This window comes from Lactobacillus sp. IBH004, assembly GCF_026185255.2.
Classification (GTDB): Bacteria; Bacillota; Bacilli; order Lactobacillales; family Lactobacillaceae; genus Lactobacillus; species Lactobacillus melliventris.
Genome location: NZ_CP110217.2, coordinates 1,207,912 through 1,265,582, shown reverse-complemented (window position 1 = coordinate 1,265,582; position 57,671 = coordinate 1,207,912). Strand labels below are relative to the sequence as shown.

Annotated in this window: 59 protein-coding genes and 2 other annotated features (2 of these 61 only partly in view); of the genes, 49 read left to right on the top strand and 10 right to left on the bottom strand. The window is 37.3% G+C overall.

Translation table 11 applies throughout. The features are described from left to right. From LDX54_RS06330 to LDX54_RS06205, 26 genes are all read left to right on the top strand, one after another. Window positions 1–238, top strand: the 3' portion of a protein-coding gene (locus LDX54_RS06330; protein WP_265666573.1) for a thioredoxin family protein. The gene continues 83 nt to the left of window position 1, outside the view; only the last 238 of its 321 coding nucleotides appear in the window; its start codon lies off the left edge, out of view; it ends in the stop codon at window positions 236–238. Between the two features lie 21 nt (window positions 239–259). Then, window positions 260–907, top strand: a complete 648-nt coding sequence (gene ytpR, locus LDX54_RS06325; RefSeq protein ID WP_265666574.1) for a YtpR family tRNA-binding protein — start codon at window positions 260–262, stop codon at window positions 905–907. Window positions 908–1,058: 151 nt separating this feature from the next. After that, window positions 1,059–2,372: a UDP-N-acetylmuramate--L-alanine ligase gene (gene murC, locus LDX54_RS06320; RefSeq protein WP_265666575.1), complete on the top strand. Its 1,314-nt coding sequence runs from the start codon at window positions 1,059–1,061 to the stop codon at window positions 2,370–2,372. Window positions 2,373–2,535: 163 nt separating this feature from the next. Then, on the top strand, window positions 2,536–5,211 hold the full coding sequence (gene polA / locus LDX54_RS06315) for a DNA polymerase I (RefSeq protein ID WP_265666576.1): 2,676 nt from the start codon (window positions 2,536–2,538) through the stop codon (window positions 5,209–5,211). A 12-nt stretch (window positions 5,212–5,223) separates the two neighbouring features. After that, entirely contained in the window at window positions 5,224–6,054 is an 831-nt protein-coding gene (gene mutM, locus LDX54_RS06310; RefSeq protein WP_046325126.1) for a DNA-formamidopyrimidine glycosylase, read from the top strand. Further along, a complete protein-coding gene (gene coaE, locus LDX54_RS06305) occupies window positions 6,051–6,653 on the top strand; it encodes a dephospho-CoA kinase (protein WP_265666577.1) in 603 nt (200 codons plus the stop codon). Before mutM ends, coaE begins: the two co-directional genes overlap by 4 nt. Before the next feature lies 1 nt (window position 6,654). Beyond that, on the top strand, window positions 6,655–7,122 hold the full coding sequence (nrdR, locus tag LDX54_RS06300) for a transcriptional regulator NrdR (protein WP_046325124.1): 468 nt from the start codon (window positions 6,655–6,657) through the stop codon (window positions 7,120–7,122). A 2-nt stretch (window positions 7,123–7,124) separates the two neighbouring features. Beyond that, complete coding sequence (locus tag LDX54_RS06295) at window positions 7,125–8,483, top strand: DnaD domain protein (protein WP_265666578.1); 1,359 nt, start codon at window positions 7,125–7,127, stop codon at window positions 8,481–8,483. 10 nt (window positions 8,484–8,493) lie between these two features. Further along, a complete protein-coding gene (gene dnaI, locus LDX54_RS06290) occupies window positions 8,494–9,393 on the top strand; it encodes a primosomal protein DnaI (RefSeq protein ID WP_187157450.1) in 900 nt (299 codons plus the stop codon). A 311-nt stretch (window positions 9,394–9,704) separates the two neighbouring features. Then, a complete protein-coding gene (thrS, locus tag LDX54_RS06285; RefSeq protein ID WP_265666579.1) occupies window positions 9,705–11,639 on the top strand; it encodes a threonine--tRNA ligase in 1,935 nt (644 codons plus the stop codon). A gap of 197 nt (window positions 11,640–11,836) precedes the next feature. After that, entirely contained in the window at window positions 11,837–12,574 is a 738-nt protein-coding gene (locus LDX54_RS06280; RefSeq protein WP_046325120.1) for an amino acid ABC transporter ATP-binding protein, read from the top strand. Between the two features lie 16 nt (window positions 12,575–12,590). Further along, window positions 12,591–13,409: a transporter substrate-binding domain-containing protein gene (locus LDX54_RS06275; RefSeq protein WP_265666580.1), complete on the top strand. Its 819-nt coding sequence runs from the start codon at window positions 12,591–12,593 to the stop codon at window positions 13,407–13,409. Then, window positions 13,406–14,044 carry an amino acid ABC transporter permease gene (locus LDX54_RS06270; RefSeq protein ID WP_187157452.1) on the top strand — a complete coding sequence of 213 codons (639 nt, stop codon included), beginning with the start codon at window positions 13,406–13,408 and terminating at the stop codon, window positions 14,042–14,044. Before LDX54_RS06275 ends, LDX54_RS06270 begins: the two co-directional genes overlap by 4 nt. A gap of 14 nt (window positions 14,045–14,058) precedes the next feature. Continuing rightward, entirely contained in the window at window positions 14,059–14,712 is a 654-nt protein-coding gene (locus LDX54_RS06265) for an amino acid ABC transporter permease (protein WP_265666581.1), read from the top strand. A 73-nt stretch (window positions 14,713–14,785) separates the two neighbouring features. Next, window positions 14,786–14,897 (top strand) — a sequence feature (ribosomal protein L20 leader region). A 22-nt stretch (window positions 14,898–14,919) separates the two neighbouring features. Beyond that, window positions 14,920–15,447: a translation initiation factor IF-3 gene (gene infC, locus LDX54_RS06260; RefSeq protein ID WP_265667649.1), complete on the top strand. Its 528-nt coding sequence runs from the start codon at window positions 14,920–14,922 to the stop codon at window positions 15,445–15,447. A 21-nt stretch (window positions 15,448–15,468) separates the two neighbouring features. After that, window positions 15,469–15,669, top strand: a complete 201-nt coding sequence (rpmI, locus tag LDX54_RS06255; protein WP_034980158.1) for a 50S ribosomal protein L35 — start codon at window positions 15,469–15,471, stop codon at window positions 15,667–15,669. 36 nt (window positions 15,670–15,705) lie between these two features. Next, a complete protein-coding gene (gene rplT, locus LDX54_RS06250; RefSeq protein ID WP_034980161.1) occupies window positions 15,706–16,062 on the top strand; it encodes a 50S ribosomal protein L20 in 357 nt (118 codons plus the stop codon). Between the two features lie 107 nt (window positions 16,063–16,169). Next, complete coding sequence (locus LDX54_RS06245; protein ID WP_046325115.1) at window positions 16,170–16,694, top strand: YqeG family HAD IIIA-type phosphatase; 525 nt, start codon at window positions 16,170–16,172, stop codon at window positions 16,692–16,694. Continuing rightward, entirely contained in the window at window positions 16,687–17,802 is a 1,116-nt protein-coding gene (gene yqeH, locus LDX54_RS06240; RefSeq protein ID WP_046325114.1) for a ribosome biogenesis GTPase YqeH, read from the top strand. Before LDX54_RS06245 ends, yqeH begins: the two co-directional genes overlap by 8 nt. A gap of 8 nt (window positions 17,803–17,810) precedes the next feature. Further along, window positions 17,811–18,452, top strand: coding sequence for a nicotinate-nucleotide adenylyltransferase (locus tag LDX54_RS06235; protein ID WP_122026234.1), 642 nt, complete (start codon window positions 17,811–17,813; stop codon window positions 18,450–18,452). Then, entirely contained in the window at window positions 18,445–19,041 is a 597-nt protein-coding gene (yqeK, locus tag LDX54_RS06230) for a bis(5'-nucleosyl)-tetraphosphatase (symmetrical) YqeK (RefSeq protein WP_046325112.1), read from the top strand. The genes LDX54_RS06235 and yqeK overlap by 8 nt, the downstream gene beginning before the upstream one ends. An 8-nt stretch (window positions 19,042–19,049) precedes the next feature. Beyond that, window positions 19,050–19,397 carry a ribosome silencing factor gene (gene rsfS / locus LDX54_RS06225; RefSeq protein WP_046325111.1) on the top strand — a complete coding sequence of 116 codons (348 nt, stop codon included), beginning with the start codon at window positions 19,050–19,052 and terminating at the stop codon, window positions 19,395–19,397. 6 nt (window positions 19,398–19,403) lie between these two features. Continuing rightward, on the top strand, window positions 19,404–20,558 hold the full coding sequence (locus LDX54_RS06220) for a nucleotidyltransferase (RefSeq protein ID WP_110446273.1): 1,155 nt from the start codon (window positions 19,404–19,406) through the stop codon (window positions 20,556–20,558). After that, entirely contained in the window at window positions 20,559–21,131 is a 573-nt protein-coding gene (locus tag LDX54_RS06215; RefSeq protein ID WP_265666583.1) for a DUF177 domain-containing protein, read from the top strand. Window positions 21,132–21,267: 136 nt separating this feature from the next. Beyond that, entirely contained in the window at window positions 21,268–21,981 is a 714-nt protein-coding gene (locus LDX54_RS06210) for a response regulator transcription factor (protein WP_046325108.1), read from the top strand. Beyond that, window positions 21,968–23,524 (top strand): HAMP domain-containing histidine kinase, encoded by a 1,557-nt coding sequence (locus LDX54_RS06205; protein ID WP_265666584.1) that lies wholly within the window; start codon window positions 21,968–21,970, stop codon window positions 23,522–23,524. The genes LDX54_RS06210 and LDX54_RS06205 overlap by 14 nt, the downstream gene beginning before the upstream one ends. 92 nt (window positions 23,525–23,616) lie before the next feature. Here the strand turns inward: LDX54_RS06205 and yidC are convergent, their stop codons facing one another. Both yidC and LDX54_RS06195 read right to left on the bottom strand, forming a co-directional pair. Beyond that, on the bottom strand, window positions 23,617–24,582 hold the full coding sequence (gene yidC, locus LDX54_RS06200; RefSeq protein WP_122037759.1) for a membrane protein insertase YidC: 966 nt from the start codon (window positions 24,580–24,582) through the stop codon (window positions 23,617–23,619). A gap of 34 nt (window positions 24,583–24,616) precedes the next feature. Continuing rightward, a complete protein-coding gene (locus LDX54_RS06195) occupies window positions 24,617–24,949 on the bottom strand; it encodes an acylphosphatase (protein ID WP_046325105.1) in 333 nt (110 codons plus the stop codon). Window positions 24,950–25,040: 91 nt separating this feature from the next. On the opposite strand from LDX54_RS06195, the gene LDX54_RS06190 reads away from it, so the two are divergent. The 5 genes from LDX54_RS06190 to greA all read left to right on the top strand — a co-directional run bounded on the left by LDX54_RS06190 (window position 25,041) and on the right by greA (window position 30,557). Further along, the gene (locus LDX54_RS06190) at window positions 25,041–25,811 is read left to right on the top strand and encodes an RNA methyltransferase (protein WP_265666586.1); all 771 of its coding nucleotides are present in this window, start codon (window positions 25,041–25,043) and stop codon (window positions 25,809–25,811) included. Window positions 25,812–25,889: 78 nt separating this feature from the next. Next, on the top strand, window positions 25,890–26,240 hold the full coding sequence (locus LDX54_RS06185) for a helix-turn-helix domain-containing protein (protein ID WP_046325103.1): 351 nt from the start codon (window positions 25,890–25,892) through the stop codon (window positions 26,238–26,240). A gap of 48 nt (window positions 26,241–26,288) precedes the next feature. Beyond that, window positions 26,289–26,493: a binding site (T-box leader), on the top strand. A gap of 40 nt (window positions 26,494–26,533) precedes the next feature. Then, window positions 26,534–27,583 carry a phenylalanine--tRNA ligase subunit alpha gene (pheS, locus tag LDX54_RS06180; RefSeq protein WP_046325102.1) on the top strand — a complete coding sequence of 350 codons (1,050 nt, stop codon included), beginning with the start codon at window positions 26,534–26,536 and terminating at the stop codon, window positions 27,581–27,583. Continuing rightward, window positions 27,583–30,000: a phenylalanine--tRNA ligase subunit beta gene (pheT, locus tag LDX54_RS06175; RefSeq protein WP_265666588.1), complete on the top strand. Its 2,418-nt coding sequence runs from the start codon at window positions 27,583–27,585 to the stop codon at window positions 29,998–30,000. The genes pheS and pheT overlap by 1 nt, the downstream gene beginning before the upstream one ends. 77 nt (window positions 30,001–30,077) lie before the next feature. Further along, entirely contained in the window at window positions 30,078–30,557 is a 480-nt protein-coding gene (greA, locus tag LDX54_RS06170) for a transcription elongation factor GreA (RefSeq protein WP_046325100.1), read from the top strand. An 86-nt stretch (window positions 30,558–30,643) separates the two neighbouring features. Here greA and LDX54_RS06165 read toward each other — a convergent pair whose 3' ends face one another. The 4 genes from LDX54_RS06165 to LDX54_RS06150 form a co-directional block, all read right to left on the bottom strand. Continuing rightward, complete coding sequence (locus LDX54_RS06165) at window positions 30,644–31,207, bottom strand: IS3 family transposase (RefSeq protein WP_265667650.1); 564 nt, start codon at window positions 31,205–31,207, stop codon at window positions 30,644–30,646. Then, a complete protein-coding gene (locus LDX54_RS06160; RefSeq protein WP_265666589.1) occupies window positions 31,164–31,472 on the bottom strand; it encodes an IS3 family transposase in 309 nt (102 codons plus the stop codon). Before LDX54_RS06160 ends, LDX54_RS06165 begins: the two co-directional genes overlap by 44 nt. An 85-nt stretch (window positions 31,473–31,557) precedes the next feature. Continuing rightward, window positions 31,558–32,037 (bottom strand): helix-turn-helix domain-containing protein, encoded by a 480-nt coding sequence (locus LDX54_RS06155; protein WP_265666590.1) that lies wholly within the window; start codon window positions 32,035–32,037, stop codon window positions 31,558–31,560. A gap of 105 nt (window positions 32,038–32,142) precedes the next feature. Then, window positions 32,143–33,057: a BadF/BadG/BcrA/BcrD ATPase family protein gene (locus LDX54_RS06150; protein WP_046325099.1), complete on the bottom strand. Its 915-nt coding sequence runs from the start codon at window positions 33,055–33,057 to the stop codon at window positions 32,143–32,145. A gap of 212 nt (window positions 33,058–33,269) precedes the next feature. Here LDX54_RS06150 and LDX54_RS06145 point away from each other — a divergent pair, with 212 nt between their 5' ends. The 10 genes from LDX54_RS06145 (at window position 33,270) to LDX54_RS06100 (ending at window position 42,776) form a co-directional block, all read left to right on the top strand. Next, the gene (locus LDX54_RS06145) at window positions 33,270–35,369 is read left to right on the top strand and encodes a penicillin-binding protein 2 (protein ID WP_110446265.1); all 2,100 of its coding nucleotides are present in this window, start codon (window positions 33,270–33,272) and stop codon (window positions 35,367–35,369) included. Between the two features lie 82 nt (window positions 35,370–35,451). Then, the gene (rpmG, locus tag LDX54_RS06140; protein WP_081945351.1) at window positions 35,452–35,601 is read left to right on the top strand and encodes a 50S ribosomal protein L33; all 150 of its coding nucleotides are present in this window, start codon (window positions 35,452–35,454) and stop codon (window positions 35,599–35,601) included. A gap of 58 nt (window positions 35,602–35,659) precedes the next feature. Then, window positions 35,660–36,232, top strand: coding sequence for a 5-formyltetrahydrofolate cyclo-ligase (locus tag LDX54_RS06135; protein ID WP_265666591.1), 573 nt, complete (start codon window positions 35,660–35,662; stop codon window positions 36,230–36,232). An 11-nt stretch (window positions 36,233–36,243) separates the two neighbouring features. Further along, complete coding sequence (locus tag LDX54_RS06130) at window positions 36,244–36,924, top strand: rhomboid family intramembrane serine protease (RefSeq protein ID WP_110446263.1); 681 nt, start codon at window positions 36,244–36,246, stop codon at window positions 36,922–36,924. After that, complete coding sequence (locus LDX54_RS06125; protein WP_046325095.1) at window positions 36,924–37,142, top strand: YqgQ family protein; 219 nt, start codon at window positions 36,924–36,926, stop codon at window positions 37,140–37,142. The genes LDX54_RS06130 and LDX54_RS06125 overlap by 1 nt, the downstream gene beginning before the upstream one ends. Before the next feature lie 50 nt (window positions 37,143–37,192). Beyond that, a complete protein-coding gene (locus tag LDX54_RS06120) occupies window positions 37,193–37,597 on the top strand; it encodes a rhodanese-like domain-containing protein (RefSeq protein ID WP_046325094.1) in 405 nt (134 codons plus the stop codon). A gap of 69 nt (window positions 37,598–37,666) precedes the next feature. Then, complete coding sequence (gene miaA / locus LDX54_RS06115; RefSeq protein ID WP_265666592.1) at window positions 37,667–38,587, top strand: tRNA (adenosine(37)-N6)-dimethylallyltransferase MiaA; 921 nt, start codon at window positions 37,667–37,669, stop codon at window positions 38,585–38,587. Beyond that, entirely contained in the window at window positions 38,580–39,839 is a 1,260-nt protein-coding gene (locus LDX54_RS06110; RefSeq protein ID WP_265666593.1) for a methionine gamma-lyase family protein, read from the top strand. The genes miaA and LDX54_RS06110 overlap by 8 nt, the downstream gene beginning before the upstream one ends. Before the next feature lie 162 nt (window positions 39,840–40,001). Further along, window positions 40,002–41,339: a type I glutamate--ammonia ligase gene (gene glnA / locus LDX54_RS06105; protein WP_265666594.1), complete on the top strand. Its 1,338-nt coding sequence runs from the start codon at window positions 40,002–40,004 to the stop codon at window positions 41,337–41,339. 252 nt (window positions 41,340–41,591) lie between these two features. Next, entirely contained in the window at window positions 41,592–42,776 is a 1,185-nt protein-coding gene (locus LDX54_RS06100; protein ID WP_265666595.1) for an MFS transporter, read from the top strand. A gap of 92 nt (window positions 42,777–42,868) precedes the next feature. Here LDX54_RS06100 and pyrE read toward each other — a convergent pair whose 3' ends face one another. Continuing rightward, window positions 42,869–43,504, bottom strand: coding sequence for an orotate phosphoribosyltransferase (gene pyrE, locus LDX54_RS06095; protein ID WP_265666596.1), 636 nt, complete (start codon window positions 43,502–43,504; stop codon window positions 42,869–42,871). After that, window positions 43,504–44,211 carry an orotidine-5'-phosphate decarboxylase gene (pyrF, locus tag LDX54_RS06090; RefSeq protein ID WP_122026221.1) on the bottom strand — a complete coding sequence of 236 codons (708 nt, stop codon included), beginning with the start codon at window positions 44,209–44,211 and terminating at the stop codon, window positions 43,504–43,506. Before pyrF ends, pyrE begins: the two co-directional genes overlap by 1 nt. A 240-nt stretch (window positions 44,212–44,451) precedes the next feature. Here pyrF and LDX54_RS06085 point away from each other — a divergent pair, with 240 nt between their 5' ends. From LDX54_RS06085 to carB, 6 genes are all read left to right on the top strand, one after another. Then, window positions 44,452–45,375 carry a dihydroorotate dehydrogenase gene (locus LDX54_RS06085; RefSeq protein ID WP_265666599.1) on the top strand — a complete coding sequence of 308 codons (924 nt, stop codon included), beginning with the start codon at window positions 44,452–44,454 and terminating at the stop codon, window positions 45,373–45,375. 196 nt (window positions 45,376–45,571) lie between these two features. Then, window positions 45,572–46,114, top strand: coding sequence for a bifunctional pyr operon transcriptional regulator/uracil phosphoribosyltransferase PyrR (pyrR, locus tag LDX54_RS06080; protein WP_046325086.1), 543 nt, complete (start codon window positions 45,572–45,574; stop codon window positions 46,112–46,114). A gap of 144 nt (window positions 46,115–46,258) precedes the next feature. After that, entirely contained in the window at window positions 46,259–47,215 is a 957-nt protein-coding gene (locus LDX54_RS06075) for an aspartate carbamoyltransferase catalytic subunit (RefSeq protein ID WP_187157577.1), read from the top strand. Further along, on the top strand, window positions 47,215–48,492 hold the full coding sequence (locus tag LDX54_RS06070; protein WP_265666601.1) for a dihydroorotase: 1,278 nt from the start codon (window positions 47,215–47,217) through the stop codon (window positions 48,490–48,492). Before LDX54_RS06075 ends, LDX54_RS06070 begins: the two co-directional genes overlap by 1 nt. Next, window positions 48,489–49,574: a carbamoyl phosphate synthase small subunit gene (locus LDX54_RS06065; protein ID WP_198202131.1), complete on the top strand. Its 1,086-nt coding sequence runs from the start codon at window positions 48,489–48,491 to the stop codon at window positions 49,572–49,574. The genes LDX54_RS06070 and LDX54_RS06065 overlap by 4 nt, the downstream gene beginning before the upstream one ends. Further along, window positions 49,567–52,749, top strand: a complete 3,183-nt coding sequence (gene carB, locus LDX54_RS06060) for a carbamoyl-phosphate synthase large subunit (protein WP_187157574.1) — start codon at window positions 49,567–49,569, stop codon at window positions 52,747–52,749. Before LDX54_RS06065 ends, carB begins: the two co-directional genes overlap by 8 nt. A 77-nt stretch (window positions 52,750–52,826) precedes the next feature. On the opposite strand, the gene LDX54_RS06055 is transcribed toward carB, so the two are convergent. Both LDX54_RS06055 and LDX54_RS06050 read right to left on the bottom strand, forming a co-directional pair. Further along, entirely contained in the window at window positions 52,827–55,226 is a 2,400-nt protein-coding gene (locus LDX54_RS06055; protein ID WP_265666602.1) for a Xaa-Pro dipeptidyl-peptidase, read from the bottom strand. Window positions 55,227–55,334: 108 nt separating this feature from the next. After that, the gene (locus tag LDX54_RS06050; RefSeq protein ID WP_110446250.1) at window positions 55,335–55,691 is read right to left on the bottom strand and encodes an arsenate reductase family protein; all 357 of its coding nucleotides are present in this window, start codon (window positions 55,689–55,691) and stop codon (window positions 55,335–55,337) included. A gap of 135 nt (window positions 55,692–55,826) precedes the next feature. On the opposite strand from LDX54_RS06050, the gene LDX54_RS06045 reads away from it, so the two are divergent. Both LDX54_RS06045 and LDX54_RS06040 read left to right on the top strand, forming a co-directional pair. Next, window positions 55,827–56,834 (top strand): LuxR C-terminal-related transcriptional regulator, encoded by a 1,008-nt coding sequence (locus LDX54_RS06045; RefSeq protein WP_265666603.1) that lies wholly within the window; start codon window positions 55,827–55,829, stop codon window positions 56,832–56,834. Window positions 56,835–57,113: 279 nt separating this feature from the next. Continuing rightward, window positions 57,114–57,671 carry the 5' portion of an MFS transporter gene (locus LDX54_RS06040; RefSeq protein WP_110446248.1) on the top strand. Its footprint extends 633 nt past the window's final position, so only the first 558 of its 1,191 coding nucleotides appear in the window; the start codon lies at window positions 57,114–57,116; its stop codon lies off the right edge, out of view.

Below are 57,671 nucleotides of genomic sequence, written 5' to 3'. Positions count from 1 at the left end.
TTGGTGTCCAGATTGCCGCTTTTTGGATCCGTTTATGCCGGAGATTGAAAAAGATTTTTCTGACAGTAAATTTTATCAAATTGACCGTGACGGTTCTGTAGATGTAGCTAAAGAAATGAATATCATGGGTATTCCTTCATTTGTGGTCTACCAAGATGGTAAAGAAATTGGTAGACTAGTTAATAAGGACCGTAAAACTAAAGAAGAAGTTGAGAGCTTTTTGCGGTCACTGGACTAAGTGAAAGAGGATAATTGATTCATGATTACTAGTATTAATAAACGCAGCTATCCCAATACCTTAATTGTGATTTTAGGTCAGGATAAGGGCAAAAGTGAGTATGAAGAAAAAGATGATGTCACACGTATTACTGATGAGGAAGGTAATGTGACCGGATATAATTTCTTTAATGTCGACCAGGTAATTGATTATGACAAACTAGCAGACGGCCAAGTCAAGTTGACTAATGACGATTTAGCAGCATTAAATAAAAAGTTGGCAGAAGTTGGTTTTAATGATCAACTTGCTTATGGTAAACTAACGCTGGTTTACGGCTATGTGAAAAGCTGTGAAAAACATCCTGACTCTGATCACTTGCATGTGACCACTGTTGATGTTGGCCATGGTGAGGAACAGCAAATCGTCTGTGGTGCACCTAACATTGCTCAAGGACAAAAAGTAGTAGTTGCCTTACCTGGCACCTTGATGCCAAATGGTCAAATGATTTGGCCGGGTCAGCTGCGCCATGTGGATTCTTATGGGATGATCTGTTCAGCACGAGAACTAGGTTTGCCCCACGCACCACAAAAACGAGGAATTTTAGTAGTTCCAGACGATTTTGCTGTGGGAGACGCCTTTGATCCTGAAAAATGTGATGAACTTTTGGCAAGCGGGCAGATTAAATTATAAGATTAAAGGACTTTATCAAGTTATTGGTAGAGTCCTTTTTTAGTAATGCAAAGTAAGATTATGATTTTTCATGGCTTTTCAATGATTCTGCTCTTTTTTCGTTAGAAATGGTAAAATAAGAAACAATGATAAAAAATATGGAGCTTGGGAAATGTTAGATAAAAATAAGCAAATTTGGTTTATTGGAATTAAAGGAACGGGAATGGCTTCTTTAGCCTTAGTGTTAAACGATTTAGGCTTTCATGTTGCCGGTAGTGATATCAAAAAGTATACTTTCACACAAGAACCACTTGAAAAAGCAGGAATTAAAGTAACAGAGTTTGATGCAAGTAATATCAAAGACTCGGGTCAGGTCATAATTAAGGGCAATGCTTTTAAAAATGATAACGTTGAAGTTAAAGCTTGTGAAGATAAAAATATAACTTGGCAAAGTTATCCTGATACCGTAGAAGAAATAATCAAGATGCATACTGGTATTGGTGTTTCTGGAACTCATGGCAAAACATCTACTACCGGTCTTTTAGCTCACGTTTTAGGTGAAGCAGCGCCCACGTCTTATCTGATAGGCGATGGTGAGGGTAAAGGAGTTAAAGGGTCACGCTTTTTTGTTTATGAAGCTGATGAATATCGCCGCCATTTCTTGGCTTATCATCCTGATTATCAAATCATGACCAACATTGATTTTGACCACCCGGATTATTTTAAAGACCAGGCAGATTATACTTCAGCCTTTCAAACTGCCGCTGATCAAACTCAAAAAGGTCTATTTGTGTGGGGAGGTAATGACAGACTAAGACAATTGCATTCTGCCGTTCCCAAATACACTTATGGTTTTGAAAATGATGATGATTTTCAGGTGGTTGATGTCAACCGCACTACTGCAGGTTCAAGTTTTACGGTTTTGAGACAGGGAAAGAAGATAGGTGAATTTACAATTCATCTTTTTGGCGATCATAATATTTTGAATGCTACGGCCGTAATAGCAGTTGCTTATACCGAAAACATTCCTCTTGGAGATATTCAAAAGGGTTTACTTACTTATCAGGGGGCCAAACGACGCTTTTCTGAAAAAGACTTTAAAGATATTAATATCATTGATGATTACGCCCATCATCCAACTGAAATGCGTGCGACAATTCAGGCTGCTAGGCAAAAGTTTCCTCATAAAAAACTAGTTGTCGTATTCCAACCACATACTTTTTCCAGAACGAAGAAATATGCGCAAGATTTTGCAGAAATTTTGCGCGGAGTGGATAAAGCATACATTACTCCCATTTATGCTTCCGCAAGAGAGGCAAGTGGAGATATTTCAAGTAGTGATTTAGTAGCCGAAATTCCTGGCTCTGAAGTGATTGATCTTGATAATATTGCTGACCTAACGCAGAACAAAGACAGTGTCATTGTTTTCATGGGCGCAGGCGATATCCAGAAATACGAAGATGCTTTAGAAAAATTACTAAAATAAATTAAGTTATTAAGATTGAGTTTCAAGACTTGATCTTTTTGCTTTATATAACAGATTTTACATGTCATAAGGTTCAGGAAAATCGGTATTATGCAAGATGAATGGAAAAACTGTTAAAATGGTAGTTGAATAAAGAAACTTGGTTTAAATTTAAGGAGATCAAATGGCTGATAAAAAATTACTTTTAATTGATGGTAATTCAGTTGCCTTTCGTGCTTTCTATGCACTATACCGCCAACTTGAAAATTTTAGAAATCCTGAAGGATTGCACACTAATGCCATTTATACATTTAAAAATATGCTTGATGTCGTGCTGAATGACGTTGAACCTGACCATGTTTTGGTTGCTTTTGATGCAGGTAAAACTACTTTTAGAAATAAGATGTATGCTGACTACAAAGGTGGCAGACAAAAGACCCCATCAGAATTATCTGAACAGCTGCCGTACATTCAGGAACTTTTGCATGATTTGGGCTTGTCTACATATGAGCTTGATAACTATGAAGCTGATGACATTATTGGTACTTTTGTAAATATTGGAGAAAAAGAGGGTTTTAAAGTTACAGTTGTTACGGGCGACAAGGACTTGACGCAGCTGGCATCTCCTCAAACCACTGTTATGGTTACTAAATCAGGGGTTTTAAACTTGGAAGCTTATACACCTGAACACATGAAAGAAGTTAATGGTGTTACTCCAACTGAATTCATTGATATGAAAGCATTAATGGGTGATAATTCTGATAATTATCCTGGTGTTACTAAAATAGGACCCAAAAAAGCTTCGCAACTTATCCAGGAATATGGCTCAGTAGAAAATTTATATGATCATATAGATGATATGAAGCCTTCTAAAATGAAGGAAAACCTGATTAATGATAAAGATAAGGCTCTACTGGGTAAAAAGCTGGCGACAATTGATCGTAATACCCCGTTAACCATTGGGATTGCTGATGTAAAAAGGCGTGCAGTCGATTATCAAAAATTGCGCAGATTCTATGAAAAAATGAACTTTCGCAAGTTTTTAAGCCAGTTAGACCCTGAAAGTGCTGCTGGGCAAAAAGACCAACCAGTAAAAGATAATAAAGCAGTTGCTTTTACAGAGCTTGAAGAAAATGACATTAATAATTTTGCAGTTAAAGCTGGCCAAACTATTACTTTTTACTTAGGAATGTTGGGTGCCAATTATCATTTAGCGCAATTTGTTGGTTTTGCCATTATGATAGATAAGCAAATATATGTGAGTCGCAATGTTGACCTGTTAAAAAAGCCGCAACTTAAGAATATTCTGGAAAATAAGCAAATTGCCAAAAATGTCTTTGATTTAAAACGAACTACAGTTGGTTTGAACCGATTGGGTATTCACGCTCGCGGAATTGATTATGACATGTTACTTGCTTCATATTTGATCAATAACGAAAACAATTCTGACGATATGGGTGAAATTTGTCGCATGTACGGTGATAACTCGGTTAAAAGCGATTATGATGTTTACGGCAAAGGTAAAAGCGTCCATATTCCAGAGGACGATCAGGTGTTGTTCAACCATTTGGCTGGCAAAATTGAAGCAATCGCAAACTTAAAAGATACTCTGCTGGCTAAACTAAAAGAACATGAGCAAGACGATCTTTTTGCCAATATTGAAATCCCTGTAGCCCGAGTTCTGTCTGTCATGGAAATAAACGGTATCAAAGTCCAAGCTGATACCTTAACGCAGCTCCAAGATGAATTTGCGGTTGACCTTAAGAAAATGGAAAAGCAAATTTATGATGAAGCCGGTGAAGAATTTAATATTAATTCACCTAAACAATTAGGTCATATTTTGTTTGAAAAAATGGGCTTAAAGCCTGTTAAAAAGACTAAAACCGGTTATTCGACTTCAGTTGATGTTTTGAATCAGTTAAAAGATGAAAACCCAATTATTGATCAAATTTTGACTTACCGGCAAATTGCTAAAATCCAGTCAACTTACGTCAATGGCTTACTGGATGTTATCCAAAAAGACGGTCGGGTTCATACCAGGTATTTACAAACATTGACTGCTACTGGTCGTTTGTCCTCAGTTGATCCTAACTTACAAAATATTCCCACCAGAACGGAAGAAGGAAAGCAAATTAGAAAAGCCTTTGTGCCAAGTGAACCAGATGGCTACATTTTCTCTTGTGACTATTCTCAAATTGAATTACGAGTCTTGGCACAGGTTTCCGGTGACGAACAAATGCAGGAAGCTTTCAGAACGGGTTATGACATCCACGCTCATACGGCTATGAAAATTTTTCATCTGAAATCAACTTCTGACGTTACGCCGTTAATGCGTCGCAGAGCAAAAGCGGTAAACTTCGGTATTGTCTATGGTATTTCTGATTATGGCTTATCTAAAAATCTCAATATCAGTCGCAAACAAGCTAAGGAATTTATTGATAATTACTTTGAACAATATCCGCAAATTAAGGATTATATGGATAAGGCAGTTCAAGTTGCCCGTGAAAAAGGCTATGCCGAAACAATTATGCACAGAAGGCGCTATTTACCTGATATTCATGCCAAGAATTATAATGTGCGGTCATTTGCGGAAAGAACTGCGATTAACTCACCAATTCAAGGTTCAGCTGCAGATATTATCAAGATTGCGATGATTAACATGCAGAAAAAATTGGATGAGATGCATCTTAGAACTAAGATGGTGGTTCAAGTTCATGATGAATTGATTTTTGATGTACCAAAAGATGAATTAGAAACAATTAAAAAGATTGTGCCAGAAGTTATGCAGTCTGCTGTGAGACTTGATATTCCTCTTGTAGCTGATTCTGGTTATGGTCACAATTGGTTTGATGCTAAGTAAGGAGTAATTTTAATGCCCGAAATGCCAGAAGTTGAAACTGTCAGGCGGACACTACTTCCCCTGATTAAGGGAAAAACGATTAAAGAAGTAACTGTTTGGTATCCTAAAATAATAACTGGTGATGCAAAAGAATTTAAAAAGCAGTTAGCTGGTAAAAGAATAGAAACAATTGATCGTTATGCTAAGTATTTGCTTATTCGTCTTAGTGGTCATTTAACTGTGGTATCGCATTTACGCATGGAAGGTAAATATCGTTTAGTCAAAGTAAATACCAAAAAAGATAAACACGATCATGTGCAAATTGTTTTTAACGATAATTCTGCTTTGCGTTACAATGATGTGCGTAAGTTCGGGCGCATGCAGTTGATTACAACGGGCACAGAGAAAGAAAGTACCGGTATTGGCAAATTAGGCGCTGAGCCAAATTCACAGGCGTTTACAGTTTCATACTTGCAAAAAGGCCTAGCTCGTAAAAAGAAAAATATCAAAAATACCTTGCTTGATCAGTCAGTTGTGGCCGGTCTTGGTAACATTTACGTAGATGAAGTTTTGTGGGAAACAAAAATTCACCCATTAAGTATGGCTAATAGTATCCCAGCAAAAAAAGTAGCAGAACTGCATGATAATATTAATTCGTTGATAGAATTGGCCATAGCAGAAAGGGGCACTACTGTTCATACATATCTTGATGCTAATGGCAAGACCGGCGGTTTTCAAAAAATGTTGCAGGTCTATGGTCATAAAGGCGAACCTTGTGAACGTTGCGGAACCCCTCTTGAAAAAATTAAAGTAAACGGCCGGGGCACTACTTTTTGCCCTAAATGTCAGGTGATTTATAAATGACAACTATTTTGGGCTTAACTGGTGGAATAGCCAGCGGCAAAAGCACAGCAGATATCTTTTTTAAAGAAAAGCACATACCCGTGATAGACTGTGACCAAATAGCTCATGATATTTTAAATGTTGGTAATAAAGGTTATGAATTGGTTAGAAAACAGTTTGGTCTCCAAATAATTAATGAAGATCAATCAATCAACCGATCAGTTTTAGGCCAAATAGTTTTTAATGACGCAAAGCAGCTTGACATTCTTAATAAAATTACCCATCCGTTGATTTTTAAAGAAATACAAGCTAAAATTGCGCTAAGCAAGGTTGCTAAAAAGCCTTTAATTATTGTAGATGCACCAGTTTTGTTTGAAGCAAATGGCCAAAAATATTGTGACTGCACTTTATTAATTGCCATACCTGAATCTTTGCAGTTAAAGCGGCTGATGTTAAGGGATCATTTAAGTAAAGATGCTGCTTTGAAACGTATTCGCAGTCAGATGTCCTTGTCTCAAAAAGAAAAACTAGCTGACTTTGTAATTAATAATGTTGGTACAAAGCAAGATCTGAAATATCAACTTGAGCAGTTGCTTCTTAAAATAAAAGAGGAGTATTAATATGGAATGTCCTAATTGTCATAAAAATGCATCAAAAGTAATAGATTCACGTCCCAGTGATGAAAATCGTGCAATCAGACGGCGGCGTGAGTGTGAAAACTGTGGCTTTCGTTTTACTACGTTTGAAAGAGTCGAGACGACACCACTACTAGTAATCAAAAATGATGGCACTCGTGAACCTTTTAACCGGAAAAAAATTTTACACGGCGTCATGGCTGCGGGACAAAAGCGTCCTATATCTAGTTCGCAATTTGAAGAATTAGTTGATCATGTAGAAAACAAAGTACGTCAGCAAGGAGTTAGTGAGATTTCTTCCAAAAAGATTGGTCAATTAGTAATGGATGAACTGGCTAAAATTGATGATGTCGCTTATATTCGTTTTGCCTCTATTTATCGTGAATTCAAAGATATGTCCAGCTTCATGAAAACCATGGAAGATATGATTGCGAAAAGGGAGAAAGGTAATTAATTATGTTTGAGACAAATGATCCCAAACAACCATTTTTCATTGCTAACAGGGTGGATATTTTTCCGAAGGATTTACGGGTTTTAATCAAATTATACCAGCCGCTCATAGGATCTCTGGCGCTGGCAGTTTATTTAAGCTTAAATGAAGACTACAATCCGCAAGCGATGCTCTCTGATGCCAAAGGTCTCTATTTTTTGCAGGAGCAAGCCGACTGCGATATCAAAAAATTATTTCCCGCGTTGCATAAACTTGAAGCTGTCGGTTTAATTGAAAGCCATTTGCTTGCTAACCAAATTATGGGTCAGGTTTTATGTTTTAAACTTAAAAGTGTTCCTTCCAGCAGTGAGTTTTTTACCACCGCACTTTTAGCAAGTTTATTAAAAGAAAAAGTGGGTGTTACAGCCTTTAATAAATTGAGCCATGAGTTTGCTAGAGAAACTAAGCAAAGTCAAAGCAGCATCAGTGGAATTAAGGAAGCACCTAACGTATCTGCATCCTTTATGGAAGTTTTTCATTTACCTGACCAAGAAGCAATTGATCCTTCTATTGATGTGAAAAAAGCTGCTAAAGAAAACAGTTCTGTTTCTAAAGCTTTTGCTACCGTCAATGATCAAGAGCATATTGACTGGGATTTTATGAAACAGCAATTTGAAATTTATCAAATCGCGGGCAGCGAAATTGATCAGAATGAAGATGCTATTCGAGCTGTTATGCGCATGTACGGACTTTCCGAGCAAGAATTTGTTGATGAAGCAATACCTTGCTTACATGGTGATTATCATTTGAATATGCGTCAAATTAAGCAATCTATCGCTAACAGTATTCATGGAACTGATACGCGCCGGCATTTGCCAAAAAAAGAAGCACTAACAGACAAGCTTGTCAATAATAGTCACTTAAATGAAGATGAACAGCAGCTATTGCAGAAAGCTCAATCTGATACTCCAGCCCAGTTTTTGTATCATTTAAAAACTGAGCGGAATGATTTTGTTGATGCCAGTGAATATCAAGTGCTTGATAATTTATATAACGATAAGGGAATACCGGCAGAATTGCTTAACGTTTTGACTTATGCTTGTTTAAAAAGTGGTCCTAATATCTCTTTTCGCCTGGCAAATAAAATACTTCATGATTGGCTGCAACACGGGGTAAAGACTGCAAGTCAAGCCTTGGAATACATGGACAAGAGAAAAAGGGCACAAAAGCAAAGAAGCAATCGGTATCATGCTTATACTGCCAGAAAAACGGTTGAAAAGGGCACTGACTGGAACAAGCAAAAGCCAAAGGTAAAATCGGATGTTTCCAGTGCAGAATTAAAAGAATTTTTCAAGAATTTTGAAGATCAAAACGGCATGAAGTAGGTGAAATAAAATGCAACCCATCAAAAAACTTATGGTTAAAGGACAAACAGCTAAAGCAGATGAGGAAAGTACAGCTAAAATTAAGCAAAAAGTATTGGCTGAACCCAAAGTGCAACAATTTATCAGCCAGCACCAAGAGCAGCTTAACGACAGCATAATTGATAAAAGTCTGCCCAGCCTGTTTGAATTTTATCTTAGCCAACATAAAAAAGACCCGGTAACTCAAGGATACTATCCTGATTTAATCATGAATAAAAATGCCATTAGTCTCAAGTTTGTTCCCGAGGACAGTAAGCTGATTCATGATAGGGAAATTAGTATCAAGAAACACTTGCGCTTAATTAATTTACCTGAGGGATTGCATGATATTCGTTTGAGTCAAATTGAATTGACTCCCGCAAGAAAAGAAGTAATGACAGCTATTCAAAAGTTTTTATATCATTATGCGCGAGATATTCATCAAAAGGGCTTATATTTATCAGGTAATTTTGGTATTGGTAAAACCTATATATTGGCGGGACTGGCAAATCAGGTTGCTGCTATGAACAAATATGTTGTTTTTTTGCATGTTCCTACTTTCATTGCCAGTCTGGCAAGTCATTTTAATGATAATAGTTTACAAGATGAAGTTCAAAAAATTGCAAATTGCGATTTATTAATACTTGATGATATTGGTGCGGAAAATTTGAGTCAGTGGTCACGCGATGAAGTTTTAGCAGTAATTTTACAAGCAAGAATGGATAATGTTTTGCCAACCTTCTTTTCGTCCAATTTTGCTATGAATGACTTAGAAGATCATTTTAAAGAGACCAAAAATGCCATTGAACCAGTAAAGGCTGCCAGATTAATGGAAAGAATACATTCTCTAGCCACTGAAATTGTAATTTCTGGGCACAACCGGCGACATTAGTGACTAAAAAGTCTAGTTTGAATTTTTTTAATGAAAATATACTTGCATTAAAAAATTATTGGGTTATAATTAACTGCAATGAATGAACATGTTGTAATACGATTCAGAGAGAGAAGCATTATTCTGGAAGCTTCCATTAGTGTTACAACCCACTCATTCGTACCTGAAATTAAAAAATGGGTTGGATCCGTTATAATCTTGAACGAGATAGTCTGGAGTCCAGACTAAATTTTGGGTGGAACCACGTTAATTAACGTCCCAGTGCTTAACTGCACTGGGATTTTTTTATTTATTTGATTTTGGAGGAAAAAATGAGTTTTGCAATTACTTTGCCGGATGGTTCTAAAAAGGAATATGAAGATGCAGTATCAGTTTCTGCTTTAGCACATGACATAGGTACATCCTTAGGTAAGGCTGCTATTGGAGCAAAAGTAAACGGTCAAGTTGTTTCTTTGGATTACAAATTAAATAAAGATGCCGAAGTTGCAATTATTACAGACAGGGATGAAGCAGGCTTAAATATTTTACGGGCTACAGTAGCTTTTGTATTTGAAGCAGTTGCTAAAAAAGCTTATCCTGAGATTCATTTTGGTGAGCATGCGGCGAATGAAGATGGATTTTTGGTTGATACTGACAAGGAAAACCAGATTAAAGTTAACGAACTTCCGGAATTAGAGAAAGCAATTAAAAAGGTTATTAAGGCTGGAAATAAAATTGCATCTTCTTCCATGTCAAAAGCGGAATTATCTGAAATTTTTAAAGATGATCCGTATAAGAGTGAATTACTAAAAGCAGAAAAAGATGACCAAATTCATGTATACAAGCTGGGAGACTTCATCGACTTTGGCTTCGACGCGTTACTGCCTAATACAGGAAAGATTAAGCAGTTTAAATTATTATCTGTTGCTGGTGCTTATTGGAAGGGCCAATCTTCTAACCCAATGCTTCAAAGAATTTCCGGTACAGCCTTCTTTAAAAAAGCTGACTTAGATGCCGATATTAAGCGTCGTGAAGAAATTAAAGAACGCGATCACAGAACAATTGGCCGAGATCTTGATTTATTCTTTGTAGATCCCAAAGTTGGAGCTGGTTTACCTTACTGGATGCCAAAAGGTGCCACGATTCGCCGAGTAGTTGAACGTTACATCATTGATAAAGAGGTCGCTGACGGTTACCAACACGTTTATACCCCAGTGCTTATGAACGTTGACGCTTATAAAACATCAGGCCACTGGGCACACTATCGTGATGACATGTTTCCACCGATGGATATGGGTGACGGGGAAATGCTTGAATTGCGACCAATGAATTGTCCGTCCCACATCCAAATTTATAAGCATCATATTCGTTCATACCGCGAGCTCCCAATTCGCATTGCAGAATTAGGCATGATGCACAGATATGAAAAATCTGGTGCTTTGTCAGGTTTGCAACGCGTAAGAGAAATGACTTTGAATGATGGTCATACATTTGTAACCTTAGACCAGGTTCAAAGTGAATTCTCTAAGATTTTGACTTTAATTCTGGATGTATACAAAGATTTTGACATTACCGATTACTACTTCAGACTTTCTTATCGTGATCCGAAGAATACTAAGAAGTATTTTGCCAATGATGAAATGTGGGAGAGAAGTCAGTCAATGCTGAAAAAGGCAATGGATGATATGGGCCTTGATTACGTTGAGGCTGAAGGTGAGGCTGCATTCTACGGTCCTAAACTTGATATTCAGACTAAGACTGCTTTAGGCGCTGATGAGACCATGTCCACTATCCAACTGGACTTCATGCTCCCTGAACGCTTTAACTTAACTTATGTTGGTCAAGATGGTGAAGAGCATCGTCCAGTTATGATTCACCGTGGTATTGTTGGAACTATGGAGCGTTTCATTGCTTACTTGATTGAAATATACAAGGGTGCTTTCCCAACCTGGTTAGCTCCAGTTCAAGTTGAAGTAATACCTGTTAACCTCGACGCTCATTCAGATTACGCTAAGAAAGTCCGTGATGAGCTCAATAAGAGAGGTTTTAGAGCTGAAGCCGACTTACGTAATGAAAAATTAGGCTACAAGATTCGTGAATCACAAACACAAAAAGTACCGTATACTCTTGTTTTAGGTGACAAAGAACTCAAGGACAACAGTGTTAACGTTCGCCGCTATGGTACTGAAGAAGAAGTAGCAAAGAGTTTTGACGAATTTCTTCGTGAAATTGAACAAGATGTTAAATCATATTCACGCAATGAATAAAAGAGTAAAAGCTAATAAAAATAATTTATATAGATGGCAGAAATAATTTGAAAACTTAAACCATAATATAAAACCGCTAAAATTTGCACGTCGAGTAACAAAATGTAGTGTTGACGGGATGCACTTTTGATTAATTAATCAATTGATAAGGAATAGGTTGGATAGTTAAATTAAAACTGCTAAAAGGAGCATTAATTATGTCAATGGTAGAATTTCATGACGTGCAGAAATTTTATGGCAAATTTCACGCGTTGCATAATATCAATTTACAAATCGATAAGGGTGAAACTGTTGTTTTGATTGGACCTTCCGGTTCTGGTAAAAGTACGCTTATTAGAACAATAAATCGGTTGGAATCAATTCAGGGTGGCAAGCTGATAGTCAACAATCAGGATTTATCCAATCCCAAGACTGATTCAAACAGATTGCGTCAAGATGTGGGAATGGTTTTTCAGCATTTTAATCTCTATAAAAATAAAAATGTTTTGGAAAACGTCATGTTGGCGCCCAGAATTGTAAGTCATTTACCGGAAGACGAAAATAAAAAGCAAGCAATGCATCTGCTTGATATGGTTGGCATGGCAGATAAGGCCCAAAATATGCCGGCGCAAATATCCGGTGGACAAAAGCAACGTGTCGCTATTGCTCGGTCTTTAGCAATGCATCCCAAACTATTACTTTTTGATGAACCAACATCAGCACTTGACCCAGAAATGATTGATGAGGTGCTGCAAGTAATTAAAAAGGTAACATCAGCCAGCGATATGACTTCCTTGATTGTGACACACGAAATGGGCTTTGCTAAAGAAGTAGCTAATCGCGTTATCTTTATGGATCAGGGTCAGATTGTGGAAGATGATGACAGTACTTCCTTTTTTAAGCAGCCTAAAACAGATCGTGCTCAACAATTCTTAAGCAAAATAATAGCGCATTAAGATGGAGGGCATTATCATGAAAAAAATAATTTGCTCAATCTCACTATTAATAGGAATGTTCTTTTTATCTGGTTGCGGTAATAAAGTTGCCGATCAATCAGCTTTAAAAAATGTTCGTTCATCCAATACTATTACTTGGGCTGTTGAGGGTGATAAAAAGCTATTTAGTTTAATTGATATCAGAGATGATAAAGAAAAAGGTTTTGATATTGATATGGCTAAAGCTATTACCAAAGAAATTTTAGGTCCTAAAGGACAAGCTCGCTTTACTCTTGCCACTTCACAATCAAGAATACCTTTGCTGAAAAACGGAAATGTCGATGCGGTAATTGCCACTCTGACAATAACTCCTGAAAGAGCTCAAGTAATCAGTTTTACTAAATCGTATTTTCAGGCTGGTAAATCGTTCCTTGTTCCTAAAGGATCAGATATTAAAAAGCCCAGTGATCTTAATGGCAAAACTGTAATCGGGATCGTTGGCGATAACTCAGTTGAGGCTGTAAAGAAAGTTGCCCCCAGAGCAAAAGTTGTCGCTATGCAAGATTATGGTCAAGCAGTATCAGCTTTGAAATCACATCAAGGCGACGCTTTGACCAGTGATAATGGTATTTTATATGGTCTAGCAGCACAAAGTCCTGATAGCCTTGAAGTAACTGGAGGAACTTATACTAAAGAACCTTATGGTATTGCAGTAAATAAAAATCAAGAACCTTTTCATAGAGCAATAAATCGAGCCATTGACAAGATTCAGAAAAGTGGAGAATACAATCGCTTAATCAAAAAGTGGTTCGGTCAAGTTCCTGGTTTTAACTATAAGGAGATGTATATTAAATGATTCGGATCTTCAATGATTTTAGTAGTCAACTATTCGCAGGGTTCGGCTGGACTATTTTATCAAGCTTGTTAACATTAGTATTTAGTCTGATTTTTGGTGTTTTATTAGCTCTATTAGAAGTTATTCCGAATAAAATAGCTAATAGGATTGGCAGGATTTACGTTGAAATCTTTCGTAATATTCCATTATTGATTATCGTAATGTTCTTTTATCTAATAGTACCTAAATATTTTGTTCAAATTGACGGTTTCACCGCTGGAACTATTGGTCTGTTCCTATATACCTCAGCTTTTATTGCGGAAATTATTCGTTCAGGTATTCAGTCGGTATCTCAAGGTCAAATGGAAGGTGCCAGGTCAACCGGTATGACTTATAGTCAGGCTATGCGTTATGTAATCTTACCTCAAGCACTTAAGATTGTTATTCCACCGCTTGGTAATCAATTTGTTAATTTAATTAAAGATTCTTCAATACTGGCTTTTGTTGCAGGTTTTGATTTAATGTATCAAGCCAATGCAATTGCATCTGTAACTTTTGATACATTTAACAGCTACTTTGTAATCGGCATATTATATCTGATAATTACTATGCCACTAAGTTATTACATGCGGCACTTGGAAAAGAAAATGGCGTAGGGAGGCGACTTAAAATGCAAACATGGATTGATGCTCTATCATGGTTAAACTTTGGTTTTTTGTTAAAAGGTCTGGCTGTTACACTATTTATTTCGGTTTTTGCAATTGTATTGAGTTTCATTTTAGGTTCAGTCCTAGGAATAATTCGCTATGCTAAGATTAAATTTGTTTCGGCAATTGTAGGTTTTATTATTGATTTAGTTAGAAATCTGCCTTTATTATTAATTATCTTTTTTACATATTTTGGCCTACCAAATATTGGCCTCAGGCCAGGGGCAATTTTATCAGCAATTATTGCTATGACAATCTTTGAGTCCAGCATGATTGCAGAAATTGTCCGCTCTGGTATTCAATCAGTATCAATTGGCCAAATTGAAGGAGCCAGATCAACCGGGATGACATTTGTGCAGTCATTATGGCATGTGGTTTTGCCACAGGCCTATCGGCACATGATACCTACTATTATTGGACAGTTTGTTTCTTTAATTAAGGATACTTCTTTAGCAACTATTATTGTTGTCCCTGAACTTATGCAACATGCGCAAGTCATCTATGGTCAAAATGCTAATTATATTGTGCCAATGTTTGCGGCTTTAACGTTTTTATATTTTATCATCTGCTTTACATTATCTGTAGTTGGTAATAAACTTAATAAGCGTTTAGTATAGATAAAGCAAAAACTTTATTTTGAGATTTATCTTATTGACACGTATACTGAAGACGAGTATAATCATTTTAGTTGAGAACAAGAAGAAGCTTCCCGCTTCTCGCCTAAGTTAAGTTGACCTCTAGGCTGATCGATATTTTCTGTTGATTAAGGGCGGGTAAAGTTTACCCGTCTTTTTCTTGTCCTCAGATTAACACGGAGGTGAAGAATTATTCCAAGGAATTTGATATTGAACGATCAAATTCGCGCTCGCGAAGTTCGTTTAATTAATGAAGATGGTGAACAAGTTGGTGTTGTTACTAAAACTGAGGCTTTACGCCAAGCAAGTGTTGCAAATTTAGATTTAGTTCTAATTTCGCCTAATGCCAAGCCACCTGTTGCTCGTATCATGGACTATGGTAAGTACCGTTTCCAGCAACAAAAGAAGGTTAAAGAGTCCCGTAAAAAGTCTAAAATGGTCAGTGTCAAAGAAATCCGTTTAAGTCCAACGATTGAGGGTAACGATTTTAACACTAAGTTAAAACATGCGCGTAAATTTATCACTAAAGAAGGTGCTAAAGTACGCGTTTCGATCAGGTTCAGAGGTCGAGCAATCACTCATAAGGAACTAGGTCGTGAAGTATTGGAAAAAATGGCTGAAGCTACATCCGATATTGCTACTGTAGTTAGCAAACCTAAGATGGAAGGCCGTTCAATGTTCTTAATGCTCGCTCCGAAGAGTGACAAAAATAATTAGTTAATTTGGAGGAATTAGAAAATGCCAAAAATGAAAACCCACCGCGCTTCTGCTAAGCGTTTTAAGAGAACTGCTTCTGGTCAATTAAAGCGTCATCACGCTTTTACCGGCCACCGTTTCCACGGCAAGACTAAGAAACAACGTCGTCATTTGAGAAAGGCTGCAATGGTTTCACGCAGCGACTTGAAGCGCATCAAACAGATGCTCTCTCAAATGCGTTAATTACATCAATCAAACGATATTTAGGAGGAATTTTAGATGCCAAGAGTTAAGGGTGGAACAGTTACACGTAAACGTCGTAAAAAGATTATGAAGCTTGCCAAGGGTTACCGTGGCGCAAAGCATATGCAATTTAAGGCTGCAAGTACACAGTTATTTGTATCTTACAGATATGCATTTCGTGACAGAAGAAGACGTAAGAGCGACTTCAGAAAGTTATGGATTGCCAGAATCAATGCTGCAGCAAGACAAAATGATATTTCATATTCTAAGTTAATGCACGGCTTGAAATTAGCTGGTGTTGATATTAACCGTAAGATGTTAGCTGATATTGCTTATAACGATTCAAAGACCTTTGCAAAATTAGCAGAAACTGCTAAGAAGGCTTTAAATTAACCAAAATAGCGCTTATGGCGCTGTTTTTTTATGTCAAAATTTAGCACTTGCAGCTGATAATTTGGTATATTAAACTAGTGCAATGGATATGATGAAGGGAATTTTGCATGTTATTCAGACCACGCTATACGATTGATACAATTTATCATTTAAATACTGCTGAGCTGCATAAAATGGGCATCAAAGCTGTTTTTTCAGATTTAGATAATACTCTTTTGGCTTGGAACGAGTTTGAAACTGCAGAAAAAATGAATAGTTTCAATAAGAAGTTAGAGCATGCTAAAATTAAGCTTGTTGTGATTTCTAATAACAATGCTGAAAGAGTGGGTAAAGTATTGAATCCATATCATATAGACTTTGTTGCTAAATCCAAAAAGCCACTGCCTTTTGCGATCACCCGCAAAAGGAAAAGTATGGGTTTAAGAAAAGAACAAGTCATGATGGTAGGTGATCAGTTAATTACTGATATTCAGGCAGGAAATCTAGCTGGGGTAGAATCGGTGTTAGTAAAACCTCTTATTGAAACAGATAAATGGAATACCCGTATTAATCGTTTTTTTGAAAAAATTATTTTTTTCCTTTTGGGCTTATCACATCCCGTTAAATTTAAGGAGACTATCAAAAATGGATGACCAAATTATATGTATTGGTTGTGGTGCTGTTCTTCAATCTGATAATGTAGAAGAAGCCGGTTATCTTCCGGCTGCACGTTTAAAGCAGGCAAGAGAAAGCAAAGATGAGGATAATGACGTTTATTGTCAACGTTGCTTTCGTTTGCGTCATTATAATGAGATTATGCCAGTCAAAGCGGACAATGATGACTTTTTAAAGTTATTGAATTCGTTAGCAGAAAAAAAAGCTTTGGTCGTTAATGTGGTAGATCTGTTTGATTTTACTAACTCTTTGCTTTCGGCTCTCAAGCGCTTTATAGGTAATAATGATTTTATTTTAGTGGGCAATAAATTTGATCTCTTTCCCCAGAATTCTCGTCAAAGCAAAATTAAAGATTGGATGAGGCAAGAGGCTAATAGGATGGGATTATACCCTAAAAAAATCTTTTTGGTCAGTGCTAAAAATAAAAAGAACTTGCCGGAATTAATAAGTTACTTAGATCATAATTCCCGAGATCAAGATGTCTACTTTGTCGGAACGACTAATGTTGGAAAGTCAACTCTTCTTAATGCTATTATTGAGCAAATGGGTGATATTCAAAATTTGATTACTACTTCACGTTTTCCAGGGACCACGCTTGATAAGATTGAAATTCCGCTAACGAATGGTCACTTTTTAGTTGATACACCAGGTATTTTGACTAAGAATCAGTTGGCCACGCACTTAAACACCCAGGAACTGGAGTTAATATCGCCTCAAAAACAGCTTAAGCCGGTTACTTTTCAGCTTAGTCCGGGAAACAGTTTATTTTTGGCTGGTCTGGGCAGAGTTGACTATTTAAAAGGAAAAAAAGCAAGTTTTACAGTTTATGCAGCACGCGGATTGTATATTCACAGAACTAAAACCGAAAACGCAGACAGCTTTTACGAAAAGCATATTGGTGAATTACTTAGTCCACCTGCAAAAAGTGATAAGCTGCCTCTTTTAAAGGGTCAGGAATATCATACTGGTAGTAAAAGCGACTTGCTTTTTGGCGGAATTGGTTTTATTACAGTTCCTGCAGATTGTTTAGTTAAAATTTATACACCTGGTAAAATCGGACTGGGTATTAGACGAGCTTTAATTTAGAGGATATAATGATTGCTATTGCAAAAAATTATCAAAAAACACCTACTGTGGCTGTAGCGGAAGAAAAATTGACACCTAAAAAGGGTCGCCAGATCGGAATTTTTGGTGGAACTTTTAATCCTATTCATATCGGCCATTTGATAGTGGCTGAACAGGTATTGACTAAATTACACTTAGATGAAATTTGGTTTATTCCTACTAATGTGCCCCCGCTAAAAAATGAACCCAGTGTTTCTGCTCAAGATAGGGCAAATATGTTGGAGTTAGGTACTCAAGACAATCCCCGTTTTCAGGTAAAACTGTTTGAATTATATCGTGGAGGAGTATCTTATACTGTAGACACATTAAGATATTTACGTGAAACTCAGCCTGAAAACCATTATTACTTGATCATGGGTAGTGACCAAGTCAATAATTTAAATGAATGGAAGGAACCAACAAAGCTGGCCCAATTAGCAACCTTAGTGGGTGTTCAAAGGGCTGGTTATCCTCAGAAAGCAAAATTGCCGATGATTTGGGTTGATTCTCCAGCTATAGATATTAGTTCGACTTTGATTAGACAAACGATTGCAATTGGAGGTTCAATCAGATATCTGGTACCTGATACAGTTAGAAATTATATTCATAAAAAGGGTTTATATCATGACTGATTTAGTATTTAAGAAAACATATTCTTCTTTATCAAGTTCTGAAATTATTGCTAAGGAAAAGAGCAATATGACTGCTGACCGCTTTGAACACTGTATAGGAGTCAGTAAAACTGCACGTAAATTGGCCGAGCTTAACCACTATGATGTAGATAAGGCAGCTTTAGCCGGGTTTATTCATGATTATGCTAAACAAGTTGCAGTTGATGAATATCGTGAAGTGATTAAAACACAAGGCTTCGATCAGGACCTGTTAAATTGGAATCGGAGCATTTGGCACGGTATTGTTGGTACCTATTTTATCCAAAGAGATTTAAAGATTAATGATCCGGAAATACTAACTGCAGTCCGCAAACATACTACTGCTGACGTTGAAATGACAACTTTAGATAAAATTGTGTTCATGGCTGATTATATTGAACCTGGCAGATCATTTCCAGGTGTTGAAGAAGCGCGTAAAATAACTTATGCTAATATTAACCAGGGAGTTGGCTACCAGTTAGCACACACTCTTAAATTTTTAATTGACAAAAGGAATAAAATCTATCCCCGTACTTTAGACGCATATAACGTTTGGGGTATTAATGAATAAGGAGAAAAATGACTAGCAAAGAATTATTGACTTTTACTTTAAAAGCAATTAGCGACCGTCATGGAGAAGATACAGTAGCTTACGATATGCAAGGACATAGTATTTTAGCAGATTATTACGTAGTTACTAGTGCGGGCTCAAACAGACAGTTGCACGCAATAGCCAATGCAATTATTGACGAAGCTCACAAACATAATTATTATGATTACCGTGTTGAAGGTACGAGTGAATCCAACTGGCTTTTACTTGACTTGGGCGATGTTGTCGTAAATGTTTTTACTGAAGATGCTCGTGATTTTTATAATGTTGAAAAATTATGGGTCAATGGTAAAAAATTAGAATTAAAGGAAGATTAGCTAACCATGAGTGTAGTTGGGATCATTGCAGAATATAATCCCTTTCACAGTGGGCATGAATTCTTAATGAATCAGGCTCGTTATATAGCTGGAAGCAAAGACCCGATCATTGTCGTCATGTCTGGAAATTACGTTCAACGCGGCGAAATGGCAATAATGGATAAGTGGACTCGCGCCCAGACAGCACTTGCTAGTGGCGCTGACTTGGTATTTGAACTGCCATTTTCCACTTCAGTTGAGCCTGCAGATTTATTTGCACTCGGCAGCATCGACCAATTGGTAAAAGTGGGCGTTACTGATTTAATTTTTGGAGTTGAAGATGCTACTCAAAATTATGCTTATTTGGGTAGTAAAATTGCGGAAATTCCTCAAAGTCACATGGACTTTAATGATTACAGTCAGACTTATTCAACTCAATATAATCAGATGGTAGCACGTGAAGTTGGTCATGAAGTTAGTGAACCTAATGCGATTTTGGCTTTAGCTTATGCAGTAGCCAACCATAATTTAGGTACTCCTCTAGTTTTACATCCAATTAACCGCATCGGAGCAGGTCATGACGATGTTTTACAAAGTAATAAGGTAGTTCAAAGCGCAAGTGCAATTCGCAATATGATTTTGCATAATGAAGTTAGTTCTACATTAGAAGAATGGATGCCTAAAAAAGAAGTAAAATTACTTTTTAAACAAAAAAATTATCCCAATTGGAATCTGCTGTTTCCATTTTTAAAATACAGGTTAGAATCCTCTTCAATTTCAGAATTGCAGAATATATATCAGATGAGTGAAGGCCTGGAATATAAAATGAAGCAGGAGATACATACTGCACAAACGTTTACTGAGTTTTTACGTAGAGTAAAATCGAAACGGTATACGTATTCACGCTTGCGACGACTAAGTTTATATACTTTGATGAATGTGACCCAAGAGGATATGATTGACAGTTTTAATCATGAATCACTTTTGCTATTGGGATACAGTAAAGTAGGTAGGAAATATCTTAAACGGATTAGAAAAGAAACCCCTGCAGATATCATTTCTAAAGTTGATCAAAAAAATACTCAAAGTGGCTCAATGAGGCTGCAACTTCGGGTTGATCGCTTCTTTGAGCAACTGCTGCAAGTGGATCAAAACTTTGGCCGTCGTCCATTGGAGGTCTAAATGTTAAAAATGAATTATTCGCAGATCAAATATAGTAAGGAACCTGTAACTCATATTGAATGCGATTTGCAAGTAGCAGATGATTTTATTAAGCGAAGTCATGGTTTAGTCTATCGAGTTGATAGTGTTCTACTGACTGGAGATTTATTTTATAATCAACCATTTGTCACTGGCAATTTTCAGGTACAAGCAGATCTTATAGTACCATCCAGTCGCAGCTTAGATCCTGTTAAGTTTAAAGAAGATTTTCATTTTAGTGAAAATTATACAGATGTTGAGATAGCTAAAGAAGAGATTGATGAGAGTGATATTCCGATTGTCAAAGTCGAGCACGAAGTTATTGATCTGCAAAAAGCAATTGAGGATAACATTTTACTAAATATCCCAACAACAATTTTAACTACCAAAGAGCAAGAACAGGGCATTTATCCTGAAGGAAAAGGTTGGAGAGTCATTTCGGAAAAAGATTTTAATAAAAAGAAAGATGATCAAATCAATCCTGCTTTTGCTAAATTAAAAGATCTTTTTAAAGAAAATAATGAAAAGATTCATAACGGAAATAATGATAATTAAATTAGTCAAAAAATCAGTATTAGCAAAATGCTGGTTTTTAATCTTGTTTTAAAAGCACTTTTAAAGTATGCTTTACTTGTTAATAACAATATAAATTAAATTAATCAAAATTAAATTTTAAAAAGGATGAATAAAAATGGCAAGAATCTTAATTGTTGAAGATGAAAAGAATTTGGCACGTTTCGTTGAGCTGGAACTAAAACACGAAAAGTATGACACAGTTGTTGAAGGCAACGGACGCAAAGCTTTGGACTTAGCGTTAAAAGAAGACTTTGATGCGATTTTGTTAGACTTGATGCTGCCTGACCTGAATGGCTTGGAAATAGCTCGCAGAGTGCGTCAGGTAAAGAGTACTCCTATCATAATGATGACCGCCCGTGATTCCGTCATTGATCGCGTTTCGGGTCTTGATCATGGCGCTGATGATTATATTGTTAAGCCATTTGCGATTGAAGAGCTTTTAGCTCGTCTGCGTGCAGTTTTACGCCGAGTAAAAATCGAAAAAGATGCTTCGGACGATTCAATAGAGAAAAAGGTTGTAAAGTTTAAAGATCTTACAATTGAGACCGCAAATAGAATTGTTCGCCGTGGTGATGGCAAAGCAGTTGATCTGACTAAGCGTGAATATAACTTGTTAATGACTTTGATTAAGAATAAGAATAATGTTGTCAGCCGTGACCAACTGCTCGCTAAGATTTGGGGTCCCGGTTCAAACATTGAAACTAATGTGGTAGAAGTTTATGTGCGTTATTTGCGCAATAAAATTGACGTTCCCGGTAAGCAATCATATATCAAAACAGTTCGGGGAACTGGATACATGGTAAGAGATGAGGACGATGAAAAGGAATAAAAACCAAAAGAAAAAGGAGACCAAACACTCATCTCTGGTCGTGAGATGGGTAACTGTCGTGGCTTTGACAATTATGGTCTCTTTTGTTGTGTTTTCTGTAATAATATACTCATTTGTGGGCCAGCAATCCATGGTGCAACAAAAGCAGACTTCAAATGAAATGATATCTAAACTTAATAGTACTTTGACACGGATTCCAACTGAACTGCAGATAGCTAATGTTTCTTTTGCTCTCACACCGTCAGCTAGAGAAGTAATGAGAGGTAATCCGCCAATTAGATCTGACCAACAGGGCAATAGAGCCTTTAATGATGACCTACTATCATCATTGACTAATCCTGATTTAAATGTAGTAGTTTATAATTTACACGGGGAAGATGTTTTTGATAATGGCGGTAAAATCCCTGCTTTTAAAAAGTTTCGGGATGATTATAAAATGTCACGTGTCACTAGAAGACGCAAACAGGAGCTACTAACTTACCAAACAGTGAGATCAGCTAAATCCGGTAAAGTCACAGGCTATATTATCGTTGAAAATAAAATGTCATACTATAACGGCCTAATGAAGGATTTGTTAAAGTGGATGGTACGGATTTCATTGATAGCCGTTGTATTGTTCACATTAGTTGCTTACATAATAGTGCGCGATATTGTCAAACCTGTTAAGGAAATGTCCCATGTTGCTTTGGAAGTAAATGATGATCCTAATAGTACTGCTAGGATCAGGGATTTTCACCGTCATGATGAATTGCAGGAACTGGCGGTTTCATTCAACCAAATGCTTGATCGTATGCAACGCTATATTGATCAGCAAAAGGAGTTTGTGGGAGATGTTTCTCACGAATTACGCACACCGGTTGCTGTTATTGAAGGACATTTAAATATGCTCAAGCGTTGGGGTAAAGATGATCCCCAAATTTTAGCAGAATCTATCGACGCTTCTCTGCAGGAAGCCAAAAGAATGCAGCATCTTATTCAGGAAATGTTGGACTTAACTCGTGCCGAGCAAATTAATGTTCAATATCCTAATGCAGTTACCAAGGTCTCAGAGGTGTTAAAACGAGTTGTTGGTGATATGTCATTGGTACACAAGGATTTTACTATCAGGTTAGATATGGATGATCTGCCTCAAGATACAGAAATTCAGATTTACCAAGGGCACTTGGAACAACTCCTTGTCATATTAATTGACAACGGTGTTAAATATTCTACGGATCGTAAAGAAATGAATGTGTCGGCTGGCTTGTCACAGGATGAAGTTCATATTATAGTGCAAGACTATGGCGAAGGAATTTCCAAAAAAGAACAAAGTAAAATCTTTAACCGCTTTTATAGAGTGGATAAAGCTAGAACCAGAGAAAAAGGCGGTAATGGCTTAGGTTTATCAATTGCTCAAAAATTAGTTACTAGTTATCACGGTAAAATTAGCGTCGATTCTGTTGAGGGACAGGGTAGTCAGTTTATGATGGACTTCCCGGCTCTTTCGCAATCTCAGGCTGAAAGGCTGCGTAAGCGCGAAGAAGCAGAAAAAAGCAAACAATAAAATAAATAAAAAAGGCCTGTATGTCAGTTAGTATGCTTGGCGAGTTACAAACATGCTATGACATCTACAGGTCTTTTTTGCTATTTTATCAGTTAAGGCCGTTTTTGTTGCTTACCTTTGTTACGATTACGTAAGGATTCATGCAATTCTTTGGTTTCTTCAGTTTGCACTGGAGAACTTACTTGTGAATTAAGCAATTCATTAACTTTTTCTTTAGTCACTACTTCAGTAATAGGTTCCCGCTTTAATTCTTCATCTACTTCTTTTTTAACTTTTGGCGTGATGATATATGTTACCAGCAATTGCTGAATAATAGAGAAAAAGTTGCCGGCAGCCCAATACAGGGCAACGGAACCTGAAACGGAAAGACAGATAAAGAGTGTCATAATAGGGTTCATGAGCATCATTGACTGCATCTGCTTCTTTTGTTCTTGGGGAATTCCCACCAATGAAAGATATCCTTGTGCAAAAGCAAAAATTGTAGCAAAAATCGTGACTGAAATTGATCTGCTACTTAAGGAGATACCGAAAAATGATGAACTAGCCAAGCTCTTGGAGTACATTACGGCATCATAAATACCAATCATAATAGGGAACTGAATAATTAGGGGCAAGCAGCCCATCCCTCCGGTCAGAGACAAATGGTTTTTAGAGTAGAGTTCTCGCTGCCAACCTGCCAAGGTCATTTGTTGATCCTGATTCAGATCCTTACGTTTCATAGTATCCTGAATTAATTTCATCTGCGGTTGTAAACGAGACATTTTCTCTTGTTGTGTAGTTGATTTCTTTTGTTGATTAAGCATTAGAGGCAAAAGAATCATTCTAACTACAAGGGTCATTAAGATAATGGCCCAACCAGCTCCATTTGCTCCACCTATGATATTGGAAAAGTAGAGCATGATATTTTGCATAGGCTTGCCAATAAACTTATAAATCGACCCATATATAAAGCCCGTCGGTGGCTTATTAGCTCCGCCACTCTGTGCACAAGCAGTGACAATTAGCATGACTGCCAAACAAATAGCAATTAATCCGATATATTTACGAAATTTTTTCATTCAACTCACCCAATTATTATTTTTTTGCCAATAACTAATATAATACATGAAAACCAGTTATTTTGCCCACTTTTATCAGTTTTTCTTTCTTGATAGTTGAAATACGGGCAAATTGCGAAATATTTTTGGGTAATTCAGAGCAAAACTGATTGACTCTGTCCAGTTCAGCTTGTAAAGTAATTGTGACTGTTTCATCGCTGTTATTGCGCACGTTTCCATCTAATCCCATCTTTTTAGCAAGGTTTAAAACGCTCCAGCGAAAGCCAACTCCTTGAACGATACCTGAGATAGTTAATTGCCAGGTTTCTCTTGTTTCATTGGTCGGATTGCTTTCTCTTTTAATTTTATGTTTGTTAAAAAATCCCATAATAATCCTTCCTATACTGCTTCCTTGATTTTAACATTTTAGCAGCTTCAAATTAAAAAATATATTGATAAAAACGAAAGAAGATTTCCAGATGCTAGAACAAATAAGTTCGGTAAACAATAATTTAATAAAAGATTTATCTAAATTAAAACAAAAAAAGTATCGCCAGAAAAACAATTTATACTTAATTGAAGGTTTTCACCTAATTGAAGAAGCACTCAAAGCAGGAGAAAAATACCTTTATCTGCTAGGAAGTGCTGCGGCAATCACTAAAATTAAAGAAAATTTTCCTGAAGTAATAACCAGTAAGAAAACTTTTATCATAAATTCGGCTATTGCTCATCACCTTTCTAGTACCAAAAATTCGCAGGATATTTTTATGGTCTTAAAAATTACCCAACCTCGAGACTATCAGGTTAATTTTGGCAAGTGGGTTCTTTTAGACCATTTGGCTGATCCTGGTAATGTAGGTACCATTATCAGGACGGCAGATGCTGCTGGCTTTGATGGTGTTGTTTTTTCTCCTGCAAGTGTTGATATCTATAATCCTAAAACTCAAAGGGCAATGCAAGGCAGCCAGTTTCATGTTAAATTAATTATGCAGGATCTAACAGAGGTTATTAAAGAAATGCAAGATAACTCGATACCTGTATATTCTAGTATGCTGGATAAAAATGCTAAGCAATTGCCTCAGTTTAATAAGGTGCCCCAATTAGGTTTGGTTATTGGCAACGAAGCTCATGGTGTTACTTCAGAAATAGCAGAAATGAGTGATGAAAAGTTATATATTCCTATTAAGGGCAAAGCTGAATCTTTAAATGCAGCCGTAGCTGCGGGTATTATAATCTATTATTTTGCTTAACTGCTAACACTTGTTTTTAGTAAGTATATTTAATATAATAAAAGACAAAGTTAAGCTTTCTTGTGGGAGGACGATATCATGACTCAAGGTATTAAGGACAAACGCTGTGCGGATTGTGGTGCTCCTAATTACGAATACTGCGAACATTTTATTAACGCATTCAAAATTATTGGCAAAAAGTGGAATGGACTAATCATTAGTTCTTTATGTGCTGGTGATTATATGCGCTTTAAAGACTTGGCTCAATGTGTATTGCCTTGTTCTGATCGTGTTTTGGTTGAAAGACTGAAGGAGCTGGAAAAGGAAAATATTGTTAATCGCTCCGTTGATAGCAAAACAAAGATTATCTCTTATAGTCTAACCAAAAAAGGGGCAGAGTTAAAACCCGTTTTCGATCAGATTCATGGTTGGGCTGATAAATGGGTTTAATTTCGCATATTCGCTTGCATGTTTTTCCAAAAAGTTATATTCTATTAACTAATTACAAAGAGTAAGACTAGTAGCAGCAATCATTTAGTCAGAGAAACTTTTTTATTGAGCTGAAAGAAAAGTTTAAACGGAACTGTGAATTTCATCTTACTAGTAGAATCTAATCCATTCCGGTATTCACCGTTAGCGAAATTGAAAGTGTGGACATTTTTGTGTCCAAACTAGGGTGGTACCGCGAAGCTTCGTCCCTTTTGGGATGAAGCTTTTTTGTTTGATTTGAAAGGAAAATTTTTATGGACTTGTTTGACAGGTTAAAAGAGCTGCGTGAAAAAGGTCTGGTAGAGATCGATAAGGCTAAGAACGAGGAAATGTTAAATGATGTTCGCGTTAAATTAACTGGTCGCAAAAGTGAATTAACTGAAATCCTCCATTCAATGAAAGATATTGATCCCAGTGATAGACGTGAAGTAGGACAACGTGTTAATAAATTACGTGATCTTTTTAACAGCAAGCTGGATGATGCTAAAACAGAGATAGTTGAGGCATTAGTAGAAGAGCAGTTAAACAAAGAAAAAATAGATGTTACGTTACCCGGACGGGAAATGCACCTTGGTGCTAAGCACCCAATTAATATTATTTTGGATGACCTAGAAAAGTACTTTATTGGTATGGGCTATGAAGTTGTGCAGGGACCTGAAATAGAAACTGACCACTACTGCTTCGAAATGATGAATTTGCCTAAAGACCATCCGGCAAGAGACATGCAGGAAACTTTCTACATTGATTCTGATAACTTATTGCGCTCTCAAACTTCAGGTGATCAGGCACGAGTTCTGGAAAAACATGATTTTGCTAAAGGTCCTTTAAAAATGGTGGGGCCCGGTAAAGTGTATCGTCGCGATGATGATGATGCCACTCACTCACACCAATTTATGCAAATGGAAGGTTTAGTAGTGGACAAAAACATTACGATGGGCGATTTAAAGGGAACTCTAGAACTAATGGCCAAGCATGTTTTTGGTCAAGATCGCGAAACCCGCCTTCGTCCTAGTTATTTTCCTTTTACTGAACCTTCTGTAGAAATGGACGTTTCCTGCTTCAATTGCAATGGCAAAGGCTGTTCAATTTGTAAATATACAGGTTGGATTGAAGTTTTAGGTGCCGGAATGGTTCACCCTAACGTGATAGAAAATGCTGGAATTGATTCCAATGTATATGGCGGTTTTGCTTTTGGTGTAGGATTGGATCGTTTCGCTATTCTTAAATATGGTATTGATGACATTCGTGATTTTTACACAAATGATGTCCGCTTCTTGGAACAGTTCAGTAGGGAGGAAAGATAATGCTAGTTTCATACAATTGGCTAAAGGATTTTATTAAGTTGGACCAGGATCCTAATGATTTGGCTGAAAAAATAACTCGGACAGGTGTTGAAGTAGCAGAAGTTAAACACCCTGAAGATGGTATGAAGAAGTTGGTAGTGGGTCATATTATTGACTGCGAACCGATTTCTGGCACGCACTTGAATTTAACTCATGTTGATGTCGGTGAAGATGAACCTTATCAAATAGTTTGCGGTGCTCCTAATGTAGCTGCCGGAGAAGACGTTGTGGTGGCTTTGCCAGGCGCCAGAATTGCCGATAATGTTAAAATCAAGAAAACTAAATTGCGGGGCAATGAATCAAACGGTATGATTTGTGGCTTACAAGAAATAGGTTTTCCAGATAATTTGGTACCAGAAAAGTACACGGATGGTATCTATGTTTTTCCTCAGGATGCAGAAATAAAACCCGGAGATTCAGCTTTTGAACTACTGGGAATGGATGACTATATTTTTGACTTTGACATTACTCCTAACCGTGCGGACACATTGTCAATGGAAGGCTCGGCGTATGAAGTTGGCGCCATCACTGATGTACCGGTTAAAGTTGAAGACGTAGTTGTTAAAGAAGATGGTCCAAATTGGACCAACGATTTTACTGTCGCTGTTGATTCCCAGCTTGCACCCAAATTTTACTTGCGCAAAATTAGTAATGTCAAAATTGCTGACAGTCCTCTTTGGCTCCAAAGACGACTTTGGAATGCGGGAATAAGACCTATTAACAATGTGGTTGATGTGACCAACTATATTATGCTTTTAACCGGTCAACCGATGCATAGTTATGATGCGCGCGCTTTTAAAACAAACAAACTAGTAGTTAGAAAAGCTAACAAAGATGAAAAACTAACTTTGTTAAATAACAAAGAAGTTGATCTTGATCCTAACGACATCGTCATCACCAACGGTGAAGACGTAGTAATGATGGCTGGGGTGATGGGTGGACTTAATTCGGAAATTGAAGCTGATACTACGGATGTTTTGTTAGAGTCTGCTATTTTTGATCCTACTTTAATTAGAAAAGCCGCTCTGCGCCATGCTAATAGAACCGAGGCTTCTAGTCGTTATGAAAAAGGCGTTAACTGGGATGCTACTACCAGGGCGTTAGATATGGCTGCGCTTCTTTTACGCAATGATGCCTCTGGCACCATTAATGAAGGTGTCATTACAGGCAGTTCTGAAAAACGCAAACCTACCAAAATTACCACAACAATCTCTTATATCAATAGAGTATTAGGTACTGACATTTCTTCCTCAGAAATTGCTGCCATTTTTGCCCGCTTGAATTTTAAAATTGAAATTAACGGTGACAATTTAATTGTCGATGTACCCGCAAGGCGCTGGGATATTGCTATTCCTGCTGATCTGGTTGAGGAAGTAGGACGTTTATACGGCTATGATAATATTAAGTCTACCCAGCCGGTCCTAGCAGAAACACATGGCGGCTATTCTAAAAAAGAAGAAACTATTAGACGTATTAAAAATGTAGTTCAAGGTCAAGGCTTAATTGAAGCTATTTCCTATTCATTAACCTCGCTTGAAAAAGCAATTGGCTTTTCCAAGGAACCTAAAAAGCCCGTGGCAGTCCAAATGCCTTTAAATTCCAATCGTTCAACTTTAAGACAAAACTTAATGACGGGTTTGGTCGATGCCGCGAGCTACAATATGGCACGTAAGCAAAATCAGTTAGCAATTTTTGAACAAGGACGTGTCTATGATTTTGAAAATAACAAATATAATGAGCATGAACATTTAGCTGCACTGTATAGCGGTAACGTTTATTTTGAAAACTGGCAGAATGATAATGAAAAAATTGATTTCTTTTATGTTAAAGGACAATTGACTAATCTGTTCTTAGCTCTGGGAATTAATTTGAATGATGTTGAATACCGGGCTGAAGTAATCATGTACATGCATCCTACTAGAACAGCCGGAATTTACATTAAAAACAAATATGTGGGCATGATTGGTATGTTGGATCGTCCAGTGACCCAATCTAATAAGGCAATGAAAGATAGCGAAATTTACGGCTACGAATTGAATCTTGATGACATTATTCCGTTAATTCTTAATCCGCAGACTACAGCTCAAAGCGCTCCTAAGTTTCCTGCAGTTGAACGCGATTTGTCAATTTTAGTAGATAAAGAAGTAACCAATCAAGCTGTTGAGGATGTTATTAAAGCAAATGGTGGAAAATATCTCTATAACCTTCGTATTATTGATGTCTATCGCGGTTCTCACATTGCTGAAGATAAAAAGAGCTTTGCTTATCGTTTAACATTTCTCAATGAAAATGACACATTAACTGATGAAATCGTTAATAAAGCAATGAATTCTATTGATGCTAGCCTCGAAAAACAACTAAAAGTAGAAATACGTTAATTATTGACATTAAACGTTTAAGTGAATATCATAGACCAGTGCAAAAAGAATTTTAACTTTAAGGAGTACAAAGTTTTATGCCTGAAAAATCATATCCGATGACTGCTGAAGGTAAAGAAAAACTTGAAGCAGAATTAAAAAATTTAAAAGTAGTAAAGCGGCCAGAAGTAATTGAAAGAATCAAGGTTGCCCGTTCTTATGGCGATTTATCCGAAAACTCGGAATATGATGCAGCCAAAGACGAGCAAAGCCATCTTGAAGACCGCATTAGCGTTGTTGAAGACATGCTTAAGTACGCTCATGTTGTAGATGCTAATGCCAGTGATCCTGATGAAGTTGCTGTAGGTAAAACTGTTACCTATACTGAAGTTGGTGAAGATGAACCGGAGACATATACAATTGTTGGTAGTGACGAATCAGATCCAATGAATGGTAAGATTTCTAATGATTCACCGATTGCACAAGCAATTTTGGGTAAGAAAAAAGGTGAAACAGTAACTATTTCAACACCTGGTGGCAAATTTGATGTAGTAATCAATAAAGTTGAAGAAAAATAACTAGTTTGACAGAGTTATTTTAGCTAAGGCTTATAAAAACAAAAAGACCAGAACATGAAGTTAACCCCTAGAATTGGACGTTAACATTATTTCATATTCGCTAAGGCCGTATTCCGATATTCAATCGGGGTGCGGCCTTTTAGCGTGTGCCTGATTCTAGCTTGATTGTAGTATTTGATCCATTTTTCCATGGCCTCCTGCAGCGCCTTCTTAGTAGGATAGGTGTAGGTGTAGTAGTCTAGCTCAACCTTCATGATGTGAAAGAGACTCTCGCAGGCCGCATTGTCGTGGCAGGTCGCCCGTCGCGACATGCTTTGAAAAACGTGGTGCTGCTTTAGGGTCTGACAATATGCTTTGGACTGGTATTGAATGCCCTGATCGCTGTGAATCGTCATGCGGTAAGGCAGTTTAGGTCGAATCGCCAAAACCTGCTTGAGTCCATCTAGAACATATTTGGTCTGCGGCCGCTGACTGATGGTGTAGCTGATGATTTCACCGCTGTAAAGATCTTTAAAGGGCGAGAAATATAACCGTTCGCTCATGCTCTTATTGCCATAGCGAAACTCGCTGATATCGGTGACTATCTTTTGGTAGGGCCGATCGGTCTTAAACTTCTGGTGGAAGCGGTTCTTCGCCTTCTTGCCTTGCAGATCTTTGATGAATCATACTTGCCTGCACGCAAGTTGTATTTGCAGTAAGCAGCTTGTGCTCCTTCATCAGGCGGTAAATGCGTTTATGGTTCACCTGCAAGCCGTACTTGATTTTTAGCGTGTCAGTCATGGGCAGATAGCCAAAGCTGGGATTATGCCTTTTAACCACTTTAATCAGCGACAGTAAAGCCAGGTCGCTGTATTTTTTCCGCCTGCTGCGCGGGTGATACTCGTAGGTGCTCTTGGCTAAAAAGCTATAGTGCAATAGTTCTTGCAGTTGATAGTTGTGCTCATGCCTTAGCTCTTGGATGATGGTCCGTTCTTCTTGCGTTGAGCGTCTTTGCGCCGAGCTAAGGCTTCGACTTTTTTAGGTAGTCGTTCTCAATGTGGAGCTGACGGTTTTCTAAGCGCAGCCGTTCTAATTCAGATAACTCGCTGCTGGTATACTTAACTGGTTTTTTAGGCAATTTGTTCATTGGTGGTCGGCCTCGTTTGGTAAAGAGCGCATCAAGCCCGCCTTCATCAAAACGTTTTTGCCAAGTACAAATTAAGCTGGGTGTGGCAATTTTGAAGTGAATGGCGGTATTTTGATAGGTCTCGTCATGTTCTTTTCTCCAGTTTAAGACTTGGAGCTTGAATTGACCATGATAATTTTGCGAGGTGTGCCGAATTTCTAGGCCCTTAACACCAAAGTGCTGGTATTGCGCAGCCCAGGTATCAATTAGTTGATGTGATCCGGTGCCAATCATTTGCGCCACAGAACGGCTGCTGTAGCCTTCTTTGAGCAAGTTAAGCGCCTGTAATTTTTGTTTGACGGTAAATTTAACCATAGTAAAACCCTCCAGTTGGATTTTTGTCCAATCTAGAGGGTTAACTTCAACAGTTAGCCTTCCACAAGAGAAGCGGTAACCGTCCGGTCTTTTTTACTTTTAAATTTAATGACTAGTAAAGTAGCGGTAGTCCTTGCTTTTATCAAAGATAACACCACGAGCATTTTCACCGTTAGAAATTGAAAATTGGGCTTGTGGATATTTTTCATGAACTTTGTCTTCTAAGAAGTTACGCAACATTTGGTTATTGGCGAGTACAGAACCAGTCAGTGCAATTTTCATTGGCTTAGGTTCTTCATACCGGTCCATTCCGATTGTAATATCTCTTGCAAGCAGTTCAGCTTGCTCTTTTATTACAGCCGAAGCAAAAGGATCACCTTTATCAGCTAATTGTGCCACGCTCACAGCCATTGAGGCAAAATCAGAATTGCTGGTTTTATAAAACTTGGCAGTAGCATCATTTAAATTATCGACTTTAAACAGTTTATTAAACATGCCAATTAATTCGTTGTCTTCTCGTTTATCCCAACTAAGTAAAGCAGATTTTAAAGCACTTAGAGAGATAGCATAGCCTGAGCCTTCATCACCTAAAATGGAACCATAGCCACCCGTGGTGATAATGCTGCCATGCTGTAAGCCATTGAAAACGGAACCAGTACCAGCAATAACCAGACCACCATCTTCTCCTTCAAGGCCATTATAAAGAGCCAGGAGAGAGTCGGTAACTGCTCTGGTTGGCAGATTATCAACCTTGGCAGAGATTTCAGCGGCTACTTCTGGCGCGTGACCGATAACTGATAAACCAGCCATTCCACAGAGAATCCGTTGACAATCTCCATCAATTTCATCAACTAATTCGTTGATTGCTTTTGTGATGTTAGTAATGGCATTATTATAGTCCGTATTTACTTGTCCAGGACCGGCTTGAGCCTCTGCCAGTTTTTGCCCCTTTAAGTCATAAGCTATTGCTGTAGTATGCGTTCCTCCAGCATCAACTCCAATAAGATATTTAAGTGTCATAGTTTGATCTTCTTTCTATATTTTATCCCACTTTTATTTTATTACATTTAGAAAAAATACTGAAGATTTTTCGCAAAAGTATTTGTGTGCAGTTTTGGCCTTACTGGTCAACAAGTATTCTATCTTAAAGTTTTTCCAAAACGTTACCATCTCAATAGATTTGTACTCTAGTTTTTGTTAAAATTACACTAGTTTAGTGAGGTTGAGGCTAAGTGAATTTTTTCAAGAAAAAACTGAAAACTAAAAATAATAATGCCAAAAAACAAGCTTCTACTCCAATCAGAATGAAGATAATTTTGGGTATCATTTTTGTTCTTTTTGCGGCTTTGATTGGACAGCTGGCTTATTTACAAATAGGTTATGGCTCGCGCTTTAAAGCTGAAGTACAAAAATCTAATTCGGCTATAGTTTCCAGTCAAGTTCCCCGCGGTGTTATGTATGACAATAAAGGCCGTGTACTGGTAGGAAATAAGGCTAAAAATGCCATTACGTATACCAAAAGCGTTTCAACTACAACTGAGGATATCTATGCAATTTCCAACTCTCTTAGTCATTATATTTCTATCAAGGATGAGCAGCCGACTGAACAACAAGTAATTGATTATTATTTGGCAAATAAGGAAAATAGTGCAAAAGAATCTGCCAAAGTTCCTAAATCCGTCAGAGCTACTCAGGATGACAATTTAATTAATCAAAAAATCCAAGAACAGGTTAGTGCAGAACACATTAAGCTGAATGCACGTGAGAAAACAGCGGCATTAATTTATAATAAAATTTCTGGTGCTTATACTCTTTCTACAATCTATATTAAAAATAATCATTTAACAGATAAAGAAATTGCGCAGGTGGGTGAGCACCTTTCAGAGCTTCCTGGTGTGGGTATTGGAACTGATTGGCAAAGATCTTATCCTAATGGTTCGTCTATTCGCAGTATTATTGGTTCTGTATCAACAGAAAAAGCCGGCTTGCCTAGTGATAACTTACAATATTACTTAACAAATGGTTATTCGCGCAATGATCGGGTAGGCACATCGTATTTGGAAGAAAAATATGAACCCCTGCTCAAAGGAACTAAATCAACCAGCAAAGTTTGGACTAAGAATTCAGGAGATATTGAACAGTCAAAAGCGGTTTATTCTGGGCAGGCTGGGGCAAGTTTAGTTTTGACCCTTGATGCTCAATATCAAAAACAGGTTCAAAGTTCATTAGAAAAAATCTATGCTTCTGCCATTGGGTCAGGTGCCGCTCACTATTCAAATGGTGCATATGCCATTGCTATGAATCCTAAAACTGGCGCAATTTTGGCTATGGCGGGAATCAGTCGTGACCCTAAGAAAAATAAAACTACCAATAATGCACTAGGCGTTATTAATCAATCGTTTGTCATGGGTTCGGCAGTTAAAGGCGCAATGGTAAGTGGCGGATTAATAAATAAAGTAATTACTCCTACCAATAATGTAATGCCTGATACCCCTGTTTATTTACCTAGTACGCCGGTCAAAAAGTCAGTATATCCAATTGGTACTTTTAGCGCTTTAGACGCTGAAACTGCCCTAGAAGTTTCCAGTAATATTTACATGATGCATTTGGCAATGAAATGGGTTAATGCGTCTTATGTTCCTAAAATAAAGATCACTATGCCTCAAACAGCCTTTGAAACTTTGCGCCATAATTTTAATATGTTTGGTTTGGGTCAAAAGACTGGAATTGATTTACCAGGGGAAATATCAGGTATTCAAGGTAGATCTTTCAACGATCAGGGATTAGTTCTTTCAGGTTCTGTACTTGACTTATCATATGGTAACTATGATGCTTATACACTTATCCAAATGGCACAATATGTTTCAACGATAGCCAATGGGGGCTATCGCATGCAGCCTTATGTGGTGCAGTCGGTTGGTAGAACCGCAAATAATGGCAAAAAAGTTTATATTGACTATAACAAAAAACCGCAGGTACAATTACGCATACCTTGGACTCAAGATGAGCTTAACATCATCAGGCAGGGCTTCTGGCGTGTTGTTCATGGTACAAATTCTTGGGGTACCGCTCATAAACTGAAAAAAGTAAAACCATCTATTTCGGGAAAATCGGGAACAGCCCAAACATTTTATTACGATCCTGATAATCCTAATCAGAAAAATCCACCAGAACTAGTCAATGCTACTTTTGTTGGTTATGCACCGTCAAATAACCCTGAAATTGCTACAGCTGTGATTTTTCCCGGGCTGGATCCCAAATTGGAAGGGTCCTATACATTACAAATGACTAAAGCGATGGTCCAGGACTACTTTAAATTACATAAAAAATAGAATTTTGTTAATATTACTGGTAATAATAATAGAAAAATGCTAAGATAATACAGTCAGAATAAAAGCGTAGGTGGTGAAAGAAATGGCAGATAACATCATTTTGGAATGCACCGAATGTGGCGATAGAAGTTACTTATCTAAGAAAAACAAGCGTAAGCATCCGGAACGTTTAAGTTTGAAGAAGTATTGCCCAGTAGAAAGACATACTACTCTTCATCGTGAAACTAAGTAATAAACCAATATAGTAGGAGCCTATGCTCCTGCTATTTTTTATTTTATATGGAAGAATCATGACAAAAAAAGAAATAAGACAACAACAAATTGAAAAGTTGAGCGAATTTGCTGAATCGGCAGAAAAAGATGCTGAAGATCATGTTTTGCTTAAAAGTATTATGAACTCTGAGATCATTAGTAATTGTCAAAGCATTGGCATAACCTCCTCCTTGAGTTATGAAGTTGACACTTCAGGTTTGATTGCTCAGTTATGGGATCAAGGTAAGGACGTTTACTTAGCACGTGCAAATGATAATGCTGAACGTACTCAAGATTTTATCTATTATAGTTATATGACGAAATTAACCAAGTCAAAATTTGGTGTTGAAGAAGTAAATGAGCCGAATGCTCAAATCAACAATGATTTAGATTTGATTATTGTTCCTGGACTAGCCTTTGCATTGGATTCACATCAACGTTTGGGATTTGGCGGAGGTTACTATGACCGTTTTTTGTCAAAGCATCCTAATTCTAAAACGGTAGCTTTGGCCAATTCCCAGATGATTTTTAAGACAGCCTCCTGGAAAGTGGAAGCGACCGATATAGCTATTCAAACAATTATTACTCCGGAATCCATTCTAACGAATTAATTGAGGCTATAATGAATCAGCGACAAAACCTGAAAAGTTGTTACATAACCGTCAGTATATTAGCCGTCCTTTTACTAGTATTTTTAATTGAAACGGCCATTGGTGGTTCAGAAAATATTTATGTCCTCATGAAAATGGGAGCCATGAAGAATGATGCCGTTGTCATAGGCAATCAGTGGTGGCGTCTGTTTACGGCCCAATTTTTGCATATGGGAATTATGCATCTGGTTTCTAACGCGGTTATGATCTATTATCTTGGAATGTACATGGAAACCATTATTGGTCATTGGCGCTTTTTAATAATATATCTTCTTTCTGGTATAGGGGGTAACTTATTAAGCTTAGCCTGGGGCAATGATAATGCTATTAGTGCTGGCGCTTCGACGGCCTTATTTGGATTATTTGGTGCTATGACGGCAATTGCTTTGCAAAATCGCGCCAACCCTATATTGGTTTACCTTGGAAAACAATCATTTTGGCTGGCTTTAATCAATATAGTAATTGATTTGTTTGCACCTAATATTGATATACCTGGTCACATTGGCGGATTCGCTATGGGATTTTTAGTGGCAATAATCCTGGGTGAAAAAACGTTAAGGCAATACTCAGTTAAAAAGCGAGTTATCGCTCTTTGTTTACTAATTATTTATTGTGTAGCAACTGTCAGGATGGGCATGGTAATCAATTTATAATGAAAACTTTGTATGATGTGCAGCAACTTCTTGAAAAATATGGTATTTTTGTTCATGTAGGCAAAAGAATCTGGGATATTGAGTTGATGGCACTTGAACTTGACAACATTAATCATTCACACTTAATTGACCAGCATGATTATTTAGTCGCTAAATTAATATTGCGACGTGAATATGAGTATGAAGAGCGCCACAATAAAGATAAGCATAAATATTAGATTGTTTATGTGCAGCAGTTTTTAAAATTTTAGTGGGAGAAATACAACTTATGTCATCTTTTTTACTTATTCTAGACGTAGTTTTAATTGTTATCATATTAGCTTTTGTGGCAGTTTGGCTATGGAATAAAATACAAACTAAACGCTTGGGTAATGGAGATTTAACCAACGAAGAATTTAATAAAGGAATGCGTAAAGCGCAAGTGGTAGATTTACGTGAAAAAGCTCCTTTTAAACGAAAACATATTGATGGGGCCAGAAACTTGCCTTACACAATGCTTAAATACCAATATACTGAATTGAGAGCAGATTTACCTGTTTATTTGTACTCCGACTCTTTATCAGTTACTTTACGTGCTGCCAGATTTTTACAAAAAAAGCATTTTTCTTCAATTAAATGGTTGAAGAATGGTTTTGATGAGTGGGATGGACGCACCAAGAAATCTAAATATTAAATAAAAAACATGTTTGTTGCACTGATCAAACGTGTTTTTTCTATGTTATTCATGAATGAGAATGTGATTATGCAAAAAGTTTTAGCTCTCGTCGGGCCGACAGCTATTGGTAAAACAGCTTTGGCAATTGAGCTTGCTCAGAAAATTAATGCTGAAATAATTTCAGGTGATTCCATGCAGGTCTACAGAGAGGTCGCAATTGGAACCGCTAAGGCAACTCCTACAGAACGAAAATTAGTACCACATTATTTGGTCGACACTCAAACAATTTTTAAACCTTATTCAGTAGTTGATTTTGTTACCCAGGCAGAAAAAGCCATTGAGCAAATAGTGCAGAAAAATAAAGTGCCTTTGTTGGTTGGTGGCACTGGCTTTTACGTTAATGCTTTGCTTAATAAAATGCAATTAGGTGAGCCGAATAAAGAAAATGCAGCTGTATCAGATAAATGGCAGGATTATTTAAATAAAAACGATAAGACGGCGCTTTGGCAAGAACTAAAAAAACGCGATCCGGTAGCTGCTCAAAAAATTCCGTTAAACAATTCACGTAGAGTTTTAAGAGCTTTAACGGTAATTGATCGTACAGGACATAAATTTTCAGAACAACAGGATAAAATTGAACCGCGATACCAGTATTTTATTATTGGATTAAATTCTGCACGTCCAGAAATTTACTCTAGGATTAATAAACGTGTTGATCAAATGATGGACGAGGGCTTACTTGACGAGGCCCGTTTTGTCTATCAAAATCGTGACCAAGAATATACTATTTTACAGGCTATTGGCTATAAAGAATTTTTTCCTTATTTTGCTGGTCAGGATAATCTGGAAAATTGTATTAAAAATTTAAAAAGAGCTTCAAGAAGATATGCTAAAAGACAGCTGACATATTTTCACCACCAGTTACCCGTTTACTGGTTTGATCCTTTAGCTGATTCAAATTGTTTGCAAGAGATTTTACAGAAAGTTGAGGAATGGTTAAATGAATAATTGGCCAAAAGAATTACAAGAAATTGTAAGTGATATTGATAAAAAGATTGAGCCGCAGCTGGCAAAAATTGAGCAAAACATTCTTTTTAATCAAAATAAAGTTTTGCAGGCGTTTAAAGATAAAGCAGTAGCAGAATCGGATTTGATTGGCAGTACCGGTTATGGCTCCGATGACAGTGGACGAGACAAGCTTGATCGTATTTACGCCCAAATTTTTCACACAGAAGATGCTTTAGTACGTTCACAATTTGTTTCTGGCACTCACACTTTGGCTACAGCCATGGCTGGTAATTTATTGCCAGGAGATGAATTAACGTACTTAACCGGTATGCCTTATGACACTTTGCAACAAGTTATCGGAATTGCCGGTAATGGCAGAGGTAGTTTAAAAGCATATGGAGTAAAATTCTCTCACGTTGATTTATTACCCGATGGCAGCGTAGATTTTGTTTCAGCCCGCAAATTACTTGCAGATCATCAACCTAAAATGGTAGTCATCCAGCGTTCACGTGGTTATAATACTAGGCCTAGCTTCACTATCAGTAAGATTAAGCCGATGATTGCTATGATTAGGGAGGTTTCACCCAAGAGCATTATTTTTGTTGATAATTGTTATGGGGAATTTTCAGAAAAACATGAACCTACAGAATATGGTGCTGATTTAATGGCAGGCTCTTTAATCAAAAATGCTGGTGGTGGTTTAGCCAAAATTGGTGGTTATGTTGTTGGTAAACATGAGTTAATTGAAAACACAGCGGTCCGTCTTACAGCTGGTGGAATAGGTAGAGAAGAAGGTGCCAGCTTAAATAACAATTTGGATTATTTTGAAGGCTTGTTTATATCTCCGAGCGTTACTGGCAATGCCATTAAGGGTGCAATTTATGCGTCTGCACTTTTAGAAAAGATGGGCTTAGAAGTTTCTCCTAAATGGGATGAAGACAGAACCGACTTAATTCAGACCGTTATTTTTCATAATAAAGATAAAATGATCAGGTTCGCTAAAGCTTTACAGGAAAACTCGCCCATTAATTCATTTGTGGATCCGATACCAAGTAATGACACCGGATATGAGGATCAAGTTATCATGGCAGATGGTTCCTTTGTTGAGGGTGCCAGCATTGAATTTTCTGGAGATGGCCCAATCAGGCCACCATATGCTTTATACATGCAGGGTGGATTGACCTATGCCCATGTGAAAATAGCAATTACTAATGCAGTTAACGAATTATTTTTCAAAACAAATAATAGATAATCATAAATGTAAAGTAAAACTTTGGTAAAGTTTTAATATTTTGTGTTAGACCACTTTACAATGTTTTAATCATTTGCTAATCTTATATCTAGTTTTAAATGAGGAATATAATTCCAATTAAGACTATACCAATTATTGTATGATTTTTTTAGGTGGAGAAGCATGACAAAGAAAATTTCAGCAGACGACATCAGAAAAAGTGTAGCAGAGGAAGATGTCAGATTTATTAGACTAGCTTTTACAGATATTAACGGAACTCTTAAAGCGGTTGAAGTTCCAAATAGTCAGCTAGACAAAGTTTTAAGTAATGATGTCCGCTTTGATGGTTCTTCAATCGACGGATTTGTTCGTTTGGAAGAAAGTGATATGATATTATATCCTGATTTTTCCACTTGGTCCGTTTTACCTTGGGATGACACCGCAGGTGGTAAAATTGGCTGTTTAACATGTTCAGTTCATACCACAGATGGTAAACCTTTTGCTGGAGATCCACGTAATAATCTCAAAAGAATCATTGGCCAAATGAAGGAAATGGGTTTTACGGCTTTTGACATCGGGTTTGAAGCGGAATTTCATTTACTTAAACTTGATCAAAACGGCAACTGGACGACAGAAGTTCCTGACCATGCCTCATATTTTGATTTAACTTCAAATGATGAAAGTGCGAGCTGCCGTAGAGATATTGTTGAAACTTTAGAGAGTATTGGCTTTGAAGTAGAAGCTGCTCACCATGAAGTTGGAGACGGTCAGCAGGAAATTGACTTTAGGTTTGATGATGCTTTAACAACGGCTGATCGTGTTCAAACTTTTAAAATGATCGTACGAGAGATTGCTAAGCGGCATGGCTTGTTTGCGACATTTATGGCTAAGCCTTTACAAGGCCAAGCAGGAAATGGCATGCACACTAATATGTCATTATTTAAGGGTAATAAAAACGCCTTTTATGATGAAAACAACGAGTATCATTTGTCAAAAACGGCTTTGTACTTCTTAAATGGTATTTTGGAACATGCTCGTGCAATTACAGCTGTCGGTAACCCCACTGTTAATTCTTATAAACGTTTAATTCCTGGTTTTGAGGCACCGGTATATATTTCTTGGGCTTCAAAGAATCGTTCACCAATGGTTCGAGTACCGGCTGCTGGTGAATTGAATACTCGTCTTGAAATGCGTTCAGCTGATCCTACTGCCAACCCATATTTGCTTTTGGCTGCTTGCTTAAGTGCTGGTATGGCAGGAATTAAGGAAGAAAAAATGCCGATGGAACCAATTACTTGCAACTTATTTACTTTAAGTGAAAAGCAACGTAATGAAATGGGGATTAAACCATTGCCTTCGACTTTGCATAATGCCCTTAAAGCATTTAAGAAAGACAAGTTAATTCAAGACGCTTTAGGAGAACATTTAACTCAAAGCTTTATTGATTCTAAAGAATTGGAATGGTCCCAATATACTCAAACGGTTTCTGACTGGGAAAGAAATCGTTATATGGGTTACTAAACTAACTTGCTCTAGTATAGAAACTATTTCTGAATCTGGGTAATAAATTAATTAAAGATCTTTATGTCAAGCTATGGTTAGCTTGGCATTTTTGTTTTGACAGTTTTTATAAGCAACCTGCTTAGCGGATGAAAAAAAGCTAATAAACTAGCATTAAACGCAAAATAATATATTCATTATAAACTGTTGGAAAAATCAAATGAATTTAAGTGATAAAATAAATGAGTTGGGTTTTAAGTATAAGAGGTAAAAATGGTAAAAAGAAAAAGAATATATACTAAAGACGTAATATTAGTTATGGCAGCTTCGTTCTTTTTTATGTTTAGTACGATGTTTGTAAATCCTTTAATCAATGGTTACGCCAAAAGTTTAGGTGCTAGTAGTGCTTTTGCGGGGATAATTGTGGGAATTATGAGTATTGCTGCGATGTTTTTGCGCCCGATTGCTGGTAATTTAACGGATAGATTTTCCAAATATCGTTTATCCTTTGTTGGGGGAGTTTTAATTGTAGTCGGAGTAATTGGCTATGTGTTGGCGCCTACAAGCAGTTGGCTACTTCTTTTTCGTTTAATTAATGGTTCGGGCTACGTTCTTTGCACCGTTTGTATGACTACCTGGCTTGCTTTTTTGGTACCGCGTGCTCATGTCGGTCAAGCAATGGGATTTTACGGCTTGATGAATGCTCTGGCTATGGCTATCGCTCCAGCGTTAGCAATTAATATTTATCAAAAAACCGGGTACAGGTTAGCGATTATTGCTTCCGGCATTTCTGCCTGTTTGATGGTCATTATGATTCAGTTTGTAGGAAATAAAGCAAAACCGCAAAATATTAATAAATCTCAAGCACAGAATTCATTACTGCACATTAAAATTATTCAAAAAAATGTATTGCCCATAGCAATGCTTACTACCTTATTTGCTTTTCCTTATTTCTCCACTCAGGCAGACCTTGTAACTTATGCTGAAGAGCAGCATCTTAATATAAATGTGGGCTCGTACTTTTTAATATATGCCGTAGTATTATTGCTTATTAGAACTACACTTAAAAATCTGTTTGATACTGTCAAATTCGGTACCTGGTTTTGGGTGAGTGTTGCAGCTACCTTGATATATCTTATTTTATTGGCCACAATGAAAAATAATTTTTTAATGGGTCTGGCGGCTGCTTTTATGGCAGTAGGATACGGTTTAATGTATTCTGTTTTACAGTCAACTGCAATGCTTTTGGCACCAATTAGTGAGCAGGGCCTAGCAAGTAGTACATTTTACTTGGGGCTAGATATTGGTATGGCTTTTGGACCGATAATCATGGGCTTTGTGAATGATATGCTACCAGCTGAATATTTTTATTTGGTGCAATTAATTTTAATACCATTTATGATATTGATCTATTTACATTACCGTACTCGTCTAAACAGTGCAATTAGGCATCATTAAGTTAAATTTTGAATAAAAAGAAACTGACTAAGCTTGTTTTTTGTGCAAACTTAGCCAGTTTTTAATGCATGTTAAAATATTGAAACTACTTTTTACTGAAACTTTTCACCCCATGCCCAAGGGTCTTCATGCCAAGTTTTTAAAGCTTCGTATTCATTAGCATTTATATAATTCATTTCTTTTTCTTTTTGCAGCAGTTCTGGGTATGTTAATAGCGGACTATAATCAACACCGGCTTGAGCAAAATTAGCTGTGGTATCCTTTAAATAATAGGTGAATATTGAGCTTACCCCGATCACATGACCACCCTCTTTTTCAGTGGCTTTCACTGCGTTAATAACTGATCCACCGGTGGTAATTAAATCATCAATTAGAACAATCCGATCATTTTCAGTAAAAAGACCTTCGATTTGCTTACCCTTACCATGATCTTTGGGCTTTGGCCGTACATAAATCATTGGTAATTTTAATTTAGCAGCAACCCATGCAGCATGAGGAATGCCAGCCGTCGCAACCCCGCCAATGATACTTACATCTGGATACTTTTCTTTAATAAGAGCTGCTAAATCTGAGGCAATCCAGTCGCGTAAATCTGGATAAGAAACCGTTAATCTTAAATCTGTATAAACAGGTGATAGCATTCCACTTGCATAAGTGTATGGCTTGTTAGGGGATATTGTTATAATCTTTTTCTCAACTAATTTGTTGATGATTTGATCTTGATACATTATTCAAACTCCTTTTTAATTTCATGATATATTTGAGCAGGATTTTTTGCTTGGGTAATCGGACGACCAACTACAATTGCGCTGGAGCCAAATTCTTTGGCTTTTTGTGGAGTTGCAATCCGCTTTTGATCATCATTAGATTTATTAGTTAATCTAATTCCTGGTGTAACGTATAAAAAATCAGAGCCAATTTTCTTTCTCAGATTTTTCACTTCAAGCGGTGAACAGATCACGCCATCAGCTCCGGCTTTTTTGGCGGTTTGGGCTAAGCTGACAACTTGTTCAGGCATTGACAAAGAACAATTTTGCTCAGTAGACAGGACTTTTGCAGTAATTGAAGTTAGTTCTGTTACTGCTAGTAACTTTGGCACTTCACTACCTTGAGCTGTGCCATCTTTTAAACCGTTCTTGGCGGCAGTGATCATTTCACTGCCCCCTAAAGCATGAATGGTTGTGCAGTAGACACCCAAATGCGCTATCTGTCTTGCAGCTCGATATACCGTGTTTGGAATATCATGTAATTTAAGGTCTAAAAAAATATGGTAACCTTGTTTAACCAGTTTGGTAACTAAACCTGCGCCATAATGATAGTAAAGTTCCATGCCGATTTTTAGGTACGTTTCCTCGGGCCGACCCAGATTTGCCAGTAATTTTTGCACTTCTTTTTGGTTATCATAGTCCAAAGCCACAAATACTGCTTTTTTCATTAAAAACCTCCACGAAAAAAAGCCTATTTTGGTACGAGAGTGCATCAAAATAGACTAGCTAAAATTTGAGTCATGTTTTCAACTTGCGGTCTCTCTGTACCGTTTAAAGTTTATCATCATTGAGATTACCATTTTTATTTAAAAAATACAACCAAATTTTATTTTAAAAGGTTAAAAAATTGTGTAAAATATAGCCAAAATAATTGTACTGACAGAGAGCTTACATTTTGGGAGGATAAAATGACCAATATTAGTGTTAAATTACCCGGTCTTAACTTAAAGAACCCGCTAATGCCGGCAAGTGGCACATTCGGATTTGGTGACGTACCAGCAGCAAAAAAATTTGACTTGAATGAGTTAGGGGCGCTAGTTATTAAAACGACTACCCCGAAAGCTCGTTTAGGTAATCCGCAACCGCAGATCGCGGTTGTAGATAAGGGCGTTTTAAATTCGGTTGGATTGACCAATCCAGGAGTAGATAATGTTATTGGTAATAAATTACCGGCAATCAAAAAACACTATCCCCAACTTCCTTTGATTGCCAGTGTCGGTGGTGAAAGTAAAGAAGGCTATATTGAAGTTGCGCAAAAACTATCGCAGTCCAAAATGGTTGATGCCCTGGAAATTAATGTATCTTGTCCTAATGTTGCTCAGGGTGGAATGACTTTTGGAGTACATCCCGAATTAGTTGCGGAATTAACTGCTGCTATAAAACAGGTTGTTAACTTGCCTATTTTTGTCAAGTTAACACCAAATGTAACGGATATAACCGCAATTGCACAAGCTGCTGAAGCAGGCGGCGCGGATGGCTTATCACTGATCAATACGATAACCGGAATGCGCATTAACATTGAAACGCGTAAACCTCTTTTGGGAAATAATTATGGCGGTTATTCTGGTCCCGCTGTTAAACCAATTGCCTTATACCAGATTAATCAGGTAAGAAAAAATACCCAGTTGCCCATCATTGGTATGGGTGGCATTAGCTCAGCCGAAGATGTAGTGGAATTTATGCTGGCTGGTGCTAACGCAGTCGAAGTAGGTAGTGCGCATTTTAAAAACCCTTTGGCTTGCCCGCATATTGCACACCAATTGCCGCAGCTTTTAGAGAAACTCGGAGTCAAAGATATCAATGAACTGGTAGGACAGGTTGAATTCAATTAATAAACCCGACTTGTCAATATGCAGCTTTACTATTGACAACTATTGCTTTAGCAAGTATATTTAAATAGATGTCCTTTTAAGTTAGTCCCGAGAGGCTAGTAAGGAAAGCTCAATTAAGTATTGACTTTTACGAAACGCTTAGTCTCAGGCAGATTAAGTGTTTTTTTATGGGCAAAGCACTAATAGGAGAATAAAGATGACAAAAGAGATTTGGGACGCATCTGCAATGAAAAGAGCGCTAACCAGAATTACTTATGAAATTATTGAGCGCAATAAAGGTACTGAGAATTTAGTTCTTATAGGAATTAAAACTCGTGGTGTTTATTTAGCTCAACGAATTCATGATCGAATTGAAAAACTTGAAGGTGTTGATGTACCGCTAGGTCAGCTTGATATTACCTTATATCGTGATGATCGTCATGATGCATCATTGAAGCTGGATCCTGTTGTTAATTCTAAAGAATTAGGTGTTGAAATTAGTAATAAGCACGTAATTTTAGTTGATGACGTGATTTTTACCGGTCGAACGATTAGAGCAGCTATGGATGCTTTGATGGACAAAGGCAGACCTAGTTCCATTGCTGTTGCTGCTTTGGTTGATCGCGGTCACCGTGAACTGCCAATTCGAGCAGACTTTGTTGGTAAAAATGTTCCAACTTCTTCACATGAAGAAATTGCAGTCCATGTAGAAGAAATTGATAATAAAGACAATGTAGAATTAAAACCATTGCCGCAATAAGAAATCAATTCAACCGTTTAATTGGCTCCAGAGAGGGTCAGAAGGGTTTGAGTTTATTTTGTTGAGTCATCGACTGAACTAGAGACCCTTTTGTAAACCTGGAGCTAAAAAGCTTCAGGTTTATTTTTGTGGAAAGAGTAAAAAATGAAAAATAGCAATTTTGTAACCTTAAAATCATTTGTCAGTGTCGAAAATTTAACTGTAGCAGAAGTAGGGGCGCTTATCGAACGCGCAGAATATTTTAAAAATGGTGGGGCGCGCCCGCATTTAACTCAACCGGTTTATGTTACTAATATGTTTTTCGAAAATTCGAGTAGAACACATACCAGTTTTGAAATGGCGGAAAGAAAATTAGGTTTGACGGTCATTCCGTTTGATGCTGCTCATAGTTCAACCCAAAAGGGTGAAACTCTGTATGATACTTCTTTAATTATGGCAGCACTGGGAATTGACCTTGAGGTTATCAGACATTCGGAAAATGAATATTATGAGAAATTAATACATCCAAATAAAAACCAACACCTTAATATTGGTGTGATAAATGCTGGTGATGGTAGTGGTCAGCATCCTTCACAGTGTTTACTTGATATGATGACAATCCACGAACATTTTGGTCATTTTAAAGATCTCAAGGTAGCCATAGTAGGAGATATTACTAATTCAAGAGTAGCTAAAAGTAACATGGAACTTTTAACCAGGTTAGGAGCAAAGGTATATTTCTCAGGTCCTGATTATTGGTATGACAAACAATATGACAAATATGGTGAATATCTGCCGATAGATGAATTAGTTGCTCAAATGGATGTAATGATGTTGTTGCGGGTGCAGCATGAAAGACATGCAGGAGATCCTAACGAAGCCAAATTTGATGCTAAAAAATATCATGACAAATACGGAATTAATCAGAAACGCTATAACGCTATGAAAGATGATGCCATTATTATGCATCCAGGTCCAATTAACCATGATGTTGAGCTTAGTGGCAATTTGGTCGAAGCTCCAAAGTGTAGGTTCGTGCGTCAAATGGAAAATGGGGTCTTTATGAGAATGGCAATGATTGAAGCTGTTATGCGGGGACGCAATTTAGGAGGATTATCCTAATGGTAACAGTTATTAAAAATGGTTACATATACACTGGCGGAGAAATAGTCCATAGCGACCTTTTAATCAAAAATGGTGTGATTGCCGCAATTGGCAATAATTTAACAGCTGAAAAAGAGATTAATGCACAAGGAAAACTAGTTAGCCCTGGTTTAGTTGATGTTCACGTTCATTATAGGGATCCTGGCCAAACTGAAAAAGAAGACGTCCGAACTGGCTCATTGGCAGCAGCACATGGCGGTTTTACTACAGTCTGTACAATGCCTAATGTAGACCCCGTTCCTAATACTCCTGATTTAATGGCAAAAATGGTCCAGAATAATCACAAAGCTGGTTTAGTCCATATTTTGCAATACGCACCCATCACAGTTGATGAGGATAGTAAAGAAATTCCTGATTATGCTGGGTTAAAAAAGGCTGGTTGTGTTGCGCTAAGTAATGATGGTAAAGGAGTGCAGGATGCGCAAACTATGTTTTTGGCAATGCAAAAAGCTCGAAAAAATAATTTGCTGATAGCTGAGCACGCTCAGGATGATTCTCTTTTTAATCATGGCGTTATGAATGATGGGCCAACAGCGCGGCTACTTAAACAGGAGCCAATTACTGAGCTGGCAGAGACTACTCAAATTGCGCGTGATCTTTTATTGGCAGAAAAGACTGGGGTTCACTACCACGTTTGTCACGTTTCCACTAAAACAAGTGTTGAATTAATTAGAATTGCTAAAAGTCATGGTATTAATGTTACCTGTGAAGTGGCACCTCATCATCTTTTATTGGGGGAAGAAAATATTGGTAAAGATGATAGCAATTTCAAGATGAACCCACCTTTAAGAACCAGGGAAGATCAAAAAGCACTAATAGCGGGATTACTGGACGGTACGATTGACATGATTGCGACTGATCATGCACCACATACTGCAAAGGATAAACAAGGTGGCTTCAAAAATGCTGCGTTTGGTATTGTAGGCAGCGAAACAGCCTTTAGTGAGCTTTACACCAAATTTGTCAAAACTGGTACTTTCACATTACAGCAGTTATTAAATTGGTTGACAATCGCTCCAGCCAAGGCCTTTGGTCTTAAAAAGGCAGGAAGAATAGCAATAAATCAACCAGCTGATATTGCCATTTTTAATCTTGATCAAAAAGCAGCTATAAATAGTTCTGACTTCAAATCCAAAGCAAGAAACACTCCTTTTAATCAAGATTTAGTATTCGGTCAAACGGAATTAACAATGGTTGATGGCAAAATTGTTTTTCAAAGGGAGGAAAGTAAATGAGATATTTAATTTTGGAAGATGGCAGCATTTTTGCAGGTGAAGGTTTTGGCGGAGATCGGGTAACCAAAGGTGAAGTCGTTTTTACCACTGGTATGACCGGCTATCAAGAAGCAATCACGGACCAGTCTTATGCCGATCAAATTCTGGTATTTACAAACCCATTAATTGGTAATTATGGCATTACGCTAGCTGATTATGAATCACTTGAGCCGGGAATAAAAGGGGTGATTTGTCACCAAGTTGCGCGCTATCCCGACAACTGGCGCATGCAGACTACTCTGCCCGCTTTTCTTAAGAGCTTAAATATTCCGGGAATTCAGGGAATTGACACCAGAAAATTGGTTAAAAAACTGCGCGCGCACGGCACAATGAAGGGTCAAATCTGCGATTCTAAGGAAAATGCTGCTGCAATTGCTGCTGATTTAAGAGCAAATAAAATTACTGCAGGAGTAGTTAAGCGCGTTTCAACTGCAAAATCATATCCTGTGCCGGGTTCAAAACGTAATATTGTTGTTGTCGACTTTGGCTTGAAAAACAGTATTTTACGTGAACTTAGTAAGCGAGACTGCAATTGTATAGTTCTGCCTTACACGACTTCAGCTGCAAAAATTTTATCTTTGCAGCCAGATGGAGTGTTATTGTCAAATGGCCCCGGCGATCCACTTGAAATGAAGGATGCAGCTAAAATGGTGCAGGAAGTTGAGCAGAAAATACCACTCATGGGTATTTGTATGGGGCATCAGGTTTTTGCTTTAGCCAATGGTGCTAAAACTTATAAAATGAAATTCGGTCACCGCGGCTTTAATCATCCTGTACGTGAAATTGCTACTGGGAATATTGGATTTACCTCTCAAAATCATGGTTATGCTGTTAGTCGTGATTCAATTGATCCTGAAAATTTAATGGTAACTCATGTAGAAGTTAATGATGGGACCATTGAGGGTCTACGGCATAAAAAATATCCCGCTTTTTCAGTTCAATTTCACCCTGACAGTACCCCTGGTCCGCACGACGAGGAAGGGATTTTTGATTACTTTATGCAAATGATTGATCAAAGAAAGGACAATGAAAGTCATGCCTAAAAGAACTGATATAAAAAAGATAATGGTAATAGGTTCAGGTCCAATTATTATTGGTCAAGCAGCAGAATTCGATTATTCTGGAACACAAGCATGTTTGGCTTTACGTGAAGAAGGCTATGAAGTGGTTCTGGTTAATTCTAATCCTGCTACTATCATGACTGATACTACGATTGCTGACAAGGTTTATATTGAGCCGTTAACTGTTGAATCAGTTTCCCGCATTATTCGTAAGGAATATCCTGATGCAATATTGCCTACTTTAGGTGGTCAAGTTGGTTTGAATATGGCCTTATCGTTAGCTAAAAGCGGCATTCTAGACGAATTAAATATTGAACTGTTAGGAACAAAACTTGATTCAATTGAACAAGCCGAAGACAGAGAAAAATTCAAGGAACTTTGTCAAAAACTGGGTGAACCAGTTCCGCCTTCAACCAGTGTTAAAACAGTCCAAGAAGCTTTAGATTTCGGAGATAAGATTGGATATCCCATTATTGTCCGTCCCGCCTTCACTATGGGAGGAACCGGTGGTGGAATTTGTAATGATCGCGCTGAACTTGCAAAAATTGCCAAAAATGGCTTGGAACTGTCTCCGGTTACCGAATGTTTAATTGAACGGTCGATTGCTGGCTATAAAGAGATTGAATTTGAAGTAATGAGAGATCATGACGATAATGCCATGATTGTCTGCTGTATGGAAAACTTTGATCCTGTCGGTATTCATACCGGGGATTCAATTGTTTTCTCACCATCACAGACATTATCTGACAAAGAATATCAGATGTTGCGTGATTGCTCCTTAAAGCTTATTCGGGCACTAAAGATTGAGGGCGGCTGCAATGTTCAATTAGCCTTAGATCCAAATAGTTTTAATTATGATGTCATTGAAGTTAACCCCAGAGTTTCGCGTTCATCTGCCTTGGCTTCCAAAGCTACCGGCTATCCGATTGCCAAGATGGCAGCCAAAATTGCTGTGGGTCTGACTTTAGATGAAATTAAAAACCCAGTCACTGGTACTACTTTTGCAGAGTTTGAACCAGCATTGGACTATGTTGTCTGCAAGATACCACGCTGGCCTTTTGATAAATTTGCCAAAGCTAATCGCGAATTGGGTACGCAGATGAAAGCAACTGGGGAGGTTATGGCAATAGGAAGAACGGCTGAAGAAGCCTTTCAAAAAGCCGTTCGTTCCCTGGAAATCGATCAAAAAGATTTTTATTCAGTTGAAGCCCATAAAGCCAGTGATGAAGACCTCGAAAATAAACTGGTTAGAGCGCAGGATGATCGTCTTTTCTACTTAGCTGAAGCCTTCCGGCGGGGTTATTCAATGTCGGACTTGCATGAATTAACTAAAATTAATTTTTACTTTTTAGATATTGTTAAGCATATTGTCGATTTAGAAAAAGTTATTGCCGCAAATCCTGATGATCTAGAGGTTCTTAAAAATGCTAAAAAATATGGCTTTAGTGATCATACAGTCGCTAATTTGTGGCATGAAGATGAAGACAAAGTAAGAACTTTGCGCAAGCAAAATCATTTGCTGCCAGTATATAAAATGGTGGACACTTGTGCAGGTGAATTTGTTTCTCAAACTCCTTATTTTTATTCTACTTATGATACCGAAAATGAGAGTCAGAAAACTTCCAAGAAGTCAGTGTTGGTAGTTGGTTCAGGTCCAATTCGCATTGGCCAGGGTGTAGAATTTGATTATGCCACAGTTCACTGCGTTAAAGCCTTGCAAAAGATGGGTTATGAAGCTATTGTCATTAATTCAAATCCCGAAACTGTTTCAACTGATTTTTCCGTTTCTGACAAATTATATTTTGAGCCTTTAACTTTAGAAGATGTGTTAAACGTCTGCGATTTAGAGCAGCCAGAAGGTGTAATTATTCAGTTTGGTGGTCAAACCTCGATCAATCTGGCAGCTGGTCTGGAAAAACATGGTATCAAGATTTTAGGTACTAGCGTAGAGGATCTTAATCGAGCAGAAGATCGAGAATTATTTGATCAAGTAGTAAAAGAATTAGGTTTGAAGCAGCCGCAAGGAATCACCACTACCACACATGCTGGCGTTATTAAAGCAGCTGAGAAGCTGGGCTACCCAGTTTTAGTCAGACCAAGTTATGTATTAGGTGGAAAGGCAATGGAAATTGTTTACAATCAACCTGAACTTGAAGACTACTTGCACAACCATGTTGACATTGCCAGCAGTCATCCAATTTTGGTAGATGATTACCTCGATGGTCGAGAGTGTGATGTTGATGCTATTTGTGACGGAGAAGAAGTACTTATTCCTGGAATAATGGAGCATATTGAACATGCTGGCGTTCACTCTGGAGATTCTATGGCCGTCTACCCGGCTCAAACATTTTCACCTGCCATTAAGCAAAAAATCGCTGACATTACCAAAAAACTGGCTTTAAAGCTTAATTGCCGTGGAATAATGAATTTGCAGTTAATTGAGCGCGGTGGAGAAATTTATATTATTGAAGTTAATCCCCGTGCCAGTCGTACGGTGCCATTTTTAAGTAAAATTACCAGTATTGAAATGGCTCAGGTTGCTACTCGGGTAATTATGGGTGAAAGTCTAAAGGAGCAAGGCTATAAAGATGGTCTGGCACCAGAAACAAAAATGATTAGTGTTAAAGCACCAGTCTTCTCGTTTAGTAAACTTTCAGATGTTGATAGCTACTTGGGGCCGGAAATGAAATCAACTGGCGAAGTCATGGGCAGCGACTTGAGTTTTCCAAAAGCACTTTATAAGGCTTTTTCAGGAGCCAACATGCAAATACCAGACAGTGGCAACATTTTGTTAACCATTGAAGACCGCGATAAACAGGAAATATTACCAATTGCCAAAAGATTTGCCCAAATTGGTTATCGTATTTTTGCTACCAGTGGTACGGCCAGTTTCCTAAAACAAAATCATTTACATATTACTCTGGTTGATAAGATTCATCAGCACAGTGAGACTAATATTTTAAATGAATTTAAAAATGGAAAAATTGATTTGGTAATAAACACTATGGGACATGATTTGGCGAAAACTTCTGACGGCTTTATTATTCGTCAAGCGGCTATTCAGCAAAATATTCCTTTAATTACTAGCTTGGACACTGCCCGTGCACTTCTAACTGCCTTAGAAAACCGGTCGTTTTCTACAATAAGCATAAAATAAAATTTAATAAGCAAAAGAGCAACTGCGTAAACAACAGTTGCTCTTTTTGTACTTAAAAAGGTGCGTGCAGATAAATTTTATTTAATACTAAATTTAATAGCAGTTTCAGACAGATCTATTGTATAAGTAGTATTTTCAAGGGGTCTCTTGGTCATTCCCTGATCGGTTGAATAAATAATTAAGCAAAGTTTGCTGCCAACAGGCATTTTGTAGTATGTTGGCTGCAGCTTAAATTGTAAGTCGTAAAATTCACCGACCTTAATACTACTTGGTTTTTTCATATCCGCGTAATTTTGCAGATTCATATGAGATTTGGTAATTAATTTAGCATGAGTCAGCTTATCTGGCATAAATTCTTGCAGGGAGTCTAATTGAAAATGAAAGCCTAATTCTTGGCCTCCTGGCATTAAGATTCTGGGAGTAGCTGTCAACCGTTTACGATCGCCGATTTCGACTAAAGCTACAGAAATTTGACCTCTGTTAAGACTGGATGCTACCCGCATTCTTATTTCTGGTCGACCAACTATTGTTACTGGATGAATAAATTCATCGGTCATGAAGCGCAAACTTGCTTGAGCCCATTTCTTGTTGCCACAAATAAACTGGTATTGCCAGTCATTTTCTGAAATTTTGGCTTTTTTAAATTCGGTTCCGCCTACATCTGTGAAGGAAACTCTCTTTTCGCTACTTGTGTCCTTTGCTAATTCATTGTCATCAGCTGGGAAATAAACTGTTTCTTTTCCGCTGTCATTGCTCCAATCCTCTTCTTCATGCCACTTATCTGCTTTTAGATTGTCCTGAACTAAGACAGTTGGCCATTGCTGATATGCGTTGTTTTCAAGACCTAATAGTTCATGAACCAACCACAAATTCATCAGGTCGGTAAAATCAATTGAAACTAAATTGTTCATGTTATAGTGGGGACCTTGGTGCAAGAAAAGATGATGTTCTACAGGAAGATTTTTGACTTTTTGCCAAATTTTGTAAACATTTTTCGGCTTGACATTCCAATCATTGAGACCGTGGACACTAATCCAGGAACACTTAATATTATTGGTATGATGACGATAATTGCGTTTTTCCCAGAAATCAGAATACTGGCCGGTTTTACGATCAGCTTTGTCTAATAAAATCTTTTGCATTGCGTCAAATTTAGGTTTGATCTTTAAGTAGTCTCCTGCATCCCATAAGTTGGACTGACAAGTTTCTGCCAGCATGTCTAGGTCTTCTCCTTGACATTCTTCTGGCGCTATTACTAATCCATGCTCACGGTAATAATCATACCAGGAAGAAATGGCAGCTTCAGAAATAACCGTTTTTAAGCCGGCAACACCAGTAGTTGCAATAGCTATTTGCAAGGTTCCTAAATAAGACCGTCCTGTCATCCCAATCTTTTTGTTGCACCAGGTAGCTTTGGTTTCATGTTGTCTAGATCTATCAGTGTAAGCAATTCTGTCTCCGTGTAACCATTCTATTATTTCTTTTGCACTTTCGGTTTCTTCTGGTGCGCCGGTAATTCTAAGGCCATCACTGCCGCGGGTACCAATAGCGCCAGCAAAGACGCTGGCGAAGCCGCGAGCTAACATGTATTCGTTTAAACCGTAGGAAGATTTGCCAACGGCTTGTTCGACCGGCTTATAAGACACAGTATCATTGTTTGGCTTTTGAGCTTTAACAATAGCAGCAGCTTGATATTGCGGATTTTCCCATTCAGTCGCATCACTCAAATTCTCGTCAACGTTATGGTTACGCTTTTCATTATCAATGATACCGCCAAAATAGGGACTAGCTGTATATAATGCTGGTACCGGCATATTTTCACTTTCAATTGGTCGAAAAATGGTTGTTTGCAAAAGGTCGCTCTTGCCGTCGCCATCAGTGTCAAGGTCACTTTCAACGTAAACTACTTCTCTGATTATTTTGCTGGTATCAAAAACTGGCATACTTTTGCCATTAAAATAGAGAAACTTATTTTTGGTAAATTGGCTTTTGCGGTTATAAAAATAGCCTTCACCCGCCATCACATCAATTAAAAGCTGTCCGTTTTTAGCACGAGTATTTAGTAAACGATAAAAGGCGCGGATGAGTGCTTGCTTATCATTAATATCTGCAATATAGGGCAACGCCTGCTTTCTCATGAATTTTAGAGGATCTGCCAGTTGATAATCGTACCCAACGTGGTACCCTAAAAGTTGCAAGGCCACGTTATAGAATTGGGGAGACAGTATTTTTACCGGATTGCCGTCTAAAAATTGCTTGAGTGTTTGTGTTTCTGATACAGCAAACTCGGCTAATTTTGCCTTTCGTGCACTCGCATCATTGGGGTCGACTACTGCCACTGCATTTCCTGTGAGTTCAGCTAGCAGATCAGCAAAAGAAAGCTTTTCATAATCGGCTGGTAAAAATTTAATTTGTTGCAATTCTTTAACTTCTGTTTGGTAATCAGTTTTGACATAAGCGTATTGATTGTATTTCATAAAATTCTCCTTTTTGTATTATTTTACCTGTTATTAAGATCATTAGAAAGCCAGTTATTAAAATAAAAAAGAAAGAAGGTTTTAAAAATCTTCTTCCTCTAATGTAAATCATAGCCAAACTTCTTGGTAGGTCTTTTCATTAAAACCGCAGGTCAGTTTTTCACCTTCAACCACCAATGGTCGTTTAATTAATTTACCATTTTTGGACATCATATCTGCTGCTGCGGCAATTGACATATCAGCTACCTGATCTTTGAGATGCAGTTTGCGGTAGTCTTGTCCGTGCGTGTTGAAAAAATACTTTAACCCGCGATCCTGATGTTGGGTAAGCCAATTAATTAAGTCAGCTTTCTCGGGTGGTTGCTCTACCAAATCCTGAAAGTCAAATTTAACATTGTGCTCTGTTAACCATTTTTGAGCTGCTCTTGAAGTTGAGCAGCGCTTATAACCGTAAAATTTTATCATTTTCATGCTCTCCTTTGCTTAAATTATAGCAATGATAGCAAGCAAAAATACAATAATAAAAACATTTTTATAATTTAGGATGTATTATGTTAAACTCAGTGTATAGTTTTGAAATGAAATTTGGGAGTTGCAATTTTGCAAGAAATATTTGTTTATATTTATAATATTGCCTTTTTAGTTCTTTATTTATGGGTAATAAATGTTTCAGAATATGCTTATAAAACCACTAATAATGGTATTTTTTACTATGTGGGCCTGCTTTACGTAACATTAATTATTGACAGTACGATGGCTTTTTCATCAGATCTGCTGAAAGTCACTAATAGTAATTACCAGATTGATACCAGAGCGTTTTATTTAATTAGAATTTTGGCATTTATAATAGGGGGAATTTGTTATGTTAAATTGATGTCCAGCATGATAAATAAGAAACCCCAAATTTTATACTATTTACCTATTTTTGCTGTGTCCTTGTTAAATGTCGCTTTTGTGTTAAATTCTTATAGTGAACAAAATGCGGGAGTACTCCAAAGGAGTACCCAGGATGCTAGTATTTTATTTCTTTGCATAATTTATTTTTGTAACACTTTTAAATCAGATTCTAAAGGAAAAAATAGCAAGAAAAAATATTACGATCGAGCTGTAATATTGACTGCTATTTTTATGACGTTGTCATGCTTAGAAGGAATCTTATTTTTATTTTTGAACGATTTAAATCAAAATAGTTTTGTCATTTTAACCAGTTATATGAGAGTTATCGGTTTTAATGAAGATCTTTTTTCAATTATCCTGTCTTTATTAATTATTTGGTTTGCTAAAAGGGAAGAGGAAGAAGCAAATAAAAATAACTTAGAAATTTTAGTGCAGCAAAAAATGAATCAATATCAATCTATGCTTCACGAAAAGGAGAATGCTAGCGAAGAAAGTCAAGTTGTTGAATTCTGTAATTATTACAATATGACAAAAAGAGAATCAGAAATATTAAGGCTAGTCTTAAAAGGTAAGAAGAATCAGGAAATAGCTGATGAATTGTATATTTCTGTAGGAACGGTGAAAACACATATATACAGTATTTATAAAAAATTAGCTGTTGATCGCCGCAGTCAGTTAATGCATGTTTTTATGGAATATAAAGAAAAATAAGCTAAAAATAATTGGCTAAATCTCAAATTAAGCAAAGAGACTGGGAAATTATGTTAATGGTGTGTGATTTTTCAGTCTTTTTTAGTTTTCTCAATCATTTACAGCACCGTTTTTAGTCTTTTTGGCATCTACTACTAAAGTTTAGTTTTAAGAATACTTAGTTGCAGCACATTTTACGCCTAAAATACAACGAAAGTTGATTGTAACTTTACTCTTTTTTGCTTAACTTGATCCATGAATTAATCCATAAATGGATCAAACAGAAAAGGAGAAAAAGTTATGGAGAAACAAAAATTACCTGCTTATCGCTGGGTGATTCTAACAATTGTTAGTTTGTTGTGTTTTATTGCTAATTATATTCAGTTTCAGGTTTCGGCGTTGGCCACAGTAATTATGCCTCAATTACATATTACGACTGCTGAGTTTTCGGCTCTCTTAATGGCGCCAATGCTCGTAGCCGTTGTGCTTAGTATTCCGGCTGGATCTTTAGGAGATAAATTTGGCTCTAAAAAGGTAATATCAGTGGGTTGTATTTTATCCATCATAGGTGCATTTGGCCGGTTTATTGCAGCGAATTTTGCCATGATGATGATAATGCTCTTATTATGCGGTATTTTTATTTCACTTTTAAATGCCAACTTAATTAAAGTTTTGGGTACCTGGTTTAAGCAGGATACGGATGCTGCCATGGGTGTATTCTACGCAGCTTCATGCTTGGGAATAACTTTGGCTCAAATCACTAGTTCATGGTTTCCGTCTGTTAATGCTGCTTACATGTTTTCATCTGTTTCATTATTAGTTTTAACTATTTGCTGGATAGTTTTTGTTCGTGATACT

Excerpts from the sequence above, each read along its gene's own strand:
- LDX54_RS06235 (WP_122026234.1), top strand. The coding sequence starts at position 17,811 with ATGATTGCTATTGCAAAAAATTATCAAAAAACACCTACTGTGGCTGTA.
- LDX54_RS06130 (WP_110446263.1), top strand. The coding sequence starts at position 36,244 with ATGAATCAGCGACAAAACCTGAAAAGTTGTTACATAACCGTCAGTATA.
- rpmI (WP_034980158.1), top strand. The coding sequence starts at position 15,469 with ATGCCAAAAATGAAAACCCACCGCGCTTCTGCTAAGCGTTTTAAGAGA.
- miaA (WP_265666592.1), top strand. The coding sequence starts at position 37,667 with ATGCAAAAAGTTTTAGCTCTCGTCGGGCCGACAGCTATTGGTAAAACA.
- pyrF (WP_122026221.1), bottom strand. The coding sequence starts at position 44,211 with ATGAAAAAAGCAGTATTTGTGGCTTTGGACTATGATAACCAAAAAGAA.
- LDX54_RS06210 (WP_046325108.1), top strand. The coding sequence starts at position 21,268 with ATGGCAAGAATCTTAATTGTTGAAGATGAAAAGAATTTGGCACGTTTC.
- LDX54_RS06050 (WP_110446250.1), bottom strand. The coding sequence starts at position 55,691 with ATGATAAAATTTTACGGTTATAAGCGCTGCTCAACTTCAAGAGCAGCT.
- LDX54_RS06295 (WP_265666578.1), top strand. The coding sequence starts at position 7,125 with ATGTTTGAGACAAATGATCCCAAACAACCATTTTTCATTGCTAACAGG.
- pheS (WP_046325102.1), top strand. The coding sequence starts at position 26,534 with ATGGACTTGTTTGACAGGTTAAAAGAGCTGCGTGAAAAAGGTCTGGTA.
- LDX54_RS06120 (WP_046325094.1), top strand. The coding sequence starts at position 37,193 with ATGTCATCTTTTTTACTTATTCTAGACGTAGTTTTAATTGTTATCATA.
- greA (WP_046325100.1), top strand. The coding sequence starts at position 30,078 with ATGCCTGAAAAATCATATCCGATGACTGCTGAAGGTAAAGAAAAACTT.
- yqeH (WP_046325114.1), top strand. The coding sequence starts at position 16,687 with ATGGATGACCAAATTATATGTATTGGTTGTGGTGCTGTTCTTCAATCT.
- yqeK (WP_046325112.1), top strand. The coding sequence starts at position 18,445 with ATGACTGATTTAGTATTTAAGAAAACATATTCTTCTTTATCAAGTTCT.
- glnA (WP_265666594.1), top strand. The coding sequence starts at position 40,002 with ATGACAAAGAAAATTTCAGCAGACGACATCAGAAAAAGTGTAGCAGAG.
- LDX54_RS06055 (WP_265666602.1), bottom strand. The coding sequence starts at position 55,226 with ATGAAATACAATCAATACGCTTATGTCAAAACTGATTACCAAACAGAA.
- polA (WP_265666576.1), top strand. The coding sequence starts at position 2,536 with ATGGCTGATAAAAAATTACTTTTAATTGATGGTAATTCAGTTGCCTTT.
- nrdR (WP_046325124.1), top strand. The coding sequence starts at position 6,655 with ATGGAATGTCCTAATTGTCATAAAAATGCATCAAAAGTAATAGATTCA.
- LDX54_RS06195 (WP_046325105.1), bottom strand. The coding sequence starts at position 24,949 with ATGGGATTTTTTAACAAACATAAAATTAAAAGAGAAAGCAATCCGACC.
- LDX54_RS06280 (WP_046325120.1), top strand. The coding sequence starts at position 11,837 with ATGTCAATGGTAGAATTTCATGACGTGCAGAAATTTTATGGCAAATTT.
- LDX54_RS06065 (WP_198202131.1), top strand. The coding sequence starts at position 48,489 with ATGAGATATTTAATTTTGGAAGATGGCAGCATTTTTGCAGGTGAAGGT.
- LDX54_RS06215 (WP_265666583.1), top strand. The coding sequence starts at position 20,559 with ATGTTAAAAATGAATTATTCGCAGATCAAATATAGTAAGGAACCTGTA.
- murC (WP_265666575.1), top strand. The coding sequence starts at position 1,059 with ATGTTAGATAAAAATAAGCAAATTTGGTTTATTGGAATTAAAGGAACG.
- LDX54_RS06100 (WP_265666595.1), top strand. The coding sequence starts at position 41,592 with ATGGTAAAAAGAAAAAGAATATATACTAAAGACGTAATATTAGTTATG.
- LDX54_RS06150 (WP_046325099.1), bottom strand. The coding sequence starts at position 33,057 with ATGACACTTAAATATCTTATTGGAGTTGATGCTGGAGGAACGCATACT.
- LDX54_RS06190 (WP_265666586.1), top strand. The coding sequence starts at position 25,041 with ATGCTAGAACAAATAAGTTCGGTAAACAATAATTTAATAAAAGATTTA.
- LDX54_RS06220 (WP_110446273.1), top strand. The coding sequence starts at position 19,404 with ATGAGTGTAGTTGGGATCATTGCAGAATATAATCCCTTTCACAGTGGG.
- LDX54_RS06270 (WP_187157452.1), top strand. The coding sequence starts at position 13,406 with ATGATTCGGATCTTCAATGATTTTAGTAGTCAACTATTCGCAGGGTTC.
- LDX54_RS06265 (WP_265666581.1), top strand. The coding sequence starts at position 14,059 with ATGCAAACATGGATTGATGCTCTATCATGGTTAAACTTTGGTTTTTTG.
- rpmG (WP_081945351.1), top strand. The coding sequence starts at position 35,452 with ATGGCAGATAACATCATTTTGGAATGCACCGAATGTGGCGATAGAAGT.
- LDX54_RS06275 (WP_265666580.1), top strand. The coding sequence starts at position 12,591 with ATGAAAAAAATAATTTGCTCAATCTCACTATTAATAGGAATGTTCTTT.
- carB (WP_187157574.1), top strand. The coding sequence starts at position 49,567 with ATGCCTAAAAGAACTGATATAAAAAAGATAATGGTAATAGGTTCAGGT.
- LDX54_RS06110 (WP_265666593.1), top strand. The coding sequence starts at position 38,580 with ATGAATAATTGGCCAAAAGAATTACAAGAAATTGTAAGTGATATTGAT.
- ytpR (WP_265666574.1), top strand. The coding sequence starts at position 260 with ATGATTACTAGTATTAATAAACGCAGCTATCCCAATACCTTAATTGTG.
- dnaI (WP_187157450.1), top strand. The coding sequence starts at position 8,494 with ATGCAACCCATCAAAAAACTTATGGTTAAAGGACAAACAGCTAAAGCA.
- LDX54_RS06245 (WP_046325115.1), top strand. The coding sequence starts at position 16,170 with ATGTTATTCAGACCACGCTATACGATTGATACAATTTATCATTTAAAT.
- pheT (WP_265666588.1), top strand. The coding sequence starts at position 27,583 with ATGCTAGTTTCATACAATTGGCTAAAGGATTTTATTAAGTTGGACCAG.
- rplT (WP_034980161.1), top strand. The coding sequence starts at position 15,706 with ATGCCAAGAGTTAAGGGTGGAACAGTTACACGTAAACGTCGTAAAAAG.
- pyrR (WP_046325086.1), top strand. The coding sequence starts at position 45,572 with ATGACAAAAGAGATTTGGGACGCATCTGCAATGAAAAGAGCGCTAACC.
- rsfS (WP_046325111.1), top strand. The coding sequence starts at position 19,050 with ATGACTAGCAAAGAATTATTGACTTTTACTTTAAAAGCAATTAGCGAC.
- coaE (WP_265666577.1), top strand. The coding sequence starts at position 6,051 with ATGACAACTATTTTGGGCTTAACTGGTGGAATAGCCAGCGGCAAAAGC.
- thrS (WP_265666579.1), top strand. The coding sequence starts at position 9,705 with ATGAGTTTTGCAATTACTTTGCCGGATGGTTCTAAAAAGGAATATGAA.
- yidC (WP_122037759.1), bottom strand. The coding sequence starts at position 24,582 with ATGAAAAAATTTCGTAAATATATCGGATTAATTGCTATTTGTTTGGCA.
- LDX54_RS06085 (WP_265666599.1), top strand. The coding sequence starts at position 44,452 with ATGACCAATATTAGTGTTAAATTACCCGGTCTTAACTTAAAGAACCCG.
- LDX54_RS06075 (WP_187157577.1), top strand. The coding sequence starts at position 46,259 with ATGAAAAATAGCAATTTTGTAACCTTAAAATCATTTGTCAGTGTCGAA.
- LDX54_RS06125 (WP_046325095.1), top strand. The coding sequence starts at position 36,924 with ATGAAAACTTTGTATGATGTGCAGCAACTTCTTGAAAAATATGGTATT.
- LDX54_RS06135 (WP_265666591.1), top strand. The coding sequence starts at position 35,660 with ATGACAAAAAAAGAAATAAGACAACAACAAATTGAAAAGTTGAGCGAA.
- pyrE (WP_265666596.1), bottom strand. The coding sequence starts at position 43,504 with ATGTATCAAGATCAAATCATCAACAAATTAGTTGAGAAAAAGATTATA.
- LDX54_RS06185 (WP_046325103.1), top strand. The coding sequence starts at position 25,890 with ATGACTCAAGGTATTAAGGACAAACGCTGTGCGGATTGTGGTGCTCCT.
- mutM (WP_046325126.1), top strand. The coding sequence starts at position 5,224 with ATGCCCGAAATGCCAGAAGTTGAAACTGTCAGGCGGACACTACTTCCC.
- LDX54_RS06205 (WP_265666584.1), top strand. The coding sequence starts at position 21,968 with ATGAAAAGGAATAAAAACCAAAAGAAAAAGGAGACCAAACACTCATCT.
- LDX54_RS06070 (WP_265666601.1), top strand. The coding sequence starts at position 47,215 with ATGGTAACAGTTATTAAAAATGGTTACATATACACTGGCGGAGAAATA.
- LDX54_RS06155 (WP_265666590.1), bottom strand. The coding sequence starts at position 32,037 with ATGGTTAAATTTACCGTCAAACAAAAATTACAGGCGCTTAACTTGCTC.